This window comes from Acetobacterium bakii (assembly GCF_001263355.1).
Taxonomy (GTDB): Bacteria; Bacillota; Clostridia; order Eubacteriales; family Eubacteriaceae; genus Acetobacterium; species Acetobacterium bakii.
The window spans coordinates 75,094-126,959 of sequence record NZ_LGYO01000034.1 but is presented as its reverse complement, the minus strand read 5'-3'; the positions used below and the strand labels follow the sequence as shown (position 1 = coordinate 126,959).

40 protein-coding genes, 1 pseudogene and 3 riboswitches (1 of these 44 running past the window's edge) are annotated in these 51,866 nt (G+C 43.9%); all 41 genes and pseudogenes read left to right on the top strand.

From position 1 onward, the window contains the following. Positions 1 to 268: pseudogene (locus tag AKG39_RS13945) on the top strand (S8 family serine peptidase); the annotation flags it as partial. 688 nt (positions 269 to 956) lie between these two features. Continuing rightward, complete coding sequence (locus AKG39_RS13935; protein WP_050741009.1) at positions 957 to 2,207, top strand: DUF4430 domain-containing protein; 1,251 nt, start codon at positions 957 to 959, stop codon at positions 2,205 to 2,207. An 18-nt stretch (positions 2,208 to 2,225) separates the two neighbouring features. Further along, complete coding sequence (locus tag AKG39_RS13930; RefSeq protein ID WP_050741008.1) at positions 2,226 to 4,361, top strand: Ig domain-containing protein; 2,136 nt, start codon at positions 2,226 to 2,228, stop codon at positions 4,359 to 4,361. Positions 4,362 to 4,566: 205 nt separating this feature from the next. After that, on the top strand, positions 4,567 to 5,541 hold the full coding sequence (locus AKG39_RS13925) for a TIM barrel protein (protein ID WP_050741007.1): 975 nt from the start codon (positions 4,567 to 4,569) through the stop codon (positions 5,539 to 5,541). 508 nt (positions 5,542 to 6,049) lie between these two features. Further along, positions 6,050 to 7,750, top strand: a complete 1,701-nt coding sequence (locus tag AKG39_RS13920) for a DUF4430 domain-containing protein (RefSeq protein WP_126981257.1) — start codon at positions 6,050 to 6,052, stop codon at positions 7,748 to 7,750. Between the two features lie 108 nt (positions 7,751 to 7,858). Continuing rightward, positions 7,859 to 11,692 (top strand): Ig-like domain-containing protein, encoded by a 3,834-nt coding sequence (locus AKG39_RS13915; protein ID WP_050741005.1) that lies wholly within the window; start codon positions 7,859 to 7,861, stop codon positions 11,690 to 11,692. Continuing rightward, entirely contained in the window at positions 11,689 to 12,636 is a 948-nt protein-coding gene (locus AKG39_RS13910; RefSeq protein WP_050741004.1) for an ECF transporter S component, read from the top strand. Before AKG39_RS13915 ends, AKG39_RS13910 begins: the two co-directional genes overlap by 4 nt. 51 nt (positions 12,637 to 12,687) lie before the next feature. Continuing rightward, on the top strand, positions 12,688 to 13,800 hold the full coding sequence (locus AKG39_RS13905; protein WP_050741003.1) for a DUF4430 domain-containing protein: 1,113 nt from the start codon (positions 12,688 to 12,690) through the stop codon (positions 13,798 to 13,800). A gap of 72 nt (positions 13,801 to 13,872) precedes the next feature. After that, positions 13,873 to 14,823: an energy-coupling factor transporter transmembrane component T gene (locus tag AKG39_RS13900; protein WP_050741002.1), complete on the top strand. Its 951-nt coding sequence runs from the start codon at positions 13,873 to 13,875 to the stop codon at positions 14,821 to 14,823. 183 nt (positions 14,824 to 15,006) lie between these two features. Beyond that, entirely contained in the window at positions 15,007 to 16,701 is a 1,695-nt protein-coding gene (locus AKG39_RS13895) for an ABC transporter ATP-binding protein (protein ID WP_050741001.1), read from the top strand. After that, complete coding sequence (locus tag AKG39_RS13890; protein WP_115028192.1) at positions 16,680 to 17,552, top strand: ECF transporter S component; 873 nt, start codon at positions 16,680 to 16,682, stop codon at positions 17,550 to 17,552. The genes AKG39_RS13895 and AKG39_RS13890 overlap by 22 nt, the downstream gene beginning before the upstream one ends. A 144-nt stretch (positions 17,553 to 17,696) precedes the next feature. Next, positions 17,697 to 17,867, top strand: a riboswitch (cobalamin riboswitch). Between the two features lie 101 nt (positions 17,868 to 17,968). After that, complete coding sequence (locus AKG39_RS13885) at positions 17,969 to 18,925, top strand: ABC transporter substrate-binding protein (protein WP_242852623.1); 957 nt, start codon at positions 17,969 to 17,971, stop codon at positions 18,923 to 18,925. Positions 18,926 to 19,024: 99 nt separating this feature from the next. Then, entirely contained in the window at positions 19,025 to 20,056 is a 1,032-nt protein-coding gene (locus AKG39_RS13880; RefSeq protein ID WP_050741000.1) for a FecCD family ABC transporter permease, read from the top strand. 1 nt (position 20,057) lies between these two features. After that, positions 20,058 to 21,341 carry a heme ABC transporter ATP-binding protein gene (locus AKG39_RS13875; RefSeq protein ID WP_050740999.1) on the top strand — a complete coding sequence of 428 codons (1,284 nt, stop codon included), beginning with the start codon at positions 20,058 to 20,060 and terminating at the stop codon, positions 21,339 to 21,341. A 38-nt stretch (positions 21,342 to 21,379) separates the two neighbouring features. Further along, positions 21,380 to 22,744 carry a cobyrinic acid a,c-diamide synthase CobB gene (locus tag AKG39_RS13870; protein WP_050740998.1) on the top strand — a complete coding sequence of 455 codons (1,365 nt, stop codon included), beginning with the start codon at positions 21,380 to 21,382 and terminating at the stop codon, positions 22,742 to 22,744. Then, entirely contained in the window at positions 22,741 to 23,625 is an 885-nt protein-coding gene (locus tag AKG39_RS13865; RefSeq protein WP_050740997.1) for a GHMP family kinase ATP-binding protein, read from the top strand. The genes AKG39_RS13870 and AKG39_RS13865 overlap by 4 nt, the downstream gene beginning before the upstream one ends. A gap of 46 nt (positions 23,626 to 23,671) precedes the next feature. Next, positions 23,672 to 24,301 carry a precorrin-8X methylmutase gene (locus AKG39_RS13860; RefSeq protein ID WP_050740996.1) on the top strand — a complete coding sequence of 210 codons (630 nt, stop codon included), beginning with the start codon at positions 23,672 to 23,674 and terminating at the stop codon, positions 24,299 to 24,301. A gap of 5 nt (positions 24,302 to 24,306) precedes the next feature. Beyond that, positions 24,307 to 25,035 (top strand): precorrin-2 C(20)-methyltransferase, encoded by a 729-nt coding sequence (cobI, locus tag AKG39_RS13855; protein WP_164730801.1) that lies wholly within the window; start codon positions 24,307 to 24,309, stop codon positions 25,033 to 25,035. Positions 25,036 to 25,049: 14 nt separating this feature from the next. After that, positions 25,050 to 26,195 carry a cobalt-precorrin-5B (C(1))-methyltransferase CbiD gene (cbiD, locus tag AKG39_RS13850; RefSeq protein WP_050740994.1) on the top strand — a complete coding sequence of 382 codons (1,146 nt, stop codon included), beginning with the start codon at positions 25,050 to 25,052 and terminating at the stop codon, positions 26,193 to 26,195. Beyond that, positions 26,183 to 26,809, top strand: a complete 627-nt coding sequence (gene cbiE, locus AKG39_RS13845; protein WP_050740993.1) for a precorrin-6y C5,15-methyltransferase (decarboxylating) subunit CbiE — start codon at positions 26,183 to 26,185, stop codon at positions 26,807 to 26,809. The genes cbiD and cbiE overlap by 13 nt, the downstream gene beginning before the upstream one ends. After that, positions 26,802 to 27,380, top strand: coding sequence for a precorrin-6Y C5,15-methyltransferase (decarboxylating) subunit CbiT (gene cbiT, locus AKG39_RS13840; RefSeq protein WP_050740992.1), 579 nt, complete (start codon positions 26,802 to 26,804; stop codon positions 27,378 to 27,380). The genes cbiE and cbiT overlap by 8 nt, the downstream gene beginning before the upstream one ends. 405 nt (positions 27,381 to 27,785) lie before the next feature. After that, entirely contained in the window at positions 27,786 to 30,872 is a 3,087-nt protein-coding gene (locus tag AKG39_RS13835) for a chemotaxis protein CheB (protein WP_083439572.1), read from the top strand. Then, complete coding sequence (locus AKG39_RS13830; RefSeq protein ID WP_050740991.1) at positions 30,856 to 31,899, top strand: PAS domain-containing protein; 1,044 nt, start codon at positions 30,856 to 30,858, stop codon at positions 31,897 to 31,899. Before AKG39_RS13835 ends, AKG39_RS13830 begins: the two co-directional genes overlap by 17 nt. Before the next feature lie 163 nt (positions 31,900 to 32,062). After that, a complete protein-coding gene (locus AKG39_RS13825; protein ID WP_050740990.1) occupies positions 32,063 to 32,776 on the top strand; it encodes a type 1 glutamine amidotransferase in 714 nt (237 codons plus the stop codon). A 190-nt stretch (positions 32,777 to 32,966) separates the two neighbouring features. Continuing rightward, positions 32,967 to 33,248 (top strand): DUF503 domain-containing protein, encoded by a 282-nt coding sequence (locus AKG39_RS13820; protein ID WP_050740989.1) that lies wholly within the window; start codon positions 32,967 to 32,969, stop codon positions 33,246 to 33,248. Between the two features lie 96 nt (positions 33,249 to 33,344). Then, entirely contained in the window at positions 33,345 to 33,869 is a 525-nt protein-coding gene (locus AKG39_RS13815; RefSeq protein WP_083439571.1) for a macro domain-containing protein, read from the top strand. 260 nt (positions 33,870 to 34,129) lie between these two features. Beyond that, entirely contained in the window at positions 34,130 to 34,804 is a 675-nt protein-coding gene (locus tag AKG39_RS13810) for a response regulator transcription factor (protein WP_050740988.1), read from the top strand. 1 nt (position 34,805) lies between these two features. After that, on the top strand, positions 34,806 to 35,822 hold the full coding sequence (locus tag AKG39_RS13805) for a sensor histidine kinase (protein WP_050740987.1): 1,017 nt from the start codon (positions 34,806 to 34,808) through the stop codon (positions 35,820 to 35,822). 196 nt (positions 35,823 to 36,018) lie between these two features. Further along, complete coding sequence (locus AKG39_RS13800) at positions 36,019 to 36,786, top strand: ABC transporter ATP-binding protein (protein WP_050740986.1); 768 nt, start codon at positions 36,019 to 36,021, stop codon at positions 36,784 to 36,786. After that, positions 36,779 to 38,776 carry an ABC transporter permease gene (locus AKG39_RS13795; protein ID WP_050740985.1) on the top strand — a complete coding sequence of 666 codons (1,998 nt, stop codon included), beginning with the start codon at positions 36,779 to 36,781 and terminating at the stop codon, positions 38,774 to 38,776. Before AKG39_RS13800 ends, AKG39_RS13795 begins: the two co-directional genes overlap by 8 nt. Positions 38,777 to 38,900: 124 nt before the next feature. Further along, positions 38,901 to 39,075: riboswitch (cobalamin riboswitch) on the top strand. 179 nt (positions 39,076 to 39,254) lie between these two features. Then, positions 39,255 to 40,202, top strand: a complete 948-nt coding sequence (locus AKG39_RS13790; protein WP_050740984.1) for a LysR family transcriptional regulator — start codon at positions 39,255 to 39,257, stop codon at positions 40,200 to 40,202. A 193-nt stretch (positions 40,203 to 40,395) separates the two neighbouring features. Beyond that, positions 40,396 to 40,593, top strand: a riboswitch (cobalamin riboswitch). A 266-nt stretch (positions 40,594 to 40,859) separates the two neighbouring features. Then, positions 40,860 to 42,455, top strand: coding sequence for a nickel ABC transporter substrate-binding protein (gene nikA / locus AKG39_RS13785; protein WP_050740983.1), 1,596 nt, complete (start codon positions 40,860 to 40,862; stop codon positions 42,453 to 42,455). A 34-nt stretch (positions 42,456 to 42,489) separates the two neighbouring features. Further along, positions 42,490 to 43,419 carry a nickel/cobalt ABC transporter permease gene (gene opp1B / locus AKG39_RS13780; RefSeq protein WP_050740982.1) on the top strand — a complete coding sequence of 310 codons (930 nt, stop codon included), beginning with the start codon at positions 42,490 to 42,492 and terminating at the stop codon, positions 43,417 to 43,419. A 1-nt stretch (position 43,420) separates the two neighbouring features. Further along, entirely contained in the window at positions 43,421 to 44,305 is an 885-nt protein-coding gene (opp1C, locus tag AKG39_RS13775; protein WP_050740981.1) for a nickel/cobalt ABC transporter permease, read from the top strand. Further along, positions 44,302 to 45,135, top strand: a complete 834-nt coding sequence (locus AKG39_RS13770; RefSeq protein ID WP_050740980.1) for an ABC transporter ATP-binding protein — start codon at positions 44,302 to 44,304, stop codon at positions 45,133 to 45,135. The genes opp1C and AKG39_RS13770 overlap by 4 nt, the downstream gene beginning before the upstream one ends. Further along, positions 45,128 to 45,898, top strand: coding sequence for an ABC transporter ATP-binding protein (locus AKG39_RS13765; RefSeq protein ID WP_115028188.1), 771 nt, complete (start codon positions 45,128 to 45,130; stop codon positions 45,896 to 45,898). The genes AKG39_RS13770 and AKG39_RS13765 overlap by 8 nt, the downstream gene beginning before the upstream one ends. Before the next feature lie 76 nt (positions 45,899 to 45,974). Next, the gene (locus AKG39_RS13760) at positions 45,975 to 47,336 is read left to right on the top strand and encodes an MATE family efflux transporter (protein WP_050740978.1); all 1,362 of its coding nucleotides are present in this window, start codon (positions 45,975 to 45,977) and stop codon (positions 47,334 to 47,336) included. Between the two features lie 772 nt (positions 47,337 to 48,108). Next, positions 48,109 to 48,948 carry an ABC transporter ATP-binding protein gene (locus AKG39_RS13755; protein WP_050740977.1) on the top strand — a complete coding sequence of 280 codons (840 nt, stop codon included), beginning with the start codon at positions 48,109 to 48,111 and terminating at the stop codon, positions 48,946 to 48,948. Further along, positions 48,948 to 49,682, top strand: coding sequence for an ABC transporter permease (locus tag AKG39_RS13750; protein WP_050740976.1), 735 nt, complete (start codon positions 48,948 to 48,950; stop codon positions 49,680 to 49,682). The genes AKG39_RS13755 and AKG39_RS13750 overlap by 1 nt, the downstream gene beginning before the upstream one ends. 87 nt (positions 49,683 to 49,769) lie before the next feature. Then, positions 49,770 to 51,665 (top strand): VWA domain-containing protein, encoded by a 1,896-nt coding sequence (locus AKG39_RS13745; RefSeq protein ID WP_050740975.1) that lies wholly within the window; start codon positions 49,770 to 49,772, stop codon positions 51,663 to 51,665. Further along, positions 51,662 to 51,866 carry the beginning of a magnesium chelatase ATPase subunit I gene (locus AKG39_RS13740; RefSeq protein ID WP_242852622.1) on the top strand. The gene runs 842 nt beyond the window's last position, so 205 of the gene's 1,047 nt are visible here — the first part of the coding sequence; its start codon is at positions 51,662 to 51,664; its stop codon lies beyond the right edge, outside the window. Before AKG39_RS13745 ends, AKG39_RS13740 begins: the two co-directional genes overlap by 4 nt.

The following is a 51,866-nucleotide window of genomic DNA, read 5'->3' as shown; positions in this document are numbered from 1 at the left end:
GACCAACGGCGCCATGAGCGGCACCGAGGGCGAATCAAAACGCCTGGAAGGCATCCGCATCAGCCTGACCGGAGCCGACGCCGAGCTGTGTGATATTTATTATCAGGTGCACGCCGAAAATATCGGCTGGATGGGCTGGGCCAAAAATGGCGCCAGTGCCGGAACCGAAGGCTTCAGCTATCGCCTGGAAGGGATCCGCATCGTGGTGGTTCCCAAAGGTGCCGCCGCCCCCGGGCCAACCGAGAGCGCCTTTGTGAGCAATAACTAAAAAAAGAAAGAGCAAAAGAGACAGCACTATGAGGCTGAAGGAATGCCTTCAGCCGGGAAGGAAATAAAACAGAAGTCCGGCAACGGCACAGGGAAAATTCACCTGCGCCGTTGCTTTTTTTAAAAATCTGGTAAGAAAAACAATAATAATGCGAAAAGATATTGCAATTTTTAATTTCAGGTGATAAGCTTTGTTTAATATCTGAAATGTAATTAAAATTATAGAGAATGCCGGGAATCGTGTTAACAGATCATAGAATTCTATTAGGCTTGGTAAACTTAACAAGCGACATTGTTGCGGTTTACCTTAGGGGAATCCGGGTGAAAATCCCGAACAGATGCGCTACCGTAATTGCCAACAGGCAAAAGCCGGGAACCTATTCTTTATAAATGTGCAGAATCCTACGCAATTGTGGATTTCATGCCAAACAAAGTTCTACAGCATATTCTGGAACTTCTGTCACAAGTCTTTTTTGACTTTGACGGGAGTTTTTTTTGTTGATTTTTGCGATTAGGGGATAAAGGAGGAAAAAAGTTATGATTATTGATAAGCCACAATTAGAGTGAAGTGGTTGCTGTAAAACATGATGATTTCAATGGCGGAATGAAGGAGGAAGAAACTGAAACAAACAAGAAAAAATGATGAATAAAGATACGCAAAAATTTCAAATCAGAAGGAGAAAGAGCAAATGGAGAAGAGAATTTTCAAACAACTAAGTGGCGTTTTAACATTTTTACTGGTTTTGGGCCTGATCACACCATTATCGGTTTTGGCAGAAACCAGTGAGCCGGAAACGGATAAAACCGGGAGGACGGTTGTCATGGATATGGAGCGGTTTACCATTGGTCAGGGGTTCTATAAAGAACCGGTAAGGATGAATTTCACAAAAGGTGAAACCGTTTTTGACCTGGTTTCCAGGTTGGCCGGGGCTGAAAATATCATCGGCAGCGCTGTTTATATCAATGGCATTAAAGGAACCGATGCCGGTGTTGACACCGTGGAAATACCAGACTATATTGTTGAAAAATTAGGCGGAGGCGACACGGCCGCGGCTAAGGCGTTCGGTAATGCGGGAACGGACAGCGCATTGGGAACCGCATCATACAGCCAACAGGGCGGTTGGATGTTTTTGGTTAACAACCTGAGCCCTGACGTGGGAATGGGAGATTATGTTGTCAAAGATGGTGATGTTATCCGGATTGCGTTTAGCTATTGGGGATACGGTGCGGATTTAACCGGTTATGAATGGGGCTCTCCGGATCCCAAGGTTGTCATCGGCAACAAGGACGAGTTGGTTAAAGGAATTGCCAGAGTGAATACAGAGACGAAAGAAAGTTATTTAAACAATGCCGGAATAAAAATGGCCTATGACAATGCCATCGCTGTTTCAGGAAATATGGTGGCGTTACAAAGTGACATTGACACGGCTGCCGTGGCATTAAATAATGCAATCGATGCATTCAGCATCACCTGTAATTATCAAACCCATGTGGAAAATGATGGCTGGCAGACATTTCGAAGCAATGGTGAAATAAGCGGAACCTTTGGCAGATCCCTGAGACTGGAAGGGATTAAGATCAATCTAGATGAAAATACAGCGTATGATTTAGGCGTTCAGTACAAAACGCATATACAGAATCTTGGCTGGGAAGACTCCTGGAAAAGCAATGGCTTGTTGAGTGGAACCGAAGGTCGGTGCTTACGATTGGAAGCCATTAACATTGAACTCACCGGAGCGGATGCCGATAAATTTGACATTTACTACCAGGTCCATGCTCAAGATATTGGGTGGATGGGATTTGCTAAAAATGGAGAAAGTGCGGGTACCGCAGGATTGAGTTCCCGACTGGAAGGCATTAAAATTCAAGTAGTACCGAAAGGCGCGCCGGCACCGACATCCGCAAATGGGACAGCAGGGAACGCTTTTATAAGTCAATAAAGAGAAGGTAGGGGAAAAATGAAATATTTAGCGGAAATCAAAAAAAAAACATGGCTGATGACAGCCTGTTTGTTCATCCTGACCACGATTGTGATGATGATGGGTTTAACCCCGGTTAAAGCAGAAGAAAATAAGACTGCCGTCGCCGTGAAAGTAGTATACACCATTGAAAACAAGGTTGTGCCACTTCAGGGCATTAATGAAAACTATGATGAGTTTCTTAAGGCTGCCTATACAACAAAGCTGGTAGCCGCTGATGGAACCGAAGTAAGCCAGGCGATTATTGACAAATCCCAGGCGAAACTGGTGCAAATGTATCCCGACAAAAACATCCAGAATCCTTTGGTGTTTAGTGGACTGGAATCTGCAGCTTACAGCTTTGATGAGGCCATACCACGCTTATTGAATCAGTATGTGATTAAATATGATGAAGCATTGGCGGGCAAATATAAACTGACCTATTGGTATGAAGAAGAAAGATCGCCACTGGCGGGAACGGATTTTGAGTCTAATAAGCCGTCGTTTGCCTATAATGATAACGCTGCTGTGCCCAGTGTCGATCAACAGGAAGCTTTAATCAGTGATACTGAAACATTTATTCAGGATTGTTTAGTGTATCGTCTTCCGGCGGCGGTTTCCGGGCGCGATGCGGTGTTTGGAACAAATGGAAACGCCTACGGTTCGTGGCTGATTTTTACCGCAGCCAGAGCTGAATACACCCCCCATGCCGGCTTTTATGCAGAAGCTTATGATGCCTTTGTTGAAAAATACACGGATTCCGGCAAAAATGATAGCCAGGGAAACCCCGTGAACGAAGGCTTTGATGCCAACGAGGTAGCCAAGGATGCCCTGGCAATCACGGCCATGGGTTATGATGCCAGAAATGTGGGGGGATACGATCTCATCGAAATGCTGACCAATGGAAAAAATCCGTCCAACGGATATTTTGTTAAACAGGTCAGTGAATTTGCCATTGATTCCTATAATTATCTGCCAAACCGGGATCATGCTTATATTCATGAACTGGCGGCCAATGCGCTGGCGGGTTCAGTGACACACAGTGACCCTTTGATTGATATGTATGTCATGGAATTCCAGCCAATTGCAGCTTTTTATGATCCCGATGCAAAAGCAGGAGATGAATTTTATGATGTAAAACAGGCAATGGAGACGGTACTCATGCCTTATTTTTCAAGAGTTCAGGGTTATACCGGCCTCTTCTACAGCGGAATCGATTATGACAATCCCTGGTCCAATGCCCAGAGCTTTATCATGCTGGGCACCGGAGACGTGAATTTTTTCCAGACGGCCTTTATCAAAAACGGCTATTCTATGCTAAATATTCTGCCTGATAAAAACAAGTCATTTTCAGCCGACGAAGGCCAGATTGCAAGAGGTTATGAAGCCCTTGTCCGATCATATCGGGGCGAAACCAAACTCTTTGACTGTACGGATGTGATCAATTCCACCGTTAAGGTAAATAATGCCATTCTAGCTTTGCCGGAAGCCGCTTCTGTTAATGAAGCCAACAAGGCTGCTGCTCAGGAAGGTTTGGCCAATGTGGATGCGGTTCTGGCAGGACTGAATTTAACCCAAAGTCAGAAGAACAGCATTGATATGTCTCGATACAATGCGGTTAAGGCGAAGGTGGAAGGAACCGTTATAGACCCCGGGATAAACTGTCGGTACCACACCCATATTCAAGACATCGGATGGGAAGAAGTTTGGAAAACCGACGGGAACATAAGTGGAACCTTTGGTCAATCCTTGAGACTGGAAGGAATAGAAGTTAAGCTGGATGGTAACTCTGGTTATGATTTAGGAATTCAGTACAAGACCCATATTGAAAATATTGGCTGGGAAGACACCTGGAAAACCAATGGTCTCATGAGTGGCACCACAGGAAAATCTTTGAGACTGGAAGCGATTCAGATTGAGCTCACCGGTGCCGATGCCGATAAATTTGATGTTTATTATCAGGTTCATGCTCAGAATTTTGGGTGGCTTAACTGGGCGAAAAATGGTGAAAGCGCAGGAACAGCAGGCTTTGCATATCGATTGGAAGGCATTAAAATTGTGGTGGTACCCAAGGGCGAAGCACCACCTGCAGTAGAATTCGGAACCAATGATCAAACTTTTGTCAAGAACAATTAAGTCAAACAGTAAAGAATGTTGGCATCCACTGGCATAACCCTGATAATGCAAAACACAGGTTTAGTGGACCTGTGTTTTGCCAAATTTTGTATAAGCTGTTGTCAGATACGAAGTTTATTATGAAATAAACTTCTGGGTATAGGAAATTAATCAAAATTGGGCTATAATTCATATAAGAAACGAAATGAAAGGATGGCACAGAGAAATGTATCTGATGAATATTTCGAATTGTTCCGGTGATCTGGATAAATTTCAGGGGGACTGGAAAAATGTTGAGCAATTTTTAAAAAAACATCAATTGGATGGTGTGGAACTGATCTGTTACCAGGATGACTACCTTGATACGCTGCCTCGATCTATTTTGAAAGGCCTCCACTTGAAATATTTTCCAACCTGGTTAGAATTCTATAAAAATGATCTAAAAAAAACGTGTGATATGTTTGGTGGAATAGAGGGGGTTCGCCAATATTATGGTGGAACCCATCCAGATGCCCTGGTGGATGCATTTCGGCATGAATACCAGACGGCCTTGGAATTTGGCGTGGAATATATGGTTTACCATGTTTCCCATGTGACCACTGAGCATTCATTCACAGGGGCATTTGACTATACCGACGATGATGTATTGGCAGCCACGGTGGATCTGGTTAATAAATCATTTGATACCAACAGTGATATCATGCTGCTCTTTGAGAATTTATGGTGGCCGGGATTGACGCTTTTAGATAAGGATAAAGCCAAGCGGTTTCTTGATGGCATTAACTATGAAAACAAAGGGATCATGTTGGATTTGAGCCACTTGATGATTACAAATCCCAAGCTTAAAACATCAGGGGAAGCCGCCGAGTATATTCTGGAGTGCATCGAAAACATGGGGGATTTAAAAGATTGGATAAAAGGCATCCATGTAAATTTATCATTACCCGGGGAGTATATGATTCAGGATCATTCCTCTCAATACGAGGTCATTTTGGAGACGACTGACCAGGTTGAAAAATATATTAAAACCATCAATCATATTAAAAAAATTGACTGGCATGTGCCATTCGATCATCCATTGGTAAAAAACATCATCGATGCCATCGATCCCCATTACGTGGTTTTTGAATTGCTCTCAAAAAACAGAGATCAGCTTGAAGACTATATTTCCATTCAAAACAAGGCCATCGGCAGAGTTTGACAGCGGATACAATAAATACCAAAAAACTGTTGCAATTTCAAATTTCTGATGGTAAAATTTTAGATATCGATTAAATGCGGTTGATAACCGGAATGATTTAATTTAAACTGAGCAGTGAAATGAATAATTGCTCAGAACAACGTGGTTTTTGATAATTTAACTAGTGTTATAAAGAATGCCGGGAATCGTGGGTTTACAAATCATCAGATTCTATTAGGCTTGGCAAACGTATATGCAACCTTGTTGCCGTTTGCCACAGGGGAATACAGGTGAAAATCCTGAACAGATGCGCTACCGTGATTGCTAAAAGCATAAGCCGGGAACCTATTCATTATATACAGGCATAATCCTTCGCAATTAAGGATTTAATGCCAAACAAAGTTCTACAGCATATTCTGGAACTTCTGTCGCAGGTCATTTTTTGACTGCGATAGGGGTTCTTTTTTTGTTCTTAAAAGAGCTGGAAGAAAATAATTTGTATAAAGAAAGCGAGCGGAAGGTGAAAAAAATGAGTAAAATAAAACAATTTATGAGTATGATTTTGACTTTAGCAGTGTTCTTTTCGTATAGCATCCCTGCCATGGCTGCGGATACTATTGAGACGCAAACAAATGACCCGCTGGGTACTATTACAATAGCGGTGGAAAAATTCACTCTTGGGGAGGGTTACTATGTTGAACCGATAGAAATACCCTACTACAGTGGGGATACCGGTATAACGGTGCTGAACCGATTTTTGGACAGTGGAAACATTGTCTGGAAAAGCAATTATTTAGTTGGGATTATCGGAGCTCAGGCGGGAGAAGTGAATGTTCCGGATTGTATTTCTAAAATGGAATCCCATACTGATTTTGGAGAAGCGCCGACAACGGCAACTGCTTTGGCGGAAGGCTTGACTTATCCAAATCGATTATCCGAAAAAGATTACAGTCCGATGTCGGGATGGATGTATTCGGTTGATAATGATTTCCCGGGGTATGGGCTCGATGGCTATACCCCGTCAGACGGTGATGTATTTCGGCTGCAGTTTACCTTATGGGGATATGGCGCTGATCTGGGCCAGGATTTTCAGGGCGGGATGACACCCATCAACGAAACCGACAAGACTGAATTAACACGACTGTTAGGAGAAATCAATAGTAGCCCGAACAAGAGCCAGTATCTGAAGGATGCTCAGTTTAAGGCTTTATACGATCAGGCCAATGGAATCATGGAAAATCTGGAAGCAACCAATAAACAGGTTCAGAATATCTATGATCAGCTAAAAGCTGGAATTCCAGCAGTGACTGAATCTGTCAGCTGCACCTATCAGACCCAAATCGAAAATGTGGGCTGGCAGGCAGTGAAAAGCAATGGCGAAACCAGCGGTACCTTCGGCGAATCCCTGCGCCTGGAGGGCATTAAGATCAATATCGATGCTCCGGGGAAAGATCTGGGCGTGGAATATCAGACCCATGTTGAAAATTTAGGATGGCAGGGTTTTAAAGGCAATGGCGATCTTAGTGGAACCGAAGGCAAGTGTCTGAGATTGGAAGGTATCCAGATTCGCCTGACCGGAACCGATGCTGATAAGTACGACATCTATTATCGGGTCCATGCTCAGGATTACGGTTGGCTGGATTGGGCTAAAAATGGAGCTAGTGCCGGAACCGAAGGTTTTGGCTTGCGACTGGAAGGAATTGAAGTGAAAGTGGTACAAAAAGATGCGGCAGCACCGGGGAAAACGAACCGTCCCTTTGTGACCGGAAACATTCACCTCAACTATCAGACCCATGTTGAAAATATCGGCTGGCAGGAACTGAAAAAAGACGGCGCCATGAGCGGAACATCCGGTAAGTCGCTAAGACTGGAAGGCATCAAAATTAATGTGGATAATGCCGGCTATGATGTGGGTATCAGCTATCAGACCCATATTCAGGATATCGGATGGCAGGAGTTTCGGACCAATGGAGTCATGAGTGGAACCGAGGGTGAATCCAAACGCCTGGAAGGCATCCGGATCAGTCTGACCGGAGCCGATGCTGACCTGTGTGATATTTATTATCAGGTTCACGCCGAAAATATCGGCTGGATGGGCTGGGCTAAAAATGGCGCCAGCGCTGGAACCGAAGGCTTTGGCTATCGCTTGGAAGGGATTCGCATCGTTGTGGTTCCCAAAGATGCCGCCGCACCGGGGTCAAGCGAGAGCGCTTTCGTGAGCAATAATTAGCAATGTCAGCTTGGCATATTTAACAATTGGAAACCGGTATCGATGCTATTTGCATAGGCCAGTGTGGTTTCAAAAATTATTCAGATGAAATGAAAGTGATGTGAAAAAATGAAAAACAATTTAGCAAAAAATATCCTGAGCTTTATGTTGATTGTAACCCTATTGTTTACATCCAACCTGACTTGTTTTGCGACAGGGAAATCTGAAGCACTGGCTAGTGAAGCAAATGAAAGCATAACGATAACGGTGGAAACATTTACTTTAGCGGGCGGGTTTGTAGTCAAACCCACCCAGGTTGCATTAAACCAGGGGGAAACGCTGGGCAATGTGCTAAACCGGGTATTGGGGAGTTATTTGGTTTGGAATGGTAACTCTCTGGATGGGATTATTGGCGCTCAATCGGGAAATGTTTCGGTTCCCGGCTGTATCTCGGCGATGGGTGTGAATGACAATGGCGAACTGGCTCCTACCCTAAAGAGTATCATGGAAATTGGCTTGAAATCAGGGGATCGATTGGGCGAGCATGACTACAGTTCGATGTCGGGCTGGCGATGTTCAATCAACAATGAATTACGGGGCAACTCCATAGCTGGCTATGTGCCAGCACAGGGCGATGTGGTGCGGCTGCAGTTTTCACTGTGGGGAGACGGTGGAGATTTAGGACAAACACTGAGTGGCGGCGTTCCGGCCATTTATACGGCGGATAAAGATCTACTGATAAGCACATTAGGCAGTATTAACGCCAGCCCGTATTTCAGTGAATTTATGACAGACAATACATTTAGCAGCACTTACAGTCAGGCCGTATCAATCGCAGAGAATCTCCAGGCATCCCAGAATTCGGTGGATGCTGTTTGTAATGAATTAAACACATTGTTACCGATTCCTACAAAGTCGATTTCACTGCCAATGGGAACCTTGGAAATGGATGTGAATCAATCATTTGGATTTGAAATTAGCATTTTACCTGAGAATGCAACAATTGGCAGAGACGTTTCATGGCAGTCTTCAAATCCTGATGTGGTAGAAGTTGACGGAAACGGTGTGGTTACCGGTGTGGCCCCGGGATCTGCAACAATCACCGCATTGACAACAACCGGAGGATTGAGTACGAGTTGCAATGTCAACGTAAAAGCCATCCCCATAACGGAAATTCAAATGAATATTAGCGGACTGGCTCTGGAAAACAACGGCTCTTATCAACTGTGTGTCTTTTATTTTCCAGAAAATACCACGGATGCAAAGGCCGTGGAGTGGTTTAGCTCCGATACCGCTGTGGCAGTTGTATCGTCATCCGGTTTGGTGACCGCCGCGGGAAAGGGAACGGCCACAATTACTGCACAAACCCCAGGCGGCATCACTGGGGCATGCCAGGTAACCGTTGCAACAGCCGCGGAACTGGCCGGGGAAATAACCGAAAAAATTAATGGGCTGCCAAAGGTCGGGGCACTGCGCCTGGCGGATAAGGCGGCTTTGGAAGCAGTCAGGGCAGAGTATGATGCCAGTCCGGAAAATGCGAAGAATCAGGTGACATCCTCTGTTATTGAAAAATTAAATGCCCTGATCAAGCGGATGGACGAACTGGAAAGCAACCAGGAATTGGCAAATAAGGTGATGGAAGCCATTGGCTTACTGCCACCGGCGGAAAGTGTAACCCTACAGGATGAGGAAGACATAAAATCGGCAAGAAATGCCTATGAAACAGGATTGAACCGGGAACAGCAGACCTTGATTCAAAGTGAACTGCTGGATCAATTGGAAAACTGCGAAAAAAGGATCCTGGAGATTAGAAAAGAAAACGAACATTCAGCACAAGAGGTTATGGCCTCTATTTCCGATCTGCCCCAAGCCTCGGCGATGACATTGGCTGATGCAAAACAGGTATCCAATGTTCGTAAGGCCTTTGAAACTTTAACGACGGATCAGCAGAGCCTTATTAAAAACCTTGATTTTTTAAGCAATGCTGAAATAAAAATAATCGACCTGATAAAAATTAGGATCGCCGGAATAGATGAAAAAACCATAACCGCAAACTCATCCAAGATGAAACAATTTTTGGATGTGGGTAAGGCCTACGACGGAATGACTGATAGCGAAAAAAATCGTCTGGACGGCGAAACAAAAGACAAGCTGCTAAGAATCCAGGCAACGTTAAAAGCAATCAACGGGACAAATAATGACATAACCGTGGATGCTCCGTGGTATGTGGCGCTTCAGGGAAAACTCATCAAAGAAAATGAAGCCACTTATAAAAAGTTCATCCAGATGATGGCCAAAGAAAAAATCAGTTCTGAAAATACGAGCTTACTCAAGCTTTACAAACTGTCACTAACCGATTTGAGTAATTACAATATGGATTACGTATCGGAAGCAGATGATGCGGTAACCGTGTCTTTGCCGCTGAGCAGTGAAGATCAGGCCTGGGAAAAACTAAGTGTTGTAACACAGGCTGCGGATGGAACAATAAAGGTGATTAATAAAGATCAGTATAGCATTTCGGAAAACCGGATTATATTCAGGGCAGCAAATATAACGCTGGTGGGTTTGCTGGGAGAAAAAGCACCGGAAAAAATAGCCGCGGCAACGATTGGGGTGAACAGTGTCAATATGTTGGAGCCGGAAATCAAAACCGCAGTGGCTAAGACCTCAAACTATATGCTGGTAGCAGCGGCGAATCCCACCATCCAAAGTGGTTTGTGGGAAACGGTGTGTTTTGCCAGAAGTGGCTATGCGGTGCCGGAAGGCTACTACGATCTCTTTTATCAAAATATTGTTAAGGAGTTCCAGGAGGGCCAGGGTTCCATTTCAGGAGATCGCACCAATACCGACTATTCAAAAACAATATTGGCGCTGACGGCCATTGGCAAAGATCCCACCAATGTTGGGGGGTATAATGTGCTGGGTAAATTATCAAATTTCACCCAGATCAAACGGGGTGGAATGATGGCCTATGTCTGGGCTCTCATTGCCCTGGATTCCAATAATTACGAAATACCGTTAACCACAGCAGGAACCCAAACGACCCGGGAACTATTGGTTCAAACCATTCTGGAGCGTGAAGTGGTAACAAGTAAAGGTGTCCGGGGTGGATTTTCATTGTACTCCGATAGTGCAAACGCCTCACCGGATACCGATGTTACCGCAATGACTCTTCAAGCTCTGGCAAAGTACAAAGACAGGGCAGATGTGAAACCGGTTATTGAACGGGCATTAAGTGTCTTATCAGGGTTGCAGAATAGTGATGGCAGTTATGGAACTTTTGGCGCACCGGAAACATCGGAAAGTACATCCCAGGTTGTTCTTGCCTTAACGGCACTGGGCATCGATCCGGCCATTGATTCCCGCTTTATTAAGGGTGATAATTGGGTATTGTCGGATTTAATGACCTATTATATTGATGGCGGCGGTTTTATGCATGTTAAGGCCGGAGAGACAGGCAATGGCGGCGCAGCCCCCGGCGCATTAAACGGAATGGCTTCCTATCAGGCGATGCAGGCGATGATTTCATACAATCGGATGAAAAGTGGACAATCCTGGATTTTTGGGATAACGGATGGCTTTAAGCCGGTTATCAATAAGGAGGTAAAGCTGGATGATATTCAAAAGGAATATGAAAACCGGTATGGTACAACCAAACAGGGGGGAACCGTTTCAGTGGCAGCCGGAGGCAGCACATCAGGCACGGTAGCCGCCGCCGGGAATACCGCCGTTGCTGCAACAGCGGCGTCTAAGGGCGGAACTGCGGCTGAGGCCTTTACGCCCTGGTCGTTTACCGGCACGTACACCCCAAGTTTAAAATCTGATGCGGCTGAGGGAGCTGGGGCTAACAGCAGCAGCCAAACAAAGATGCCTTTCATTATCGGCGGGGCGGGAATTATTTTGGCCGGAGCTGCCGGGAGTTTGATTTATCGTGCGAAGAAAAAAAGAATTAAGAACGCATGAATACGAATAATGAAATCGAAAAAACCGGCAGAGTGAATGAGGGTGCCAAACAGCGCACCCTTGTTGCATCTTTGATTGTGTTTCTGCTGATCCCGGTGACCATTTGGGTAGGTATCACCTATTTGGGTGATCGAAAATACTTGTTTATCAGTTTGTTGATTATTTTCTACAGTTTTATTCCCTTTTGTCTGTCTTTTGAAAATCGAAAACCCGAGGCCCGGGAACTGGTTCTGATCGCGGCCATGGCAGCCATTGCCGCCTGTGGCAATCTGGCGTTTTTTATGATTACGCCCTTCCAGGCCGGAGGGGCGCTCATCATTATTGCAGGAATTTGTTTAGGGCCGGAGCAGGGATTCTTAACCGGCGCCATGGCAAGGCTTGTTGTGAACATGTTTGCCGGCCAGGGACCCTGGACACCCTGGCAAATGTTTTGCTGGGGACTGCTGGGATTTTTAGCCGGGCTTTGCTTTAACCGGGATTTGGAATTTTCAAAAAAAGAAATAGATTTTAAAATTGTAGTTGGACCGGTTATCTGTGTGTGTATATCCATTCTTATTGGGTTTATGATTCATCGTGTTTTTCATTTGACCGGGACGTTTATTGGCTGGCAGCTATATGTTTATGGGGCATTTGGCTTATTGACTGGACTGCTGTTGCAACAAAAGCGGTTGCCCGCTGATCGGGTAACCCTAGGCGTATTTGGTTTTTTGACAACATTTATTATCTATGGCGGAATTATGAACATTGCCGCACTGGTCATGGCGGTCGGCGTTTCCGGTTCGGGAATGGAAATGGACTGGAGTTCCATGAAATTATTGTATATTTCCGGAGTGCCCTACGATGCTGTTCATGCATTGGGCACCTGTTTCTTTTGTGTGGTGTTAGGCCCAGTGATGATTGAAAAATTGGAACGGGTAAAAATAAAATTCGGACTTTATCGGTGATAATGGTTCTGTGAAAATGAGGAATAAACTTATGGTTGAGGAGAAAAGAAAATGAAGAAGGGATTTCAAAAGAAGCAGTTTTTGCTGTTGATCATGCTGATATTGATGGCATTAACAACAATTGGATGCAGCAACATTTCGGCAGCAGTGGCAGGAGATACAGAGTCTCAGGATGTGGTGGAGTTGGCAGAGGATACTCCGATTCCCGAAGACGGAATTATTACAGCGGCGCAATTCAGATCAATTGCCGGGCAGGACAGAACGGTCACATTTTCAGGCACCAGCGGGAACGGAATTAATTATGTGTGGTCGTTTAATGGGCAGGATATCAAGAACCCGGCGGATCAGAATCTGAAAATTGATTTTACAACCCAGGGCGATACCCTAAACAGCGTTAAGGCAGGTGCCGGAAACGCCCCTTATGGGTTTGGCATGAAGATTGCCGGGAATAACGGGCTGATAACAGTGCCCACGTTAACCGTAACGCTTTCGGAAAAATGGGATGCAGACAGTGCGGCCCTGTGTAAAATAAGCGCCGGGAGCATTGCCAAAATGAGCACTGCGACCTTTGACAATCTAGCAGAAACAACAAGGCTGTCATTCAAGGTGATTGAAACCGGGGATGATTATTTTGTTGTAGCAGGTAAGACGATCGCTCCGATCCAGAGTGCCGGCACTGGCACCGGAACAGAGGCAACAACCGCCTCAAACGGAAGTACAATAACCAGTGATGGCGGGACGGTCAGCGGCGCTGTCGGAAATACGTGCACACTTTCCATTAATTGCGCAACGCTGCTAAATCATATGGATGTTTTGCCTGCGGGTAAAGCGGGCTTTGTACCAGCCAATGGATGGATTTTATATTCGACCCAGGTTCCTTTCACCGAGGGCGAAACGGTTCATGATGTGCTTCAGCGGGTGTGCCGGGAAAATGGCATTCACATGGAATCCAGTTTTACCCCGGCGTACAACTCGGCTTATGTGGAAGGGATTAACCAGCTGTACGAATTTGACGGCGGTGAGCTTTCCGGCTGGATGTACAATGTCAACGGCTGGTTTCCGAATTATGGATGCAGTCAGTATACGCTGAAAAACGGCGATGCGATTAATTGGGTATACACCTGCGACCTTGGTAAAGATGTCGGCGATAACAGTATGTGGTAAACGAAAAAAAGTGAGCTATACTGTCCGTTTACACGAAATAATTTAACTACTCAAATATTAAGGAGCGTGCCAGTGGAAGATTCTTTTTCGACCTATCATCCGATTATTAATTTCTTTTACTTTTCAGTCATATTAATCATCAGCATGTTTTTTAATCATCCGATGATTTTGGGAATCTCGCTGATTTCCGCAATATTGTATGCTGTGGTGCTGCAGGGATGGAAGAAGGCCCTGAAATTTAATTTATTGTTTATGCTGCCGATGCTGATTATTGTGGCGCTGATTAATCCTTTGTTTAATCACTCTGGTGTGACTATCCTATTTTATCTTGACAATGGGAATCCAATTACCCTGGAATCGATTATCTATGGGCTTGTGATGTCGGTAATGCTGATCCAGGTGATAATCTGGTTCTCCTGTTACAACATCATTATGACCTCGGACAAATTTATTTATCTGTTCGGCCGGATCATTCCCGCACTTTCGCTGATTTTTTCAATGGTGTTGCGATTTGTCCCCAAGTTTAAGGCCCAGCTGAAAGTTATCAGCAATGGTCAGAAATGCATCGGCAGAGATATTACAAACGGAAATATTTTAATGCGGGCCAGGCACGGGGTTACGATTTTATCGATTATGGTTACCTGGGCCCTGGAAAATGCCATCGAAACCGCTGACAGTATGAAAGCAAGGGGCTATGGTTTAAAGGGGAGAACCGCATTTTCCCTGTATCGCTTTGATAATCGGGATAAGGGCATGTTCGGTGTCATGCTGATTTTGCTCGTGATCTTCATCATCGGCGTATCTATGGGAAATACATTTGTGCAATATAATCCGATTATTATCATTAACGGAATTGTTCCGATGAGCTTGTCAAGCTTTTTCACCTATTTCATTTTTCTGGTCTTCTGCCTGATCCCTGTGGCTGTGGATGGATTTTCGGCCATGAAATGGCAAAAAATGAAAGAAGTGATACCGGAAAAAACAAAGTGCGCAGAAATCAGAGTTGGGATCGAAGCACAATGATTGCTTTGATGTCAGTTTTCACAAATGATTTTGTAACGTGTAGGCGTACAGTTCATCGTACTGTTCGCCGTGCAGTGTAAAAATTGTTTCGTATAAACTAGCAGCAAAGCCACGGCAGTTTTGGTACCTAATGATTACTTAAGAAGGAGGCCGCGGCGATTGATTTCAATCGCTGAATAAAAAATGGGGTTAATAAAAATCAACAACCTGTGTTTTGCATATCCGGAAATGGAGAAGATGGCATTAAAAGATATCAGCTTATCAATTGCTGAAGGGGATTTTGTGGTGATTTGCGGAAAAAGTGGGTGTGGTAAAAGCACCCTGCTCCGCCATTTTAAATCAGTGCTGACCCCTCATGGCAAGCGATCAGGAGAGATATTGTTCAATGATAAACCCTTGGAAGAGGCTGATTTAAGAACTCAGAGTCAGGAAATCGGCTATGTGCTCCAAAGTCCGGAAAATCAAATTGTAACAGACAAGGTCTGGCATGAATTGGCCTTCGGTCTCGAAAGCCTGGGTTATGATACTCCGACAATTCGCCTGCGAGTGGCGGAAATGGCCTCATACTTCGGGATCCAGGCCTGGTTCAAACGAAATGTGACGGAATTGTCCGGAGGCCAGAAGCAATTATTAAATCTCGCTTCAATCATGGCCATGCATCCGTCGGTACTCATATTGGATGAACCAACTTCCCAGTTGGATCCCATTGCCGCTTCGGACTTTCTTGAAACGGTAAAAAAAATCAACCGGGATTTGGGAACGACCATCATTATGACGGAACATCGTTTAGAGGATATTCTTCCGGTTGCGGATAGGGTAATGGTAATGGATGAGGGCGAAATTATCGCCGGCGGAACACCCCGGGAGATTGGCAAACAGCTGCGCGGACTGGGGCACGACATGTTTTTATCGATGCCGGCGCCTATGCAGATTTTTGCCGGGGTGGAGTCGGATCTGGCTTGTCCATTAACCGTAAGAGAAGGACGAAAGTGGATGAGTGCGTATCTGCAGGGAAATGATGTAAAAAAAACTAAGATCCCACTTGAAAAACCGGAGATCGAATCAGACGAAACAGTGGTGGAACTGAAAGACGTGTGGTTTCGCTATGATAAAAACTTCCCGGATGTAGTAAAAGATTTGTCACTCCGGGTGAAAAAGGGCGAATTCTATTGTCTGGTAGGAGGCAACGGAACCGGAAAAACCACTTCGTTATCCCTAATTTCCGGGCTAAACAAACCCTATCGGGGAAAGGTTCTGATTAACGGTAAAGATGTTCGGAAGTTGTCGGACAAAGAACTGTTTCATGGGATGCTGGGGATATTACCCCAAAATCCCCAGAGTCTTTTTGTCAAAAAGACGGTTGAACTTGATTTGTACGAGATGATCGGTGGCACGAAAGAGAAAAAAAACAGCGTATATGACAGCGACATCGAAAAGAAAACAGCGGTTGATAAAATTGCCCAGCTGCTGCATATTGAGCATCTCTTTGCACAACATCCCTATGATCTTAGTGGCGGGGAACAGCAGCGACTGGCATTGGCAAAAATAATGATGCTGAAACCGACGATTCTTTTACTGGATGAACCGACAAAGGGATTGGATAACCATTTTAAGCGTGAGCTTGGGGGCATCCTGAGAAAACTTCAGGAACATGGGGTGACCATTATCATGGTGTCCCATGACATTGAGTTTTGCGCATTGTTTGGCGACGTCTGCGGTTTATTCTTTGACGGTAATATTGTGACCAGCAATACCCCCCGGGCTTTTTTTTCAGGCAACAGTTTTTACACGACAGCTGCAAATCGAATGTCACGTCATGTTTTTGAGAATGCAATTACGGTAAAGGATGTGATTACATGCTGCAGGATGAATCTTTAGATGATTTTCTGGATGCGTTTTTAGGGGAAAAAGGCCACCAGAAACCAGAAAAAAAACGTTGGCCAACCCCGGCCATACCGATAAACACCGATAATTTGGCCGCGGTTGCTATGGTTCATAAAGACATGAAAGAACCAATCGCGAAAAAAAAACTGAGTAAACGCACCTGGGTGGCAATAGTTATGATTCTTGTGATAATTCCCCTGACCATATGGTTTGGCATCCGTTTTATGGGTGATCGAAAATACTATTTTATTAGTATGGGCATTATTGTTTATACCTTTGTGCCTTTTTTGATGGTTTTTGAAGGAAGAAAACCCCAGGCCCGAGAACTTATCATCATTGCCATTTTAGCAGCAATTGGGGTTGCGGGACGGGCAGCATTTTTTATGCTTCCGCAGTTTAAACCTGTGGTTGCCGTTGTTATCATTGCTGGCGTTTGTTTTGGCGCAGAGTCCGGATTTCTGGTTGGTGCAATGGTCGGTTTTGTGTCCAATTTCTTTTTTGGTCAGGGACCATGGACCCCCTGGCAGATGTTTTCATTTGGAATTATCGGTTTTCTGGCCGGAATTCTTTTTCGAAAGGGCTTGTTAAAAAGCTCAAAGCCACAACTCTGTGTTTATGGTTTTCTGGCAACATTTTTTATCTATGGCGGCATTATGAACATGTCTTCATTACTGATGTGGTCAAGCATCATTACCTGGAAGTCAGTATTGGCAGTCTATATCACCGGGGCCCCATTTGATTTAATTCACGCAAGTGCAACCGTATTTTTTTTATTTGTTGCATCTAAACCCATGATTGAAAAGCTTGAGCGGATCAAGAAAAAGTATGGCCTCATCGAACGCTGATCGTGATTAAGCTATGGGCAAAATTTTGAGTTTATAGGTAGTTTATTTTCGTATTACGAAAATAAACTACCTTTTTTAATAAAATGATTTATTTGATTCCCAGGCAAGAGAAATAATCATTTGAAATGTCAGGAAATTTGTGATACACTTCGACTAATAAAATAGTACAAGTAATGAGGAAAGGGGTGGAAGACCCCTACAGCCCCCGCTACTGTAATTGCCAACAAGATTCTCAAAACCACTGTCCTAAGGACGGGAAGGGAGGATGGCGGATGAAGCAAAAGTCAGGACACTCAACTTTTATTAGATTTCTTCGGTGGGAAGAACAGGATTAAACCTTTTGTTTGTTATCCAGCCTCCACAGGAAGCTGGATTTATTTTTTGCAAAATTTTATAATTTGGAAAGAGGAAAGAAAATGAAAAACAGAAAAATGCGTTCATTATTGGCAATTTTCATTATTGCGGCTTTGGGGTTATTGTTTGCCGGCTGCCAGCAAACCACGGGTACAGTGAGTTCAAGTGGAGTCGAAACAAAAAGTGGGGCGACGACCTACCCCTTAACCATAACCGATGATTCAGGTGCCTCGGTGACCATTGAGAAAGAGCCACAAAAAATAGTATCCTTGTCGCCATCCGCCACTGAAATAGTATTTGCTGTCGGTGCCGGAAGCAAGCTTGTGGGACGAACCGATTATTGCGATTATCCCGAAGAAGCTTTGGCGGTAGCCAGTATCGGCAGTTTCAACGCACCAAATCTTGAAAAGATTATTGAACTGGCACCGGATGTTGTGGTGTCTTCGGATTTAGTGTCAGATGAAATGAATCAGCAATTGCAGGCTATCGGCACCAAGGTTGTTGTTTTTGATCCGGATAGTATTGATGGGGTTTTAATTAATATTATTCAAGCCGGAGAAATTACCAATGCCAATGATGCCGCAAAAAAAGTGGTTGATGCCATGGAAGAACAGCGACAGGAACTCAAAGATAAGGCAGCAACTGTAACCAAGCAAAAATCAGTTTTTTTCGATATCGGTAAATTTTACAGTGCCGGGCCTGGCTCCATGCTGGACTCCATGCTGACTGATCTTAATGCTAAAAACATTGCTGCTGATGCAACAACTCAATGGGCGCAATTAAGTACAGAAGAAATAATTGCGGATAACCCGGATGTTTATATTTCCCTCTATACCAAACCAGAGGAAGTAAAAGCGACGCCTGGTTTTGATACGATCAATGCAATCGTAAATGACCAAATTGTCTACTTTGAATATCTCACACCGGACAGTGATATGATTCAGCGACCAGGTCCCCGTATTATTGAGGGCATGGCTTTAATCGCCAATGGCATTTATCCGGAAGTATTTACTAAATAATTTAAATTGGGGCGAATGCTGTTCGCCCCTGGGTTTTCTTATTATGATAGGAGTGAATCCAGGGGTGAACAGATAAAAATGAAATTAACTGGAGCAATAATGAAAAGTAACATAAAAAAATATGCCATGTTTATATCCATTGTCATTTGTATTGTCATTATTTATTTGTGCACGTTAATGGGAGTGGCTTCCATCTCTTTTTTAGATGCCAATAAAATTTTATTGGATCAAATATTTCATATTAATTTTGGCATGGAAGACATCAGCGAAGGTGCCATTGCCATTATCTGGAATGTTCGGTTACCCCGGATCATCCTTGCGTTTGTAACCGGCGGCGCCCTGGCAATTTGCGGTGCAGCCTATCAGGGGATTTTTAAAAACCCGATGGCGGATCCTTATATTTTAGGGGTCTCCTCAGGGGCAGCATTAGGGGCATCCATCGGGATTGTGATGAACTTTTCCAGTAGCTTTCTGGGTCTGAATGGCGTGGCACTATTAGCTTTCATTGGTTCGTTTCTAACTATTCTGGTTGTCTATAATATTTCCAGAGTTGGTCGGAAGGTGCCGGTTGCAACGCTTTTGCTTAGTGGCATTGCCATTGGTCAATCACTGGGAGCACTAATGTCCTTGCTGATGATTTTCAATCAGGATGATCTATCACACATTATGTTTTGGACCATGGGGAGTCTCAATGGCAAGGGCTGGAATCAGGTGATTGCAGTGCTGCCCTATGTGGTTTTCGGTTGTGTCATGATGCTGACCTCGGTTCGCGAATTGGATATTATGCTGCTTGGTGAAGAAACCGCAACTCAGCTGGGTGTGGATACCGAAAGTCTGAAAAAGAAGATTTTGTTTTCGTCATCATTAATTACGGCCGCGGTGGTATCGGTTACCGGGATTATTGGTTTTGTGGGGCTTATTATTCCTCATATTGTACGGATGGTTACCGGCCCCAAGCATCGTACCCTGGTGCCCTTCTCATTTTTATTCGGCGGTGCCTTTTTAATTCTCTGTGACACCATTGCCAGGACCGTTGCCGGCCAGGAAATACCGGTTGGTATTATAACCGCGGCTTTTGGCGGACCCTTCTTTGTTTACCTCCTGAGAAAACGAAAAAAAGGAGGCATGTAAAATGGAACGCTTAATGCCTAGAATCATGTTGAACTTTAGGAATGTTGTGGCCGGTTATGGGGATGCTGATATCCTTTCCCGTTTTAATGCGGTTGTCTGCCAGGGTGAATTTGTGGGACTCATTGGTCCCAACGGCGCTGGGAAATCGACCTTATTAAAATGTTTATCCGGTTTATTGCCCCTGAAGTCAGGGGAGATTATTCTGGAAGGAAAAGACAATACCACCTATTCGCAACGGCAACGGGCCCAGATGGTGGCGGTAGTGCCCCAGTCCTTTGATATCGACTATGATTTTTCAGTGGAAGATATTGTGCTGATGGGCAGAAATCCGTATTTGAGCTTTAAGGTCAAAGAAAGCCAGTACGATTATGATGTTGTCACTGAAGCGATGCATGCCACTAAAACATTGCAGTTTCGCAAACGCTTGTTTAACACTCTCAGCGGCGGGGAAAAACAACGGGTTATTATTGCCCGTGCCATTGCCCAGGAACCGGATATTATCCTGCTGGATGAACCCACATCGGCGCTGGATATCCATCATCAGATTGAAATAATGGAATTGATCCGCAATCTCAACTTGAAAAAATCAATGACCGTGGTGGCAGTGCTTCATGACATTAATCTGGCCTCCCGCTACTGCAATCGTCTGGTGCTTATGAAAAATGGCAGTGTTATTGTGGATGGGACTCCGGAACAGGTGATTACCGAGGAAAACCTGAAAAAAGTGTATGATATGAAAATGTTTATTCAGGAAAACAAGCTTTTTGGAAAGCCGGAAATTATTCCTCTCAGGGTGATTAAAGAAGCAGAATTTTATCACAGCCTCCGGGTTCATGTGATTTGCGGCGGAAATAATGCCTCGCAAATTTTAGAAGAGCTCGAGGCCATGGGTCACCGGGTGACGGCCGGCGTGGTCAATCAGGGAAGTGATGATTGGATGGTTTGCGATGCTCTGGGTATTCCCATGATTGAGGAGCGTCCTTTTACCGTCATCAGCAATGAAAATCAGGCCAAAAATATGGAATTAATGAAAGACTGTGACGTGATTTTGATTTCAGATCTGCCCTTTGGTCATGGCAATGTCAACAATCTTAAAGGTCTGGAAGATCTTAAGGGGACCATATATTTCCATACAAACTGTTTGAACAATGATTTTACCGACGGAACTTTAACCCAATACCTTGAGCAGATCAAAGCAAAAAAAACAGTGACGGAAATCAGCAGTCACGAGGAGTTTGTGGAAATTATCAAAGCATTAACCCGAATCGATGAAAATAAAGAATAAAAAATAAATTAGCAGTCATTTTAGGAGGAGGCAGAATTATGAATTATTTTATGCTGGCAGGCACCAGTAGCAACGTTGGAAAAACAACCGTCACCATGGGGGTCATGGCAGCCTTTAAAAGACGCGGGGTTCATGTTAAACCCTTTAAGACAGGCCCGGATTACATCGACCCGATGTTTCATAGTTTTGTCACCGGTGAAAAATCCATTAATCTGGATACTTGGATGCTGGATGAGAATACCATCAGAGGATTGTTCGATCGTCGGCTTGAGGACAATGACCTGGGGATTCTGGAAGGCGTTATGGGATTGTATGATGGACATAGCCTGGAATCGGATATCGGCAGCAGCGCCTATCTTGCAAAAACCATTGGCGCTCCGGTGATTCTGATTATTGATGGCCGGGGAATGGCAAAAAGTGCGGCGGCATTGGTAAAAGGCTATATTGATTTTGACCGGAGCACAAAAATTGCCGGAGTCATCATCAATCGAATATCTTCGGAATCCCATTACCAGTTGCTAAAAGAAATGATTGAAGCCTATAACGATGTGACCTGTTTGGGGTATTTTCCAAACAATCCGGATATTGTTATGGACAGCCGTCATCTGGGATTGGTTCCGGTGGAAGAGGTTTTGGATTTTCGAGAAAAGGTTGACCGGGCCGGAGAATTGGCAGAAGCCCACATTGATCTGGATAAGCTGCTGGAAATCAGCGCTCATCCCAAGAGAGCGAAAACCTACCGAGACCCTTTTGAGGGGTGGCATCAAAAATATCATGGCCTGCGCATTGGCGTGCCCAAGGACAGAGCCTTTAATTTTTACTATGATGATAACTTTATGGCATTGGAAAAAGCCGGGGTTGAGATTGTAAGCTTCAGTCCGCTTGGCGACAAGAATTTGCCGGAAAATCTTGATGGCCTGTACATAGGCGGGGGCTTTCCGGAAGTATTCGGAGCCGAGCTGGCAGAAAACAAAACCATGCTGGCGGATATTAAAAACCAACTGGAAGAAGGTCTTCCCTGTTACGCCGAATGTGGGGGGTTGATGTACCTCGCCAACGCCATGATCCTTTTGGATGGGCAAACCAACGAAGGGGTTGGCTTTATTGACGGAAATGCCCAGATGACCAAACGTCTCCAACGCTTTGGGTACGTGAATATCTGCGCGTACCTCGGCGGGAAATCCATTGAGATACGGGGCCATGAATTTCACCACAGCGTGGTAGAAACCCAGCAGCTGATACCCACAGCCTATGTGATTTCCAAGATGAACCGGACATGGACCTGTGGTTATCGGAAAAAAAATGTGCTGGCAGGGTATCCACACATTCATTTTTACAGCAATCCTAATTTTTTAAAAGCCCTGCTAACCGAAGCCCTGAGTATTAAAGAAGGCCGGGAATGAGACGGGTCACCGTTAAAACCCCGGGCACCTGCGGCGAATACATCCAGGGCTGGTTTGAAGACAATCCCTGTCTGGTGTCCTGTCCCATTGACCGCTATTCCACCATTATCATTAAAGAAGGGCCGGGAAACTGTAAGTCTTTAAAACCAAAAACCGCGAAAATGGTTGCAGAAATCTGCCGGCGTTATGAAATTGCCAGGCGGGAAATCGACCATCTTCATTTTTCAATGGAAACGGAAATTCCGCTGGAAAAGGGCATGGCCAGCAGCACCGCGGACATTGCCGGCATGGCCGCCGGACTTTCCCATTTTTTTGATTTAAGATTAACTCCAGGTGAAATCGGAGCGCTGTGTGTCAGCATCGAACCCTCAGACAACCTGATGTTTCCAAAGCTTAATCTCTTTAATCATATTAATGGGAAGATCCTGAAAAGCTTCAAGGGTTCTATTGAATCCGAGATTCTGATTATTGACTTTCATGGCGGGATTGATACTCTGAGTTTTAATGAAAGCCAGGATGATTATACAAAAAAAGACCTGGAAAGCTTTGCGGAGATTGTGTATCAGTTTGAACAAGGTATCAACGAAAAAAACTTAAAATATGTCGGGGAAGCCTGTACGAGGAGCGCCTTTCTTAATCAGGGAAGGCTGCAGAAACCGTATCTGGAATTGCTGACCGCAATGTCTCAAAACTATGGGGGATTGGGAACCATCATCGGTCACAGCGGTACCGTCATTGGGATTATGTATCAGGAGAAGGATTTTCAGGGGAATGAATTTTTAAAAGACCTGAGAAAATACATTCCCGTTACCGCTTATGCAGACATTTACCAGAATCATTTAATTCCCGGTGGAATTAAAGTTACCATAGAGAGAAATTAAATTCGATAAACATTTTCTGAATAGAAGGAAAGAAAGCGAGGACAGCATGCAATATATAAATAATCCACAAGAAATTGAAGAGCGCAGTTTTGAAATTATTACCGAGGAATTAGGGGACCACGTCTTCCCGGAGACCATTGCCCCAATGGTGAAGCGGATCATTCATACCACCGCTGATTTTGAATACGCGGATTTACTGGAAATCCTCAACGGCGGGTACGAAAGCGGAATGGAAGCCCTGAAACAGGGAAAGAAAATCTATGCAGATACCCGGATGATTCAGGTGGCGGTGAATAAAAAAGCATTGGCTGATCATGGTATTGAAATTGTCAACTACGTCCATGACGACGATGTGGCAAAAGAGGCTAAGGAACGCGGCGTTACCCGTTCCACCGTCAGCATGGAAAAAGCGCTGAAAGATGACAGCGTGGGCATTTTTGCCATTGGGAATGCCCCGACGGCTTTGTATACCCTGATTGAAAAGGTTAAAATAGGCGCCGCCAAACCAGCCTTGATTATCGGCGCACCCATCGGTTTTGTGGGCGCGGCTGAATCCAAGCAAGCTCTGGATCAAATTGACAGCCCGATTATTCGCATTAACGGACGCAAAGGCGGCAGCCCTGTGGTTGCGGCGATTCTTAATGCGATGCTATATCAATTGGGAAGAGAATGGTAGGCACCATGGCAGCAGTTAAAAAAGGAATTTTTTATGGCATCGGTGTCGGGCCGGGAGATCCGGACCTCATTACTATTAAGGCCGCTAAAATATTAGCCGCTGCGGATCTGGTGATTACGCCCACTAAGAAAATGGGAAGCCCCAGCATCGCCTTTAATATTGTAAAAACCCATATCCCGGATCTTTCCAAGGTACTGGAAATGAACTTCCCGATGATTTCACTCAGTGAAGAACGGGAAGTCCTTAAAAAACAATGGGAAGAAAATGCTGATGAAATCGAAGTCCTCCTAAACGAAGGCAAAGATGTGGCCTTTATTACCCTCGGCGATCCCATGGTATTCAGCACCTATTCCTATGTGATGGAGTTTTTATTAAAACGCAATATCGAAGTCATCACCCTGTCGGGCGTACCTTCTTTTTGCAATCTGGGAGCCCAGCTTAATATTCCTTTGACCCAGGGTGAAGAATCCCTGGGGGTGGTTGCCATGACTCAGCCCATCGAGGAAATTCGGGCGATCTTGGATGCTCACCAGAATATTGTAGTCATGAAAATATCCGCCAACAATGCGCTGATGGCTGAAGAACTTGAAAAACGGGGATTGGAAAAATCCTTTGTGCTGGTATCCAATATCGGCATGGAAACACAGAAGGTGGTCCGGGATATCGCGGTTTTAAAAGGGAAAATCCCCTATCTATCGACACTGTTAATTAAAAAGAATTATCCCATTGATTAATGCAGGGAGACAATATGTTTAATAAAACCATTGAAAAAAACGGGAAAGTGCTGCGCTACGGCTATACTACCGGGTCCTGTGCCACTGCGGCAACCAAAGCTGCCTTGGAAATGTACCTGACCCAGGAAAAATGCGAAACCGTAAAAATTGATACCCCCAAAGGCTGGCCCCTGGATCTGGTTTTGCATGACCAGGAATTTTCGGCAGCCGGGGCTTCGTGCGCGGTGATTAAAGATGCCGGGGATGACCCCGATGTGACCAACGGGATTAAAATTTTTTCGAAAATCAAGCCCTCCGATAATGAGGGCATTGCGTTTGTCGGCGGTATCGGTGTTGGCACCGTTACCTCAGTGGGACTGAGTATCCCAATCGGAGAGCCGGCCATTAACCCGGTCCCCCGGAAAACCATGGCCCAGGAGATTGCGAAGGTGTTGGAAAGCCAGCGATTAAAGGGAAAAAGTGATTTCCCCAAGGGCTGGATCGTTGAAATTTCCATTCCCCAGGGCGAAGAACTGGCCAAACGCACCTTTAACCCCAAACTGGGAATTGCCGGCGGTTTGTCGGTAATCGGCACCTCGGGGATTGTTGAGCCCATGAGCGAGGATGCGCTGAAAGCGACAATGAAATTGGAACTGTCGGTTCTAAAAGCAAAGGGACATACGGAAATTATTTTTGCACCTGGTAACTACGGCAAAGATTTTTCCGAGGAACTGGGTTTGAATTTGGATGTCCTGATCAAAACCAGCAATTTTTTGGGCTTTATGCTGGATGAAGCCGAACGGATGGGTTTTGAAAAAATACTGATGGTGGGCCATTTAGGCAAGCTGGTCAAGGTGGCCGGGGGAATTTTCAATACCCATAGCAACGTCGCTGACGGACGAATGGAAATTCTTACCGCCCATGCCGGAATTTTAGGAGCCTCCCAGGCCACCATGGAAAAAATTATGGCTTCCAAAACAACCGACGAAGCCACAGACATTATTTTAGCAGAAAATATCCCGGATTATTTTAATCATTTGGCCGAGGTTGTAAAGAAAAAAGCAGGCGACCGGGTGTATGGAACTATTGACATCGAGGTTATTCTTTTTTCAAAAATCCACGGTCATCTGGGAGAAAGCAAAAAAGCAGAAAAGATGAGGGAATGCGTATGTATCCATTAAAAATCATTGGTTTGGGACCAGGACATCCCGACTTTATTTTACCCATTGCCAAAAAAGAAATTCAGGACGCCGAGGTCATCCTCTGTGGGGTCCGACATGCGGAAAGCTTTGATACCACCGGCAAAGAAATGCTCTACATCGGTAAAGGGACCTCTTTAAGTGAGCTGATGGAAGAAATCGCCCTGATTTATCCTAAGAAAAAAACCGCTTTGGTGGTATCCGGAGATTGCGGCTTTCACAGCCTGCTGTCTTATGCCAAAAAAGTGATTCCGATCAAGCATATTGTCTGTATTCCGGGAATCAGCTCGCTGCAATATTTTTTTGCCAAGCTAAATTTAACCTGGGAAGATGCCAAGCTGATGAGCCTGCACGGTCGCGATCCGGATTTTATTACGGAAGTGGAAGAAAATGAAAAGCTGGGACTGTTAACCGATAAAACAAACAATACGGCATTTATTGCCCAAACCCTGCTATCCGCGGGGCTGGAGAACCGCATTATTTATGTGGGGGAAGAACTGTCTTACTCCAACGAAAAAATTACCAGGCTCACCCTGACGGAAGCCTTAGACTATCAAGAGGAAGGACTGGCAGTGGTGGTGATTGTGAATGAGTAATATCGCAGGATACAAAGATGAGGCCTATATCCGGGGAAAGGCTCCGATGACCAAACGGGAGATTCGGATCCTGACCATTTCATTGCTGGGAATTGAGTCCGGAAATGTGGTGGTGGATATTGGCGCCGGCACTGGTGGGATAACCATGGAAGCCGCCTATGCAGCCACCCCGGGAAGAGTTTATGCAGTGGAAGCCAAGGAATCGGCACTGGCACTGGTGGCCCAGAATAAAGAGCATTTTAAGGCTGACAACGTCTCGATCATTCAGGGAAAAGCCCCAGAGGCTCTCACAGAAATCACTGAGCCGGTGGATCGGGTCATTATTGGGGGTTCCGGCGGCAATATGGAAGGTCTTTTTATCTGGTGCAAGAAGCAAATCCGTGTCGGCGGTCGGGTGATTGCTAATTTTGTCACTTTGGAAAATGCCGCCCAAGCCACCACCTTGATGAATAACTATTTTGAAAATGTGGAACTGATCCAGGTTGGCATCAGCCGCGGCGAAGGCATTGGCGGATTGACCATGTTAAAAGCCGCCAACCCAATTTTCATTATTACCGGCGATGTGGTTTAAAAGAAGAAGGGGAATCATCTTCTGGGCTTTTCGGCAAACTCGTCCCGGGGACAATGGTAAATCGTTGTGTGCTGAAAGATCGTACAGGCTAGGGCCTGTTCGCCTTGATGCACACAACTGATGTTACGATTGACCCCAGGACTTACTTTTTTGTTGCGTCTATAGTCGGGGAAGGGGAAACTCTTTTTTTTTTATGGCTGAAATCCAGGTTAAGTGTAAGAAAAAATGACAAGATGCGTCATGAAATAGCATTGAAAATTTTCAGGTTTTGAAATTAAGGTAGGATTTATAAACGAAAACGATTATAATGGATGAAATAGATAGTGTTCAGACCAAGCGATATTTATAAGTCATTTAAAATAGAGAAGATATGCAACGTTTATTGCAAAGGAGGAGGTTACTGGAATGACAGTGAAAAACCATGAACAGAAAACGCTGGAAGCAGAGTCTAATAGCAAAGATCAAAATTCCAGTGAGAATGGTATCGATTCACAGAAGGTTCCGCAAAATACTGCGAGTAATTTCCCAATCGTCGGAATTGGCGCTTCTGCAGGAGGGCTGGCGGCATTTGAATCCTTTTTCTCTGGAATGCCGGTTGAGATGGACCCGGGTATGGCTTTTGTATTGGTTCAGCATCTGGCCCCGAATCACAAGAGTATGCTTACGGAGCTGATTCAACGCTACACTCGGATGGAAGTCTTTGAGGTGGAAGACGGGGTAGTGGTACAGTCGAATTGCGTTTATATCATCCCTCCAGGCATGGATATGGCTTTTTTAAATGGTACCCTGCAATTGCTCAAACCTTCTGAACCCCGAGGGCAACGATTGCCTATTGACTTTTTCTTTAAATCTCTGGCCCAGGATCAGGAAGATCGGGCCATTGGTATTGTGCTCTCTGGCACTGGCAGTGATGGAACAGTGGGCTTAAGAGCTATTAAGGAAGCAGGGGGAATGGTCATGGCCCAGAGTCCTGATTCCGCTGAGTATGATGGCATGCCCAGTAGTGCCATTGCCACGGGATTGATGGATTTTATCCTGCCGCCCATTGAGATGGCGGCCCAGCTGATGGCCTATGCGGAGCATGCTTTTGTGAAACTCCCATGCTTAAAGGAAACTCAGCCTAAAATTGAGAGTATGCTCAAAAAAATATGCGTTCTGCTGCGGGCCCAAACCGGTCATGATTTCTCACAATATAAAACCAGTACGATTCTGAGACGTATTGAGCGCCGCATGGCAGTGCATTTAATCGATTCCAAGGACGAATATCTTAAATTTCTTCAGCAGACACCATTTGAGGTGGAGGAGCTTTTTCGGGATATATTAATCGGTGTAACCAATTTTTTTCGCGATCCCAAGGCATTTCAGGTACTTGAGGAAGAGGTCATCCCGATCCTGTTTATTGACAAGACCCCAGATGCTCAGATCCGGGTGTGGTCAACCGGCTGTTCCACCGGAGAAGAGGCCTATTCCATTGCCATTCTCATTCAGGAACATATGGATTTGCTGAAAGAAAATTACACAGTGAAGGTGTTTGGTACTGATATTGACAGTCAGGCCATTGCCACAGCCAGGGCTGGGCTTTACTCAGGCAGCATTGCTGCTGATATGTCCCCGGAACGGTTGGGTCGTTTTTTCACAGAAGAACCGGACGGTTCCGGTTATCGGATTCATAAAAGAATCCGGGACATGCTGATTTTTTCGGAACAGGATGTCATTAAAGACCCGCCCTTTTCAAACCTGGACCTGATCAGCTGTCGTAACCTTTTGATTTATATGAGTGGTGAACTCCAGAAGAAGTTAATTCCATTATTTCATTACGCCCTCAAACCCGATGGAGTTCTATTCCTGGGTTCGTCAGAGACCATCGGCGAATATGGCGATCTTTTTAAAACACTGGACGCCAAATCAAAGCTGTATCAACGAAAGGAAATTGCGTTCGGCGAGCAGCGTACCACACGAGCTGAATTTATGCCGAGTTTTACAACAATGGGCAGCTTGTACCCACGGGCCGCCAGAAAGGCTGATATTGTAAAAAAAATGCCACTTCGTGAGCTTACGGAACAAGCCCTTTTGCAACAGCTTGGCATCGTCGCTGCCCTGGTCAACGCCAGGGGCGATATACTCTTTCTCCATGGCCGCACCGGCAGATATCTGGAACCAGCCCCGGGTGAAGCGGGCGTCAACAATATCCTGAGAATGGTGCGAGAAGGGCTGCGACACAAACTCGCCATGGCACTTCAGCGAGCCGTAGTGAAAAAAGAAATCGTTGAATATCCGGGCCTTCTGGTTAAAACTAACGGTCATTTTACAGGTGTTAATCTGACGGTTCGTCGGGTGCCGGTTCGATTGGAACAGATACCTGAGTCATATTTATATCTGGTGGTTTTTGAGGAAATAAAAACATTCCCAGATGAACCCGAAGAAGCTTTGCTCACTGAGGCTATTTCAGCCCGGGAAGATAGTGATACCGACTCCGGTGAAATGATCATCGCCCTTAAACAGGAACTTCAAGCCAAGGATGAGTATCTCCAGACCGTCAAAGAAGAACTGGAAACATCAAACGAAGACTTGAAATCGACGAATGAAGAAATGCAATCCATTAACGAAGAAATGCAATCTATCAATGAAGAATTAGAAACATCCAAGGAAGAGTTACAATCCGTAAATGAGGAACTGGCAACGGTTAATGGCGAGCTTCAGGTTAAGGTGGATGATCTGTCCCAGGCCAATAATGACATGAATAACTTGCTGGCGGGAACGGAAATTGCAACCGTTTTTTTGAATCATAAATTGGAGATCCTGCGATTTACCCCGGCCGCTACACAAATCATCAACCTGATTCAGGGGGATATCGGAAGACCCATTGGGCATATCGTTCCAAACTTTGTGGATTACAACCAGCTCGTCCAGGATTTAAAGTCGGTTTTAGATACCCTTATCCCCAAAGAAATCGAAGTGAAGACAATCCAGGGGAATTTCTATACCATGCGGATTCTTCCTTATCGTACCCAGAATAACGTGATTGAAGGGGTAGTTATTAACTTTATTGATATTACGGCAAATGTGGCGACTAGAGAAGCGCTTAAGAAAGCCAACAATGAGTTGCTGCGTTTGGCTGTAATCGTCAGAGATTCACACGATGCGATTACAGTCCAGGACCTGGATGGTCATATCCTGGCCTGGAATCCCGCAGCAGTGAAGATATATGGATTTAGTGAATCCGAGGCCCTGGGAATGAATGTTAGTGATCTTATTCCCAAAGATCTGATGACCGATGAATTAAATGCTATCCGGCAACTGACCCAGGCGGAAATTCTGGAACCCTACCGAACCCAGCGAATGACCAAGGATGGCAAAGCTGTTGAAATCTGGATGACTTCCACGGCTTTGGTAAATGAAGATGGCGACATGTATGCAATAGCGACAACCGAACGATCAGTGGAATTGGAAAATAATCAAAACTTGGAGGTGTACGATGGAAAAGAAGGTTGAACGATCAGAACAATCGGGTTTTACCGCAACTGACAGTCAGAAATTACGCCGGCAAGCGGAAACTATGACTAAAGGAAAGAAGCGATTATCACAGGAAGACCTTGAAGTTATGTCGTTGGAGGAAATGCGCCATGCACTCCATGAATTGGATGTGCATCAAATTGAACTGGAGATACAGAATGAAGAGCTGAGAAGAGCCCAGGCAGAACTGGAACTTGTGCGGGCGCGCTACTTCGATCTCTATGATCTGGCCCCGGTGGGCTATTGTACCATCAGCCAGGATGGGGGAATTCTGGAGGCAAACCTTACCCTAGCAACCCTTTTAGGAACAACGCGCAATGCCCTGTCAGGCCAAAAAATTGAAAGCTTTATTCATCATGATGACCAGGATATTTTCTATCTCCATCGCAAACTGCTTTTGGAGACCGGTGACCCCCAGGAATGGGAGTTGCGGATGGTGAAAAAAGATGAAACCATCTTTTGGGCGCACCTTGTAGGCACAGCAACCCAGGATGCAGAGGGCAAACCCGTATACCGAGTGGTGATCAACGATATCACCGAGCGCAAGAATACCGAAAATTTATTGCGTGCCAGTGAAGAAAAATACCGATTGATCACTGAAAATGTAACGGATGTTATTTCAGTATATAATATAAAAAAGGGTCAATATACTTATATCAGCCCTTCCATATTTCAGTTAAGAGGATTGACAGTAAAAGAAGCAATGCAGGAAAACAATGAGTCCAGTCTTACTCCGGAGTCGCGAATATCTGAAAGTGAAGTTTTAGCAGAAACCCTCCAGGAGTTTATGCAAGATCCGGAAAATTCTAAAAATTACATTAGTGAGATACAGCAATACTGTAAAAACGGTGATATTATTTGGGTTGAGCTTTCGAAAAAATATCGTTACAATACTGAGGGCGAAATCGAAATTGTCGGTTTAAGTCGGAATGTCACAGAACGGATTCTGGCATTTGCTGATGCTTACGATGCCATGATCGAAGACCGAACCTACCGGGAGAATTAAGTTTCTATTTTGTACTTAGTCGAGCGTATCAAATATTTGGTGCGCTTTTTTAATTGGAATGATAAAATTTAGGAGGTGTTTCACAAAAAAAACATCATGAGCTGAATCCAAAATGGTATACTCATAAAAAAGAATCGCGTATGCGTGAACAGAAAGGTATCCTATGAAAATTCATTATTTACAGCATGTACCCTTTGAAACCCCCGGTCGGATTTTGGAATGGGCAAAGGAGCATCACTGTACAGTAACCGCTACCCATTTGTATGAAGGCGAAGCATTGCCAAAGCTTTCAGCCTTTGACTGGCTGGTAGTTATGGGTGGGCCCATGAATATTTATGAACACAAAAAATATCCTTGGCTGATTAAAGAAAAGCAACTGATTAAGGATGCCATTGACAGGGGCAAGCTGGTGATTGGTTTGTGCCTTGGCAGCCAATTGATTGCCGATGTCATCGGCGGAAAAGTCGTTTCGAATAATCAGAAAGAAATCGGATGGTTCCCTGTTTCATTCAGCAGCGCAGTCAAAGCATCGCCGCTGTTTTCATTTTTTCCGGAAAATCCGGTGGTATTTCAATGGCACGGCGATACATTTGCAGATTTACCGAAGGACGCCATTGTCATCGCCGCAAGCAGGGCCTGCAAAAACCAGGCCTTTATTTATAAAAAGAGAGTCTTTGGTTTTCAGTTTCATCTGGAAAATACATGGCCTATTATTGAAGCCCTGATTGAAAATTGCGGAGAAGAAATGATTAAAGATACCTTTGTTCAGTCTCCGGAAGAGGTCCGATCTCATCCCGAATTTATGCTTCAGGATAATCAATGGATGGATCAATTTCTCAATATGGTTAAAATCATGGACGAGGATGGCAGCATCTGAGTCCTGAATTTACCTAAAAAGAGGAATAGTTTTGAAAAGATTAACAAAATCTATCCACAAAAGGTATTTATTGTGGATAAAACAAGGATTATTTTATGAACAATGCGGGTGTGGATGAAATTCGGGTAAACATATGATATAAATTCTGTTGAGTTTTAACGGATTCTATGAAATACGGAGGAGTATCGTTATGATTATCGCAACGCTTACCTTCAGTCTGTATGCGCCCTGGGTTCATTCCCTGAAGGAAAAACGCAGCATCGTCAAAGGTCTGATTGCAAAAATTCGGAATCGTTTTAATGTCGCCGTAGTCGAAATCGAAGATCAGGATATCCACCAGACCATTGTCATCGCCGTGGCTATTATCGCTCATCACAGGGCCCAGGGTGACCGGGTGATGGATCATATACTGAATTTTGTCGAAAATGAGACCGAGGCTGAAATTGTTCTTATTCAAAAGGAATTTCGCTGAGACTTTGGCAGACCGGGCTTAATCAAATCAAAATGGATGAGATAATAATTGAAAAAGCATAAACATTGAAATATACCATGCGAAAGGATAGTGACTATGCCACTGATAATAATCCGAAATGATATTACAAAAATGAAGGTTGATGCCATTGTTAACGCTGCGAATACTAGGCTGAAAATGGGGGATGGTGTTTGCGGTGCGATTTTTGCTGCCGCCGGTGCGGCACAGCTCCAGGCCGAATGCGATGGCATTGGCAAATGCAATGTTGGCGAAGCTGTGATCACCCGGGGCTATGCCCTTCCGGCCAAGCACATTATTCATGCGGTTGGTCCCATCTGGCAGGGCGGCGATTCACATGAAGCAGAGCTTTTACACAACTGCTATAGCAATGCCCTTAAGCTTGGGCTGAAACATGGATGCAAAACCATGGCCTTTCCCCTGATCTCTTCGGGAATTTATGGATATCCCAAAGACCAGGCCCTCGAGATTGCGGTTGCGGCCATCGGCGAATTTTTGCTGCACCATGAAATGACTGTTAATCTGGTTGTTTATGATAAGAAAGCCTTTATGCTCAGTGAAAAACTTTTTTCAGACATTGCAAAGTACATTGACGACAACTAGGTTAACGAACACCTTTTGGGTGAATCCCAGAGAATGATTGAGCCCTATGAATTACTTGAGGTCGGTTCTATTCAGGAGTATCAGCAGCGCAGTCTTATTTCCCCGGCACCGACATCATTACTCAAAGCCGCTGGAATTTAAAATTTCAGTGGCTTTTTCACGAAAAAAATTCAAAATATAAAAATGGGATAAAAGAATATGATATGATAATAAAACCATAAAATCGAAATTATGACCTAAAACCGGGGAAGAGGTGCAGTATGTATAAAATATTAATCGTCGAAGACGATGGTGTTATATCAAAATCTTTAAAAGATCACTTGTGCAAATGGGGCTTTGAAGCAGTAGAAATTCTGGATTTTCACCAGGTTATCAATGAGTTCGTGGCCGCTGATCCTCAGCTTGTTTTAATGGATATTTCACTGCCCTTTTTCAATGGGTATCATTGGTGCAGTGAAATCCGAAAAATTTCAAAGGTACCCATCATATTCATTTCATCAACCAGCGACAACATGAACATTGTCATGGCCATGAATATGGGCGGGGATGACTTTATTGCCAAGCCCTTTGATTTAAGCGTGGTGGTTGCCAAGATTCAGGCTCTGCTCAGACGGACCTATTCCTTCCAGGGACAGATGAATCTTTTAGAACACAAGGGTGCCATTCTGAACCTTGGTGATGCCAGTATTACCTATGAGAATCAAAAGGTGGAGCTCAGTAAAAATGAACTGAAAACCCTGCATATTCTTTTGGAAAACAAGGGCAAGGCAGTATCCCGGGATATTCTCATGAAAGGTCTTTGGGACAGTGACTGCTTTGTGGATGACAATACCCTAACGGTTAACATTACCCGGCTGCGAAAAAAATTGGACGAAGCCGGACTCACCGATTTTATTGCCACCAAAAAAGGCATTGGCTATTTGATAGGGGATTGATATGAAAAGCAAATTCAGCTTCGTTCTTGGGTCGTATGTAAAATGCCGATTAAAGCAGATGGCGGCATTTGTTCTATTTGGCATTATTTTTACCATTGTTTATGCGCTGTATCATTTGCCCCTGGAGCCTATTGCCTACAGTATTGAATTAGTGGCGGTATTAGGGCTGATTTTGGGTTGCATGGATTTTTACGGATTTTATGGGCGGCATCAAAGACTTGTGCTGCTGTCGGATTCCATTGCAACCAATAGTCATCAGCTGCCCTATCCCAAAAATCTGCTGGAGCAGGATTATCAGAATCTGATCATTGGCCTGGCAGACAAGCAGGCAGATCTGATTTTTAACTTTGATAACAAACGGACTGAAATGCTTGACTATTATACCCTTTGGGCCCATCAGATCAAAACCCCCATATCAGCCATGGGATTATTGCTTCAAACCGAAGCAGGCAGCAGTCAGCAAACCAAAGGATATCAGCAGGAATTGTTTAAAATCGAACAGTATGTTGAGATGGTGCTCCAGTACCTTAGACTTGAAAGCATGTCCGCGGATTTGATCTTAAAAGAATATGATTTATTGGATGCAGTGAGGCAGGCAGTTAAAAAATACAGCATGATCTTTATCAATAAAAAGATTACCTTGGATTTGGAAGAAATGGAGTGTCAGGTCATCACCGATGAAAAATGGCTGGTTTTTGTGTTGGAACAGATTATATCAAATGCCCTCAAATATACCCATCAGGGAAAAATCACCATTTATATGGATGCAAAAAAACCGAAAACCCTGATCATCGAGGACACCGGAGTCGGTATTCGGGGCGAAGACATCCAGCGTATTTTTGACCGCGGCTTTACGGGATACAACGGTCGGATGGATAAGAAATCCACCGGAATCGGCCTTTATTTATGCAAACAGGTCCTCAATAAACTGTCCCATGCCATTACCGTAACATCAATACTGGGAGCGGGAACCAAAGTCAGTATCGATTTATCCGCCCGGGAGTTTGAAGCATTATAAGGCAACCTTACAAAAGTGTAAGGTTAAAAAGGAAAACGTAAGCCAAAACGATGGCCGAACAGTTTCTTTTTTAATATACTTTAGTTAGTTGAAAAGTGTAAAAACAAGATCTTTATATTTTGACGTCCGTTTATATAAACGGACGTCAAAAAACACCGTACTTTTCGATGGAATTTCAAACAAAAGGGAGAACAAGATGCGATTATTGGAAGTTAACAGTTTAAAAAAAATATACACCACGCGATTTGGAGGAAATCAGGTTCAGGCATTGTCAAATGTGACTTTTTCTGTTGAACAGGGGGAATATGTGGCCATCATGGGTGAGTCCGGTTCCGGAAAAACCACCCTGCTTAATATTTTGGCATCGCTGGACAAGCCTACCAGCGGGGAAGTGTTTTTGGACGGCAGGAACATTGTAAGCATAAAGGACTGTGAAATATCGGCTTTTCGCCGGGATAATCTGGGTTTTGTTTTTCAGGATTTTAACCTGCTGGACACCTTTTCCATCCAGGACAATATTTTCCTGCCCCTGGTATTGGCACAGAAAGGCTATAACGAGATGAATAGCCGGATCAAACCCATTGCTGAAAAGCTGCGGATTGATGAGATCCTCACGAAGTTTCCCTATGAGGTTTCCGGAGGGCAAAAACAACGGGCAGCCGTGGCCCGGGCATTGATTACCAATCCCAAGCTGGTGCTGGCTGACGAACCCACTGGGGCCCTGGATTCCAAGTCAGCTTTGAATTTACTGAAAATCTTTTCAAGCATTAATGATTTAGGTCAGACGATTCTAATGGTGACCCATAGCGTGGCCGCGGCCAGTCATGCCAATCGGGTTTTGTTTATTAAAGATGGCGAGATCTTTAATCAAATCTATCGCGGATCCATGAGCAATGATGACATGTATCAGAAAATATCATTCACCCTGGCTTTGCTGGCATCAGGAGGTAACGACATTGAATAGGTTGTTTTACCCCAAGCTGGCGCTGTTAAATCTTAAGAAAAATGCCAATACGTATATTCCCTATATCTTAACCTGCATTGGTTCAATCATTACTTTTTATACGATGATCTCCATTTACGGAAACGAGGGTCTGGATAGCATGCCGGGTTCTGGAAATCTCAAAATGATTCTTTTTCTGGGAACTATTTTTATTGGCATCTTCGCAGTGATTTTTCTCTTTTATACCAACAGTTTCTTAATTAAGCGACGAAAAAAGGAACTGGGCCTGTACAGCATTTTAGGGCTGGAAAAGAAACACATTGCCAGGGTATTGTTTTATGAAACCTTGTATACTGCCGCAATTAGTCTGGTGTTGGGGCTGCTGGGAGGCATCCTGATTGGGAAGCTGCTCTTTCTTTTACTGCTCAACATGATTCGTTTTCAAACGCCCATTGCTTTTTATGTGGATGTTCGAGGGCTTTTCATAACCGCGGCGGTGTTCTTCCTTGTTTTTCTGCTGACCCTGCTGACAAATTTTCTGCAGGTAAAGCTGGCAAATCCCATTGATCTTTTAAAAGGCGGGGAACAAGGCGAGAAAGAACCAAAAGCTTCCTGGATTATGACAGTGATTGGGCTCATTTCTCTGGGAATCGGCTATGCCATTGCTTTTACGGTGAAATCTCCGCTTGAGGCATTGCTGCTGTTCTTAGTGGCAGTATTGTTTGTCATTGTGGGAACCTATGCGTTGTTTACCTCAGGGAGCATTGCCCTGCTGAAAATGTTGAAAAAGAATAAGCCCTTCTATTATCAATCACGAAACTTTATTTCTGTTTCTGGAATGATCTACCGCATGAAGCAAAATGCCGTTGGCCTGGCCAGCATTTGTATTCTGTGTACCATGGTGCTGGTGACTATTTCAACCACAATATCCCTGTACATCGGCCAGGAAAGCATGATGCGGGATCTGTTCCATCTGGATGTCGGCATTACCGGTGAGGCGGCCATGGTCGATCCCTCAGCCATCGAAAGGATCATTGAAGAGGCCCAGACAAAGGGAAATGTGGAAGTGGTGGATAAGCTTAACTTCAATTACAGTCAATTTACGGCAATGCAGGAAGGTAGTCATTTTTTACCGGATACCTATGAGGAGAGCAATGGCGATGATATGGCATACTATGACGAGGTCAGTGATTTTTCTATTATTTCGTTAAGTGACTACAATCAAATGGCTCAAACGCATAAAACCCTGGCTGAAAATGAAGTGATGGTGTTCTCGGTTGGTGAAAATTATAATGAAAAGGCCATAGCCTTTGGTAATAATGATTACACCGTTAAAGAAGAACTGGAATTCATTCCCATAGACAGCAAAAAGAAAGAAAATTTCATGGACAAATACTATCTCATTGTTAATGATGAACAAACCATGACAACCATTCTCCAGTCCATGGAAGTTAAGGATCAGCCCAATACCGTATTGGCGGCGACGTTGTTTAATTTGAATGGCACAGAAGCGCACAAAATGCTTTTCTCAGAAAATCTGAAGGCTTCACTGACACAACTGAATCCTGATTTTTATATGGATAACCTTTATTTGTCCATTTCCGAATGGTATGCCATCTTTGGGGGCTTTTTATTCCTAGGAGTATTTTTAGGGGCGCTGTTTATGATGGCAACGGTGCTGATCATCTATTTCAAACAGATATCCGAAGGATATGAAGACCGGGACCGCTTTGAGATTATGCAAAAAGTTGGCATGGATAAAAAAGAAGTCAAAAAAACCATCGGCAAACAAATCCTGATGGTATTCTTCCTGCCTCTTGCAGTGGCGGTCATTCACGTTGGCTTTGCAATGCCGGTCATTACAAAAATGCTGGCGGTGTTTCGATTGACTGATACTACACTGATAATTCTGTGTACCTTAGCCACCGCATTGGTGTTTGCGCTATTTTATGCCTTGATTTTTATGCTGACAGCGAAGGCTTATTATAAACTGGTGAAACAGGAAAGATAGACAGTCTTCCAACCTTGATTTACAGTGCGCTTTAAAATGTTGGATCAATTAATTTAATTTGATGGAATGAGAGGAAAAACATTGTTTAGTATGTTATACTATGCTAATATTTAGATCAATAAAAATTGAATAAAATAATAAAGGTGCCAATATTAAAATTGGAGAATAGGGAAGCTGAAAAGCGCGGACCCACCACTGTATATAGTGACGAATTCTTAAATACCACTGAGCTGAGCTTGGGAAGGTTAGAACGAGAATGATCTATAAGCCAGTAGACCTGCCTTAATTAAAGTAGAATGCTGGGGAAATGTATTTTTGCGACGTGAAGGCCTATAAATGGGAAGGGTTTCTTTTGAAAAAAAGAAGCCCTTTTTTTTTATAGCGCTTTAATAAAACCAGTAAGTATTGAAAAAAATAGGGTTGACGATGCGGTTAAGGTATTCAGCAACTGTTATTACACCAGAAAGAGAAGCTTAATATGAAAGAAAATCGATTTAAAAAGGTTTGTGATATGATCGAATTAAAACAATTAAAATATTTTATTGTATGTGCCGACGTGGGTTCGTTCAGCAAGGCCGCAGAAATATTGTACACAACCCAACCTAATGTGAGCAAGGCTATTAAAGTGCTGGAAGATCACTTGGGTTTTGATTTATTCCAGAGAAAAAGCCGGGGTGTTTTGCTATCCACCAAGGGAAAGCATGTGTATGAGTATGCATGTAAGGCAATTGAAAATATTGAAATGCTATCCTCCTTCTCCCAGGCAGATCACATTGAACCACTGCAGATATCCAGCAATCCCAGTGCATGGATGGCCAGGATTTTTGCGGATTTTTATAATCATTTTAATATAGACCGGCTGCATTTCCAAATGTATTCTGCCAGTGTGGAGGAAATCATCAGACGGGTAGCGGCCTATCAGGATGAATTAGGGTTTGTTTATGTCATGAGCAGTCAGAATACAGCCTTCCAATATGTTTTGTCAAGAAATCACCTGGAATTTATTGAATTAAAAAAAACCCAGGTGGTCCTCTATCTTGGAAGTAAGCATCCCTTATTTCAGGCAAATGAAATTGGTGAAGATGAATTAAAAAAAATAAAACTGGTTCAGTGTTACGAGGATGAGTTTGATTTGAATAATTACTGGAAGATAACTAACGCAAAGGGAAAAAACATACCAATATTTGAAAATGCAGTGATTACCAACAGTGAAGCTGTGCTGCTGCAGCTTTTGCAAACCACAGATTTAGCCAATATCAGCAGCGGCTATATCACGGATCAAGTTGATGAAAAAGATCTCAACGGTATTCCGCTATATGAAAAAGAGAATGTGGTTATGTTTGGTTATATTCGCAGGCGATCAGAAGAGCTCAGTGATTGGGGGAATACATTTATCGACTACATCATTAAAAATATGGAAAGTTGATTCTGGTAAAAGCAACGATGGAATGGATAGCTATGCTAAATTGGCATAGCTAATAACACCTGTTTGGGTTGCAAAAGAGACTTTTCGATGATAAAATGGCAAACAGAAAGAATGAGTAATTCAAGATGAATTACTCATATTTTGTTTTTACAAAGTATTTTTGCGAAGCCATTGAAATGGTATGCATAACTAAATTGAATAAGTTATTACAAGCGCTGTTGAATAGAAATTCAACAGATAACAGGAAAATGGGTTAAAATCCCATGCTGTCCCGCAGCTGTAATCGAGGAGTCTGATTTCATGATGTCACTGGTATCCGTATGATACTGGGAAGGCGAAATTAAGATGATGATCCGTAAGCCAGAAGACCTACTTGTAATGTGATTCGTTGTTGACCTACGAGAAGGATGGGTAGATGGATGTTAAGAAGCTAATAATGGCAAAATTCTGCCCTATTGCGACTACGACTCCTTGTCTTTTTTGAGACAGGGAGTTTTTTATTTAAAAACTCCCTGTTGATCTTCATACACATGTCCACAACCCAAAGGATATTAATTTATGATTTTTCTCCCAGGTACCTGAAAATAAATTGCATAAAACATGTATTCTAAAACCTGGAAGCTTATCAAATAGAATTATCAAAGAGGAGAGAAGAAAATGAATTTTAAAAAAGGTTTAGTGGTGGTGATGACGGCCGTTTTGTGTGTCGGTATCTTTTCAGGTTGCGCAGGTACAGCGGCAAACACCGATGTTTCCACAAAAGAAGCGCTTAATTATGCCTGTACCAAAGATATCAGGGATATTAATCCCCATCTGTATTCCGGAGAAATGTCGGCTCAAAACATGGTTTTTGAAGGACTCACAAAAAATGAAGGTGGCGAAGTCAAACCAGCCCTTGCCGAAAGCTGGGAAATTTCCGATGACGGTTTGGAATACACCTTCCATCTAAGAGAAAATGTCACCTTTACCGATGGCGCACCCTTTAATGCCGAAGCAGTCAAACTTAATATGGATGCTATTGTGGGAAATCTGGAACGCCATGCCTGGTTGGACATGGTCAATGAAATCAAAGAAAATGTGGTGGTTGATGAACATACCTTTAAACTGGTATTAAAACACCCTTACTACCCTACCCTGGTTGAGCTGGGTCTAACCCGTCCCTTTCGATTTATCTCGCCAAACTGTTTTGTCAACGGCACAACCAAAGATGGGGTGAACGGCTATATTGGAACCGGACCATGGGTATTATCCGAACATGTCGATAATCAATACGCAACCTTCACCCAAAACGCAGATTATTGGGGCGAAAAAACCAAAATAAAAAAAATCAACTGGAAGGTGATGCCGGATTCCCAAACCATTCTGCTGGCTTTGCAAAATAACGAAGTGGATCTTCTGTTCGGTGCCGACGGGGATCAGGTCGATTTGGATTCCTATAAAAAACTGGAAGAAGAAGGCGCCTACGAAACCTATATAAGCGAGCCGATTGCTTCCAGGGCAATACTTATCAATACCAACACACCCATCACCAAGGATATTAAGGTTCGGGAAGCCATTGAATATGCAGTCAATAAGGAAAATATCATTCAGGGAATTTTAAACGGCTCTGAAGATCAGGCGGACACCTTATTGTCCAGGGATGTGCCCTATTGTGATATTGAGTTAAAGACTATTTCCTATAATCAGGAAAAAGCCATTCAATTATTGGAAGAAGCCGGCTGGAAAGTTGGTTCTGAGGGTGTTCGGGAAAAAGACGGGCAAAAACTGGAAATCATATTCTCTTATAATTCCAAAAATGCCCAGGAAGGCACCATTGCCGAATCAATCCAAGCGGACCTGGCAGTCATTGGAATTACGATGAATATTCTGGGTGAAGAAAAACAGGCCTTCCTTGACCGTCAGAAAACAGGCGATTTTGATCTGCAGTATTCACTGTCATGGGGAACACCCTACGATCCGCAATCCTATGTTTCTTCCTGGCGAATACCAGCCCATGGCGATTATCAGGCCCAGGTCGGTCTTGAGAAAAAACAATGGCTGGATGAAACCATTACCAAAATCATGATTGAAGCTGATGAAACAAAACGTGCGGATATGTATAAAGAAGTATTGACCTATATAAATGATCAGTATGTTTATGTGCCAATCTCCTATTCAAAAACCAAAGCCGTAGCCATTACCGGACTAAAAGGAGTAACCTTTAACGATTCCCAATACGAAATACCTTTTGAAAAAATGTATTTCTCAAATTAAACATGAATGAAAAAAACAGCAATGGAGTAGGACAATGAAAAATTACATCGTCAAAAGGCTCCTATGGATGATTCCGATATTAATCGGAATCTCCTTTTTTGCCTTTATCCTGATCAACATGAGCCCCAGCGATCCCGCCGAGGTTGCCATCCGGGTGAATGAGGTTACGCCAACGGCTGAAAACATTGCCCAAATGCGGGAACAGCTGGGACTGGATGATCCATTTATGACCCGATACCTTACCTGGCTGGGAAATGCCCTGCACGGGGATTTTGGCAACAGCTATGCGAATAATAAACCGGTGGGAGAAGAAATAGCCAAGGCCTTGCCCCCGACGCTCTATCTGGCAGGAATTTCCCTGGTGATTACCGTGATTGTTTCGGTGGGGGTAGGGGTTTTATGTGCGGTCAAGGAAGATACGATGACCGACAAGATCATGCGGGGAATTGTTTTTATAGGGACTGCCGTTCCCAGTTTTTGGGCAGGTATTCTACTGATGTGGCTCTTTTCGGTCAAACTGCATGTTTTTCCCACCAGTGGGATGACCACCCCGGGATCGGTTGTTTTACCGGCGGTGACCCTGTCGCTGGGGTATATTTCAACCTATGTCAGATTGATTCGTAATAATATGATTCAGAATAAACGGGAGAACTATGTCTTATATGGACGGGTCCGAGGGTTGTCGGAGCGGACCATCACCAGACATGTGTTTAAAAATTCGCTGCAGACGTCATTAACGGCGCTTGGCATGTCGATACCAAAATTGATTGCCGGAACGGTCGTGATTGAAAATATTTTTGCCTGGCCCGGCATCGGCAGGCTGTGTGTCACGGCTATATTCAATCGCGATTTTCCAATGATTCAGGCCTATGTGCTGATTATGGCAATTTTGTTTGTGGTTTGTAATTTACTGGTGGATATTGGTTCGGTGGCAGTTGATCCAAGAATGCGAAGGGAGGCATAAAATGGCAGGATTTTGGAAACGGTTCAGAGCTGATCGTCTGGCTATGGGAGTCAGTGTTTTTCTGGGCCTTGTGATTTTAATGGCGATTTTTGCGCCGCTGATTGCGCCTTATGATCCCACCGCCCAGAATATTATGGAAAAATTTCAGGGACCCTCACTGGCCCATTGGTTTGGAACCGATCAATTGGGTCGTGATGTCTTTTCCCGGATTTTATTTGGGGGACGGGTGACCGTACTGGTATCGATTCTAACCATGATGATTACCATTTTTATCGGAACGATTCTGGGGGTTATCTCTGGTTATTTCAGAGGATGGGTGGATGATGTGATTATGCGGATCTGTGATATCATGCTGTCTTTTCCCAGTGAAGTTCTGATTTTAGCCATTGTGGGTATTTTAGGGACTGGGATTTTCAATATTGTGCTGGCAACGGTGATTGCAAAATGGGCCTGGTACGTCCGGATGATTCGGTCCATTGTAATACAGTTTATGGATAGCAACTACATCCGTTTTGCCAAGGTATCCGGTTGCAGTACCGCGAGTATCATCAAGAAACACTTAATCCATGGGGCCAGCGGAGAAATAGCGGTTCTAGCCACCCTGGATACCGCAAGTATCATCCTGAATATTTCAGCGCTTTCCTTTTTGGGACTGGGTGTTCAACCACCGACAGCGGAATGGGGCATGATGTTAAACGAAGCCAAAAATGTGATGACCATTAACCCGGGTCAGATGCTGGCACCCGGGTTTGCTATTTTCCTCGTGGTTGCAGCCTTTAATTTTCTGGGCGACAGCATTCAAGAGGCTCTTAATCCCAGAATCAGCAAAGGGTTTAAACAAAAACAGCGATCAATATTCAGTCGAAAAAAGGCGGTAACTACATGAGCGTTTTACTTGAAGTTGAAAACTTAAGGGTGACGGACGAACGGAATCAGGAGGAGATCATCCATGATGTGAGCTTTTCACTGGAAGAAAATTCCTGTCTGGGTATTGTTGGTGAAAGCGGCAGCGGAAAATCAATGATTGCAAAGGCCTTGCTGGGACTTAACCATCCCTGGCTCAAAAGTCAGGGAGAAGCCTCATTTAGCACTAAAGGCCAAGGGCTTAATTTGCTGAATCAGGACAAAAATAAGATGAGAGCTATTCGGGGAAAGCATATCTGCATGATTTTGCAGGATGCCATGTCGGCGTTTGATCCGCTGGGAAAAATCGGCGAGCAGATGGCAGAAACCTTTGTGGAAAACAAAAATCTGTCAAAAAAACAGGGGCTAAAGCTGGCCCAGGATGCCCTTAAGGTGATGAACATGCATGAACCCGATCAGGTAATTAAAAAATATCCCCATCAGCTTTCCGGCGGGATGCTCCAGCGGTGTATGATTGCCACTGCATTGGCCATGGAACCGGATATTATTGTGGCAGATGAACCCACCACAGCCCTGGATTCCATCAATCAGGGTCAGGTGGTGGAAGAGTTTAAAATCATCAGAAAAGCGTTTGGAACGGCGCTAATTTTTATTTCCCATGACCTGGGGGTAGTTAAGCACTTATCCGATGATCTTCTGGTGATGAAGGATGGCTGTGCTGTGGAATATGGAAATGCCGAGACCATTTTTAAAAATCCACAGCATATCTACACAAAATATCTGATTGATACCCGACTTGAACTGACCGAGTCCTTTAGAAAAGCAATGAAAAAAGGAGCTGCCAATGGCTAATCTGGTTGAAATAAGGAACATCGAAAAAAGTTATTTAAAGGTAGGTGTTAACTTTGGGGGCTCCCGGGTTAAGGTTTTGAATGGACTGACTTTTAATATTGAAGAGGGTTCATGCGTGGGCCTGGTAGGAGAAAGCGGCAGCGGAAAAAGCACCCTGGCGCGATTGATCATGGGGCTGGAAAAGCCGGATCAAGGCAAGGGTACCATTCTTTTGGAAGGTCAGCCGGTGAAGCAATGGATAAAGAACAATAAAGGGAAAATGAGTGTGGTTTTTCAGGACTACACATCTTCGGTGAATCCCCGTTATACGGTAAAAGAAGCCATCGCTGAACCCCTCCAGGCAGCTGGTGAAAAGGTGGATCTGAATCATAGAATTGAAGCTCTGTTGGCAAAGGTGGGATTAGAGTCGGCGATAAAAGATCGTTACCCTCATGAACTCAGTGGCGGGCAGCTTCAGCGGGTATGCATTGCCCGGGCTATCGCCACAAATCCCAGGCTTATTGTACTGGATGAAGCAATCAGTTCGCTGGACGTTTCGGTCCAATCTCAGATTCTCAAGCTCCTTCATCAATTACGGGTAGAAATGAATATCACCTACCTTTTTGTCTCCCATGATTTGCAGGCGGTGTCCCATTTGTGCAATAAAATTTTATTTTTGTATCAGGGAAAGGTAGTGGAGGAGCTGAAAAGTGGCCAATTGGCCAAAGCCGAAAGTCATTATGCCAGAGAGCTATTGGCGTCGGTTATTCCTTTTGAGGTGTAAAAGATAGCGTGGAAAAGGTCGCAAAGATGGAAATCCCAAAGGAAATAAACTCGAACCAAGTGCATGAGGAGAAAAAATGAAAAATAACAGTTTAACAGAAGGGGTCATATGGAAAAATTTGTTATTTTTTGCATTGCCTTTGCTGGGGACAAGCTTTATACAGCAATTATACAATACCGTCGATTTAATCTATGTCGGTAATTTTTTAGGAAAAGAAGCCGCCGCCGCAGTTGGTGCCAGCTCCTTGTTTGTAACCTGTCTGGTTGGGTTTTTTTCTGGGATGTCAGTGGGTTCCAGTGTGGTGGCATCGTATGTTTTCGGAACCGGCGATAAGAAGGAATTAAAAAATGTGGTTCACACGGCCATTGGACTGGGTTTTATCTGCGGGATCATCATCATGTTCATTGGTCTGATCGGCGCCCCGTATTTTTTAGAATTAATTAATACCCCGGATGAGATCATGGGATTGGCGGTATCTTATATTCGGGTTTATTTTATCAGTATTGTATCCGTGGTCACCTATAACATGGGTTCCGGTATCATCAGAGCCCTGGGTAACTCAAAAACGCCCATGTATATTCAACTCATTGGCGGGGTCATCAATGTTATCATGGATGGTGTGTTTATCGTGGTATTTAACTTTGGCGTAGTGGGAGTCGCCTGGGCAACCCTGTTTTCACAAACCGTTGCGGCCGTATTGGTGTTACACTATCTGATGCATGTTGACAGCGAATTTAAATTAGACCTGACAAAAATCAGCATAGCCAAAGCATATTTTTACAAAATACTGAAAATCGGTGTTCCCGCCGGAGTTCAAGCTCTGGTGATCACCATTTCCAATGTTTTTGTTCAGTATCATGTCAATAGCCTTGGGGTGGATGCCATCACTGCATTTACGGCATACTTTAAGGTTGAACTCATGATTTATCTGCCGATTCTAGCTATTGGTCAGGCGATTACAACCTTTACCAGCCAAAATATCGGAGCAGAGAATTATGATCGAGTAAAGAAAGGAACCAGAGTTTGCCTTCTTATGGGCATTGGCATTACTGCTTTGATGAGCACCTTTGTTCTAATTTTGGGCAGACAGGCATTTGGGGTGATTAACAGTGATCCTTCCGTCGTAGACTATGGCATTCAGATTATCAGCATCACCCTGCCTTTTTATTGGATTTACCTTATTCTGGAAGTACTTGGGGGAACCATCCGGGGTGCCGGTAAGGCGGTTCCGCCCATGGCGATTATTCTTACCAATATTTGTGTATTAAGGACCATTCTTTTATTTGTGACGATGTCTTCATCTCAGGATATTCAGGGAATTGCCATTACCTATCCCATTACCTGGACTTCTACGGCTTTATGCATGGCCATTTATTATTGGCAAGGCAATTGGATGGGTGAATTTAAACGTTTATCGGTAATAAAATCGGAAATTTAATTTCAAAAACTTAGAATATATAAAAAAAGAAAATTAAAGTCTTCAAAAAACTTGACACAATGAGTGTACACAGGTATGATTCTATAAAATCAAATAGTTAAAATGAATAATAAGTAAGAATTGTGTTTTGAAAACACAAATGTTAGAGGTCATTTGGAATTGTTATGAAAAATGGTGTAATCCGGTAAAGACTGCACTGAAATATTGATCGAGTCATCTGAAGTTAAGCGGAGATTATTAACACCGGAAAGATTATTCTTCAGGATCACATCGAACTTTACATTATTGAGGCGGTGAAAGACAGGATTAAAAGCCATTGAAGAGTTACAAAAAACGATTGATCGTTTTATGAAATAGATTAAGGTGAAGATAGAAAAACTTGAGAGCAACAGGAAATAATCATAAATGGGTCACAAAAGATGCGTTATAATAAGAATTCTAGTTGACACAGTGACTAGACTATGAGAAAATAAATTCAATTCAATACTTGTATATACAAAGTCATGAAGGCTTGTTTCGGTTCGTAGACCGATTCAGAGCTTCATGGCTTTTTTGTATTAGTAGGAAAGATAAAAAGGGGTATATGGGAAATCTGCACAGATTTTTTAATCATTGGGATAGTTGATTAGAAATTGAAGGTATAAGCTCAGAAGAGATTGCGCTATAAATAATATTAAGTGAATAGGCATACAAAGTCATGAAGGCTAATTGCGGTTTGTAAACCGTCTTTTCTTTGCATGGCTTTTTTATTTTGAGAATAAAGAGAGGGAAAATGTTAGACATCATCGATTTAACAAAAAAGTATAAGAATATTACGGCAGTCAATGGCGTTAATTTTACCATTTATGATGGTGAGGTTTTTGGGCTTTTAGGCCCAAATGGCGCAGGAAAAACCACCACCGTGAGAATGATTAGTACCATCACCCCGAAGACCGCGGGTGATATTGTGATTAATGGTGAAAGTATCAATCGCAATTTAACGGTGCTAAAAATAAAAATTGGCGTGGTACCTCAACATAACAACCTTGAAAAAGAAATGACTGCCTGGGAAAATTTAGAGGTTCACGGCATTCTTTATCGCATGCCCAAAGTAAAACGACGGCAAAAAATCGAGGAGATGCTTGAATTCACTGAACTCACCGAGCGAAAAGATCACCTGGTGAATACCTTTTCCGGAGGAATGAAGCGAAAGCTTATGATTGCCAGGGCCCTGCTGCACGAGCCAGAAATTTTGCTTCTGGATGAACCAACGGTGGGATTGGATGCCGGGGCGAGACGAAAGATATGGGATTTAATGAAACAACTGAAATCCGGCGGCCTGACCGTGCTTCTGACCACCCACTATATTGAGGAAGCTGAAGCACTGTGTGATCGGGTGGGGCTTATTAATAATGGGAAAATGATCCGGATTGATACACCCAAAAATCTCATTGAAGATGTGGGGGAATTTACAGTTGAGTGCTTTAAGGATGGAAAAACAACCGAAGAATTTTTTGATACCCGGGAGGAAGCCATCGATTATGCGGCAGATCTAGAGGGAATTGTCCAGATTAGGCCTGCCAATCTTGAAGATGTGTTTTTAAAAATGACAAACAGACGGGTGGAATCCTAATGATTGGATTATATGGATTACTCTGGCAGGAGTTTGTTGTCTTTAAACGGAAATTTTTTACGGTAACCATCGGAGCTTTGATTTCACCTATTTTATATCTCATTGCATTTGGTTGGGGACTGGGGAATAGCCTTGAAATTGATGGCATGTCCTATATGGCCTTTATCATTCCGGGTATCATTGCGATGAATACCATGATGGTAAGCTTTAACAGCACCGCAAATTCCATTAATATTTCCCGGTTGTACTATAAAACTTTTGAAGAGTACATGGTTTCACCCATTAACATGACGGTTTATACTCTTGGAAAAATTATCGCGGGGGCACTCTATGGCGCTTATTCAGCGGCTTTAATTATCATAGTGGTTTCGCTGTTTACCTCAGATCTCGTTTTAACACCGTATTTTATAATGATTGCGGTGTTAAATTGTTTCGTGTTTTCCGCAGCTGGTTTTTTTGTGGGCCTAATGATTAATTCACATTCAGATATGGCAAAATTTTCAAGCTTTGTCATTACCCCCATGTCATTTTTGTGCGGCACTTTTTTCCCCATCGCTAAAATGCCGGAGCTGTTAAGAGGTTTTATCTATTTGCTGCCGTTAACCCATACCAATCTGGCACTTAGGAGTGCCGGCGAGACTGCTGTACAGATGATGCTTCACGCCGGGGTACTGCTTGCATATTTCATTGTTTTATTTGTTCTGGAAGCCCGTGTTTGTAAAAATGTTGAATAATTATAGCAGTCAGGTTACGCCGGCTTCTGGTTGTATGGCTGCAACATCAGGATCAAAATTTTCGGAAATGGGAAAGGAGGCATTGTTATGAATCAAAATAATTATCCCTTTAGTGCGATAATTGGCCAGGAATTAATGAAGAAAGCCTTGATACTCAATGTGGTCAATCCAAAAATCGGTGGCGTGTTGATTAATGGCGAAAAAGGTACCGCTAAATCCACTGCGGTAAGAGCATTGTCGCCATTGATTGATAAAAAAATTGTAGAACTGCCTCTGTCTGTTTCAGAAGACCGACTAGTGGGGTCCATCGATATGGAAAAAACCTTAGCAAGCGGCTCGGTTCATTTTGAAGAAGGGGTGTTAAAAAAGGCCCACCAGAACATCTTGTATGTGGACGAGGTTAATTTGTTGCAGGACTATATCATCGATATTTTGTTGGATGTCAGTGCCAACGGGATGAACCGCATTGAACGGGAAGGTGTTTCCTTTAGCCATGAAAGCGATTTTATATTAGTGGGCACCATGAACCGGGAAGAAGGGGAACTGAGACCTCATTTTGCAGACCGCTTTGGGTTATTTGTGAATATCAAAGGGGAAGAAGACCCATTATCCCGGGTCCGGATACTTAAGCACAGACTTGAATATGAAGCCGATCCGCAAGGCTTCAGTCAAGCCTTTTCAGTCCGGGAAACGGAACTCAGAGAGCTGATTCAATCAGCCAAGAAACGCATGGAGCGTGTGAATGTCACTGCTGAAAATTTAGAGAAAATAATTTCGCTTTGCTTACAGGCCAATGTGGTGGGACACCGGGGCGATCTGGTGATGGAGCAAACCGCCAAAGCCATTGCCGCTTTAAAAGGCCGGGTTGAGATTACCGATCAGGATATTGAAGAAGCCGCATTTTTTGCATTGATGCATCGCAAAAGGGAACTGGAACCCCAGCCCCAGGAAGAAGAAAATTCGGAGTCCCAGGAAGAAGATCAGGAAGAGCAGGAAGAAAACCAGGAACCGGATAAAGAAGAGACGCCCTCTGAAGAAGAACCGCAAAATCCAGAACAACAGGAAGAACCGGAAAGTACTGAAGATAACCAGGAAGAACAGGAACAACAAAATAAACCGAATAAGCCGCAAACAGAAAGCTTTGCAATCGGCCAGGATTTCAAACTCAAGGACTTTGGTTATAAAGCTGACCGTAAGGTGAGAAGGGGGCAGGGGAAACGAACCAAAATCCGCAGTGCCTCAAAATCAGGGCGGTACGTTTTCACCACGATGCAGCGAAAAAACAAGGATCTGGCTCTGGATGCCACCATTCGCGCGGCGGCGCCCTTTCAACGCGAACGAAAATCCAATGGTATGGCCATTACTATTTATGAACAGGATATTCGAGAAAAGGTGAGACAGAAAAAAATTGCCAATCTCCTGGTTTTTGTGGTGGATGCCAGTGGATCTATGGGGGCCAATCAGCGGATGGTTGAAACAAAGGGCGCCATTATGTCTCTACTAAAGGACGCCTATGTAAAACGCGACAAAATCTGCCTGATTTCGTTTCGGGGTCAGGAAGCCCAGGTATTACTGCCGCCGACAAGAAGTGTGGAGCGGGGTTACAAACTGTTGGAAAGCCTGGAAATTGGCGGCAAGACACCGCTGAATGCGGGGCTCAGCAAAGGGGTCCAGGTCATTAAAACGGAACTTAAGAAAGCCCCGGATCTGATGCCGATGATGATCGTAATCACCGATGGTAAAGGAAATGTCAGTTTGGATGATGAAAAAAAGCCAAAGGCCGAACTCCTTGAAATCGGAGATAAAATCCGGGAATACAAACAGATCAATACCATGGTGATTGATATTGAAAAACAAGGCATGATGCGCTTTGGCATTGCCAAAGAGCTGGCAACAATGATGCAGTCCGAGTATCGGGCAATGGATGAGTTAAAAAGTGACAGCCTATTAAAAATGGTAGAAAGTATGAGGGTTCCATCGTGACACATTATTCGAAAAAAAATATAACCTATCCGTTTACCGCTATTATTGGCCAGGAAGCCATGAAACTGGGACTTATTTTAAATGTTATTGATCCTAAAATAGGCGGCGTTTTGGTATTTGGGGAAAAAGGAACAGGAAAATCAACGGCGGTTCGGGCAATCGCCAATTTATTGCCGGAAATCGATGTGGTAAAAGAATGTC

Excerpts from the sequence above, each read along its gene's own strand:
- AKG39_RS13935 (WP_050741009.1), top strand. The coding sequence starts at position 957 with ATGGAGAAGAGAATTTTCAAACAACTAAGTGGCGTTTTAACATTTTTA.
- AKG39_RS13930 (WP_050741008.1), top strand. The coding sequence starts at position 2,226 with ATGAAATATTTAGCGGAAATCAAAAAAAAAACATGGCTGATGACAGCC.
- AKG39_RS13925 (WP_050741007.1), top strand. The coding sequence starts at position 4,567 with ATGTATCTGATGAATATTTCGAATTGTTCCGGTGATCTGGATAAATTT.
- AKG39_RS13920 (WP_126981257.1), top strand. The coding sequence starts at position 6,050 with ATGAGTAAAATAAAACAATTTATGAGTATGATTTTGACTTTAGCAGTG.
- AKG39_RS13915 (WP_050741005.1), top strand. The coding sequence starts at position 7,859 with ATGAAAAACAATTTAGCAAAAAATATCCTGAGCTTTATGTTGATTGTA.
- AKG39_RS13910 (WP_050741004.1), top strand. The coding sequence starts at position 11,689 with ATGAATACGAATAATGAAATCGAAAAAACCGGCAGAGTGAATGAGGGT.
- AKG39_RS13905 (WP_050741003.1), top strand. The coding sequence starts at position 12,688 with ATGAAGAAGGGATTTCAAAAGAAGCAGTTTTTGCTGTTGATCATGCTG.
- AKG39_RS13895 (WP_050741001.1), top strand. The coding sequence starts at position 15,007 with ATGGGGTTAATAAAAATCAACAACCTGTGTTTTGCATATCCGGAAATG.
- AKG39_RS13890 (WP_115028192.1), top strand. The coding sequence starts at position 16,680 with ATGCTGCAGGATGAATCTTTAGATGATTTTCTGGATGCGTTTTTAGGG.
- AKG39_RS13885 (WP_242852623.1), top strand. The coding sequence starts at position 17,969 with ATGAAAAACAGAAAAATGCGTTCATTATTGGCAATTTTCATTATTGCG.
- AKG39_RS13880 (WP_050741000.1), top strand. The coding sequence starts at position 19,025 with ATGAAAAGTAACATAAAAAAATATGCCATGTTTATATCCATTGTCATT.
- AKG39_RS13875 (WP_050740999.1), top strand. The coding sequence starts at position 20,058 with ATGGAACGCTTAATGCCTAGAATCATGTTGAACTTTAGGAATGTTGTG.
- AKG39_RS13870 (WP_050740998.1), top strand. The coding sequence starts at position 21,380 with ATGAATTATTTTATGCTGGCAGGCACCAGTAGCAACGTTGGAAAAACA.
- AKG39_RS13865 (WP_050740997.1), top strand. The coding sequence starts at position 22,741 with ATGAGACGGGTCACCGTTAAAACCCCGGGCACCTGCGGCGAATACATC.
- AKG39_RS13860 (WP_050740996.1), top strand. The coding sequence starts at position 23,672 with ATGCAATATATAAATAATCCACAAGAAATTGAAGAGCGCAGTTTTGAA.
- cobI (WP_164730801.1), top strand. The coding sequence starts at position 24,307 with ATGGCAGCAGTTAAAAAAGGAATTTTTTATGGCATCGGTGTCGGGCCG.
- cbiD (WP_050740994.1), top strand. The coding sequence starts at position 25,050 with ATGTTTAATAAAACCATTGAAAAAAACGGGAAAGTGCTGCGCTACGGC.
- cbiE (WP_050740993.1), top strand. The coding sequence starts at position 26,183 with ATGTATCCATTAAAAATCATTGGTTTGGGACCAGGACATCCCGACTTT.
- cbiT (WP_050740992.1), top strand. The coding sequence starts at position 26,802 with ATGAGTAATATCGCAGGATACAAAGATGAGGCCTATATCCGGGGAAAG.
- AKG39_RS13835 (WP_083439572.1), top strand. The coding sequence starts at position 27,786 with ATGACAGTGAAAAACCATGAACAGAAAACGCTGGAAGCAGAGTCTAAT.
- AKG39_RS13830 (WP_050740991.1), top strand. The coding sequence starts at position 30,856 with ATGGAAAAGAAGGTTGAACGATCAGAACAATCGGGTTTTACCGCAACT.
- AKG39_RS13825 (WP_050740990.1), top strand. The coding sequence starts at position 32,063 with ATGAAAATTCATTATTTACAGCATGTACCCTTTGAAACCCCCGGTCGG.
- AKG39_RS13820 (WP_050740989.1), top strand. The coding sequence starts at position 32,967 with ATGATTATCGCAACGCTTACCTTCAGTCTGTATGCGCCCTGGGTTCAT.
- AKG39_RS13815 (WP_083439571.1), top strand. The coding sequence starts at position 33,345 with ATGCCACTGATAATAATCCGAAATGATATTACAAAAATGAAGGTTGAT.
- AKG39_RS13810 (WP_050740988.1), top strand. The coding sequence starts at position 34,130 with ATGTATAAAATATTAATCGTCGAAGACGATGGTGTTATATCAAAATCT.
- AKG39_RS13805 (WP_050740987.1), top strand. The coding sequence starts at position 34,806 with ATGAAAAGCAAATTCAGCTTCGTTCTTGGGTCGTATGTAAAATGCCGA.
- AKG39_RS13800 (WP_050740986.1), top strand. The coding sequence starts at position 36,019 with ATGCGATTATTGGAAGTTAACAGTTTAAAAAAAATATACACCACGCGA.
- AKG39_RS13790 (WP_050740984.1), top strand. The coding sequence starts at position 39,255 with ATGAAAGAAAATCGATTTAAAAAGGTTTGTGATATGATCGAATTAAAA.
- nikA (WP_050740983.1), top strand. The coding sequence starts at position 40,860 with ATGAATTTTAAAAAAGGTTTAGTGGTGGTGATGACGGCCGTTTTGTGT.
- opp1B (WP_050740982.1), top strand. The coding sequence starts at position 42,490 with ATGAAAAATTACATCGTCAAAAGGCTCCTATGGATGATTCCGATATTA.
- opp1C (WP_050740981.1), top strand. The coding sequence starts at position 43,421 with ATGGCAGGATTTTGGAAACGGTTCAGAGCTGATCGTCTGGCTATGGGA.
- AKG39_RS13770 (WP_050740980.1), top strand. The coding sequence starts at position 44,302 with ATGAGCGTTTTACTTGAAGTTGAAAACTTAAGGGTGACGGACGAACGG.
- AKG39_RS13765 (WP_115028188.1), top strand. The coding sequence starts at position 45,128 with ATGGCTAATCTGGTTGAAATAAGGAACATCGAAAAAAGTTATTTAAAG.
- AKG39_RS13760 (WP_050740978.1), top strand. The coding sequence starts at position 45,975 with ATGAAAAATAACAGTTTAACAGAAGGGGTCATATGGAAAAATTTGTTA.
- AKG39_RS13755 (WP_050740977.1), top strand. The coding sequence starts at position 48,109 with ATGTTAGACATCATCGATTTAACAAAAAAGTATAAGAATATTACGGCA.
- AKG39_RS13750 (WP_050740976.1), top strand. The coding sequence starts at position 48,948 with ATGATTGGATTATATGGATTACTCTGGCAGGAGTTTGTTGTCTTTAAA.
- AKG39_RS13745 (WP_050740975.1), top strand. The coding sequence starts at position 49,770 with ATGAATCAAAATAATTATCCCTTTAGTGCGATAATTGGCCAGGAATTA.